General features: G+C 72.3%; 53 protein-coding genes and 1 pseudogene. 33 read left to right on the top strand and 21 right to left on the bottom strand.

The window, feature by feature from the left end:
• Positions 1–507: 507 nt before the first annotated feature.
• The 5 genes from MFF56_RS27800 to MFF56_RS27780 all read left to right on the top strand — a co-directional run bounded on the left by MFF56_RS27800 (position 508) and on the right by MFF56_RS27780 (position 4,875).
• Positions 508–1,185: a Crp/Fnr family transcriptional regulator gene (locus MFF56_RS27800; RefSeq protein ID WP_009863996.1), complete on the top strand. Its 678-nt coding sequence runs from the start codon at positions 508–510 to the stop codon at positions 1,183–1,185.
• Positions 1,186–1,347: 162 nt separating this feature from the next.
• Entirely contained in the window at positions 1,348–1,734 is a 387-nt protein-coding gene (locus MFF56_RS27795) for a hypothetical protein (protein WP_066923535.1), read from the top strand.
• Between the two features lie 496 nt (positions 1,735–2,230).
• Complete coding sequence (locus tag MFF56_RS27790) at positions 2,231–3,577, top strand: TolC family outer membrane protein (RefSeq protein ID WP_066923544.1); 1,347 nt, start codon at positions 2,231–2,233, stop codon at positions 3,575–3,577.
• Positions 3,578–3,717: 140 nt separating this feature from the next.
• The gene (locus tag MFF56_RS27785) at positions 3,718–4,230 is read left to right on the top strand and encodes an RT0821/Lpp0805 family surface protein (RefSeq protein WP_066923538.1); all 513 of its coding nucleotides are present in this window, start codon (positions 3,718–3,720) and stop codon (positions 4,228–4,230) included.
• A 129-nt stretch (positions 4,231–4,359) separates the two neighbouring features.
• Complete coding sequence (locus tag MFF56_RS27780; protein WP_050772665.1) at positions 4,360–4,875, top strand: MgtC/SapB family protein; 516 nt, start codon at positions 4,360–4,362, stop codon at positions 4,873–4,875.
• Between the two features lie 19 nt (positions 4,876–4,894).
• Here the strand turns inward: MFF56_RS27780 and MFF56_RS27775 are convergent, their stop codons facing one another.
• The 4 genes from MFF56_RS27775 to MFF56_RS27760 form a co-directional block, all read right to left on the bottom strand.
• Positions 4,895–7,189, bottom strand: coding sequence for a class I SAM-dependent methyltransferase (locus MFF56_RS27775; protein ID WP_012752987.1), 2,295 nt, complete (start codon positions 7,187–7,189; stop codon positions 4,895–4,897).
• Between the two features lie 61 nt (positions 7,190–7,250).
• Positions 7,251–7,418 carry a hypothetical protein gene (locus tag MFF56_RS27770; protein ID WP_012752988.1) on the bottom strand — a complete coding sequence of 56 codons (168 nt, stop codon included), beginning with the start codon at positions 7,416–7,418 and terminating at the stop codon, positions 7,251–7,253.
• 384 nt (positions 7,419–7,802) lie between these two features.
• The gene (locus MFF56_RS27765; RefSeq protein ID WP_012752990.1) at positions 7,803–9,074 is read right to left on the bottom strand and encodes a calcium:cation antiporter family protein; all 1,272 of its coding nucleotides are present in this window, start codon (positions 9,072–9,074) and stop codon (positions 7,803–7,805) included.
• A 255-nt stretch (positions 9,075–9,329) separates the two neighbouring features.
• Positions 9,330–10,046 carry a YkgJ family cysteine cluster protein gene (locus MFF56_RS27760; protein ID WP_158022374.1) on the bottom strand — a complete coding sequence of 239 codons (717 nt, stop codon included), beginning with the start codon at positions 10,044–10,046 and terminating at the stop codon, positions 9,330–9,332.
• Between the two features lie 1,071 nt (positions 10,047–11,117).
• On the opposite strand from MFF56_RS27760, the gene MFF56_RS27755 reads away from it, so the two are divergent.
• The 15 genes from MFF56_RS27755 to MFF56_RS27685 all read left to right on the top strand — a co-directional run bounded on the left by MFF56_RS27755 (position 11,118) and on the right by MFF56_RS27685 (position 26,705).
• On the top strand, positions 11,118–11,591 hold the full coding sequence (locus tag MFF56_RS27755) for a hypothetical protein (RefSeq protein WP_012752991.1): 474 nt from the start codon (positions 11,118–11,120) through the stop codon (positions 11,589–11,591).
• Between the two features lie 367 nt (positions 11,592–11,958).
• Entirely contained in the window at positions 11,959–12,195 is a 237-nt protein-coding gene (locus tag MFF56_RS27750) for a DUF6894 family protein (RefSeq protein ID WP_009862913.1), read from the top strand.
• Between the two features lie 438 nt (positions 12,196–12,633).
• Entirely contained in the window at positions 12,634–13,908 is a 1,275-nt protein-coding gene (locus tag MFF56_RS27745; protein ID WP_082773369.1) for a multidrug ABC transporter ATPase, read from the top strand.
• 321 nt (positions 13,909–14,229) lie between these two features.
• Entirely contained in the window at positions 14,230–15,066 is an 837-nt protein-coding gene (locus MFF56_RS27740) for a hypothetical protein (protein WP_153874034.1), read from the top strand.
• Between the two features lie 57 nt (positions 15,067–15,123).
• On the top strand, positions 15,124–15,522 hold the full coding sequence (locus tag MFF56_RS27735) for a hypothetical protein (protein ID WP_153874033.1): 399 nt from the start codon (positions 15,124–15,126) through the stop codon (positions 15,520–15,522).
• 344 nt (positions 15,523–15,866) lie between these two features.
• Positions 15,867–17,105, top strand: coding sequence for a hypothetical protein (locus tag MFF56_RS27730; RefSeq protein ID WP_238231845.1), 1,239 nt, complete (start codon positions 15,867–15,869; stop codon positions 17,103–17,105).
• A gap of 252 nt (positions 17,106–17,357) precedes the next feature.
• Positions 17,358–17,855 (top strand): hypothetical protein, encoded by a 498-nt coding sequence (locus MFF56_RS27725; protein WP_012752997.1) that lies wholly within the window; start codon positions 17,358–17,360, stop codon positions 17,853–17,855.
• A gap of 459 nt (positions 17,856–18,314) precedes the next feature.
• Entirely contained in the window at positions 18,315–18,467 is a 153-nt protein-coding gene (locus tag MFF56_RS27720; protein WP_009863639.1) for a hypothetical protein, read from the top strand.
• Positions 18,468–18,558: 91 nt separating this feature from the next.
• Positions 18,559–19,722: a hypothetical protein gene (locus MFF56_RS27715; RefSeq protein ID WP_066927218.1), complete on the top strand. Its 1,164-nt coding sequence runs from the start codon at positions 18,559–18,561 to the stop codon at positions 19,720–19,722.
• Positions 19,722–20,408: a TnsA endonuclease N-terminal domain-containing protein gene (locus MFF56_RS27710; protein ID WP_012752999.1), complete on the top strand. Its 687-nt coding sequence runs from the start codon at positions 19,722–19,724 to the stop codon at positions 20,406–20,408. Before MFF56_RS27715 ends, MFF56_RS27710 begins: the two co-directional genes overlap by 1 nt.
• A 4-nt stretch (positions 20,409–20,412) precedes the next feature.
• Positions 20,413–20,625, top strand: coding sequence for a hypothetical protein (locus MFF56_RS27705; RefSeq protein WP_066927220.1), 213 nt, complete (start codon positions 20,413–20,415; stop codon positions 20,623–20,625).
• A 2-nt stretch (positions 20,626–20,627) separates the two neighbouring features.
• Positions 20,628–22,874 carry a TnsB C-terminal domain-containing protein gene (locus tag MFF56_RS27700; protein ID WP_082222805.1) on the top strand — a complete coding sequence of 749 codons (2,247 nt, stop codon included), beginning with the start codon at positions 20,628–20,630 and terminating at the stop codon, positions 22,872–22,874.
• A 10-nt stretch (positions 22,875–22,884) separates the two neighbouring features.
• The gene (locus tag MFF56_RS27695) at positions 22,885–24,006 is read left to right on the top strand and encodes an ATP-binding protein (protein WP_066923658.1); all 1,122 of its coding nucleotides are present in this window, start codon (positions 22,885–22,887) and stop codon (positions 24,004–24,006) included.
• A gap of 10 nt (positions 24,007–24,016) precedes the next feature.
• Positions 24,017–25,876, top strand: a complete 1,860-nt coding sequence (locus MFF56_RS27690) for a TniQ family protein (RefSeq protein WP_066923656.1) — start codon at positions 24,017–24,019, stop codon at positions 25,874–25,876.
• Positions 25,877–26,360: 484 nt separating this feature from the next.
• Positions 26,361–26,705 carry a hypothetical protein gene (locus tag MFF56_RS27685; RefSeq protein ID WP_012753004.1) on the top strand — a complete coding sequence of 115 codons (345 nt, stop codon included), beginning with the start codon at positions 26,361–26,363 and terminating at the stop codon, positions 26,703–26,705.
• Between the two features lie 13 nt (positions 26,706–26,718).
• Here MFF56_RS27685 and MFF56_RS27680 read toward each other — a convergent pair whose 3' ends face one another.
• Together MFF56_RS27680 and MFF56_RS27675 are read right to left on the bottom strand one after the other, a co-directional pair.
• A complete protein-coding gene (locus MFF56_RS27680; protein WP_238231842.1) occupies positions 26,719–27,357 on the bottom strand; it encodes an RES family NAD+ phosphorylase in 639 nt (212 codons plus the stop codon).
• A 64-nt stretch (positions 27,358–27,421) separates the two neighbouring features.
• The gene (locus MFF56_RS27675; protein WP_012753006.1) at positions 27,422–27,811 is read right to left on the bottom strand and encodes an MbcA/ParS/Xre antitoxin family protein; all 390 of its coding nucleotides are present in this window, start codon (positions 27,809–27,811) and stop codon (positions 27,422–27,424) included.
• Positions 27,812–27,965: 154 nt separating this feature from the next.
• Here MFF56_RS27675 and MFF56_RS27670 point away from each other — a divergent pair, with 154 nt between their 5' ends.
• The 5 genes from MFF56_RS27670 to MFF56_RS27650 all read left to right on the top strand — a co-directional run bounded on the left by MFF56_RS27670 (position 27,966) and on the right by MFF56_RS27650 (position 33,755).
• A complete protein-coding gene (locus tag MFF56_RS27670) occupies positions 27,966–28,682 on the top strand; it encodes a multiubiquitin domain-containing protein (protein ID WP_066922163.1) in 717 nt (238 codons plus the stop codon).
• Positions 28,675–29,112 (top strand): putative metal-binding protein, encoded by a 438-nt coding sequence (locus MFF56_RS27665; RefSeq protein WP_043766874.1) that lies wholly within the window; start codon positions 28,675–28,677, stop codon positions 29,110–29,112. The genes MFF56_RS27670 and MFF56_RS27665 overlap by 8 nt, the downstream gene beginning before the upstream one ends.
• Entirely contained in the window at positions 29,109–29,579 is a 471-nt protein-coding gene (locus MFF56_RS27660; protein ID WP_009865918.1) for a Mov34/MPN/PAD-1 family protein, read from the top strand. The genes MFF56_RS27665 and MFF56_RS27660 overlap by 4 nt, the downstream gene beginning before the upstream one ends.
• Positions 29,576–30,943 carry a ThiF family adenylyltransferase gene (locus MFF56_RS27655; RefSeq protein WP_012753009.1) on the top strand — a complete coding sequence of 456 codons (1,368 nt, stop codon included), beginning with the start codon at positions 29,576–29,578 and terminating at the stop codon, positions 30,941–30,943. The genes MFF56_RS27660 and MFF56_RS27655 overlap by 4 nt, the downstream gene beginning before the upstream one ends.
• Positions 30,944–32,294: 1,351 nt before the next feature.
• On the top strand, positions 32,295–33,755 hold the full coding sequence (locus MFF56_RS27650) for a hypothetical protein (protein ID WP_153874028.1): 1,461 nt from the start codon (positions 32,295–32,297) through the stop codon (positions 33,753–33,755).
• Between the two features lie 6 nt (positions 33,756–33,761).
• Here MFF56_RS27650 and MFF56_RS27645 read toward each other — a convergent pair whose 3' ends face one another.
• Together MFF56_RS27645 and MFF56_RS27640 are read right to left on the bottom strand one after the other, a co-directional pair.
• Positions 33,762–35,174, bottom strand: a complete 1,413-nt coding sequence (locus MFF56_RS27645) for a hypothetical protein (protein ID WP_066922167.1) — start codon at positions 35,172–35,174, stop codon at positions 33,762–33,764.
• Between the two features lie 1,309 nt (positions 35,175–36,483).
• Positions 36,484–37,815, bottom strand: coding sequence for a TadE/TadG family type IV pilus assembly protein (locus tag MFF56_RS27640; RefSeq protein ID WP_082773032.1), 1,332 nt, complete (start codon positions 37,813–37,815; stop codon positions 36,484–36,486).
• Between the two features lie 159 nt (positions 37,816–37,974).
• On the opposite strand from MFF56_RS27640, the gene MFF56_RS27635 reads away from it, so the two are divergent.
• Together MFF56_RS27635 and MFF56_RS27630 are read left to right on the top strand one after the other, a co-directional pair.
• On the top strand, positions 37,975–38,538 hold the full coding sequence (locus MFF56_RS27635; RefSeq protein WP_066922171.1) for a TadE/TadG family type IV pilus assembly protein: 564 nt from the start codon (positions 37,975–37,977) through the stop codon (positions 38,536–38,538).
• A 2-nt stretch (positions 38,539–38,540) separates the two neighbouring features.
• Complete coding sequence (locus MFF56_RS27630) at positions 38,541–39,221, top strand: TadE/TadG family type IV pilus assembly protein (protein ID WP_066922173.1); 681 nt, start codon at positions 38,541–38,543, stop codon at positions 39,219–39,221.
• A gap of 130 nt (positions 39,222–39,351) precedes the next feature.
• On the opposite strand, the gene MFF56_RS27625 is transcribed toward MFF56_RS27630, so the two are convergent.
• The 3 genes from MFF56_RS27625 to MFF56_RS27615 all read right to left on the bottom strand — a co-directional run bounded on the left by MFF56_RS27625 (position 39,352) and on the right by MFF56_RS27615 (position 41,769).
• The gene (locus tag MFF56_RS27625; protein ID WP_238231849.1) at positions 39,352–39,840 is read right to left on the bottom strand and encodes a phospholipase A2 family protein; all 489 of its coding nucleotides are present in this window, start codon (positions 39,838–39,840) and stop codon (positions 39,352–39,354) included.
• Positions 39,841–40,001: 161 nt separating this feature from the next.
• Positions 40,002–40,496, bottom strand: coding sequence for a DUF1036 domain-containing protein (locus MFF56_RS27620; RefSeq protein WP_082773034.1), 495 nt, complete (start codon positions 40,494–40,496; stop codon positions 40,002–40,004).
• On the bottom strand, positions 40,462–41,769 hold the full coding sequence (locus tag MFF56_RS27615) for a glycerate kinase type-2 family protein (RefSeq protein WP_066922179.1): 1,308 nt from the start codon (positions 41,767–41,769) through the stop codon (positions 40,462–40,464). Before MFF56_RS27615 ends, MFF56_RS27620 begins: the two co-directional genes overlap by 35 nt.
• Positions 41,770–41,971: 202 nt before the next feature.
• On the opposite strand from MFF56_RS27615, the gene MFF56_RS27610 reads away from it, so the two are divergent.
• From MFF56_RS27610 to MFF56_RS27600, 3 genes are all read left to right on the top strand, one after another.
• Positions 41,972–42,742: an N-formylglutamate amidohydrolase gene (locus tag MFF56_RS27610; protein WP_066922181.1), complete on the top strand. Its 771-nt coding sequence runs from the start codon at positions 41,972–41,974 to the stop codon at positions 42,740–42,742.
• Positions 42,743–42,795: 53 nt separating this feature from the next.
• A complete protein-coding gene (locus MFF56_RS27605) occupies positions 42,796–43,101 on the top strand; it encodes a DUF1244 domain-containing protein (protein WP_066922183.1) in 306 nt (101 codons plus the stop codon).
• A gap of 173 nt (positions 43,102–43,274) precedes the next feature.
• A complete protein-coding gene (locus MFF56_RS27600) occupies positions 43,275–43,538 on the top strand; it encodes a DUF2312 domain-containing protein (RefSeq protein ID WP_238231847.1) in 264 nt (87 codons plus the stop codon).
• Between the two features lie 151 nt (positions 43,539–43,689).
• Here the strand turns inward: MFF56_RS27600 and MFF56_RS27595 are convergent, their stop codons facing one another.
• The 3 genes from MFF56_RS27595 to MFF56_RS27585 form a co-directional block, all read right to left on the bottom strand.
• Entirely contained in the window at positions 43,690–44,157 is a 468-nt protein-coding gene (locus MFF56_RS27595; protein ID WP_066922187.1) for a hypothetical protein, read from the bottom strand.
• A 114-nt stretch (positions 44,158–44,271) separates the two neighbouring features.
• Positions 44,272–44,766, bottom strand: coding sequence for an Hsp20 family protein (locus MFF56_RS27590; protein WP_066922189.1), 495 nt, complete (start codon positions 44,764–44,766; stop codon positions 44,272–44,274).
• 329 nt (positions 44,767–45,095) lie between these two features.
• Positions 45,096–45,452 (bottom strand): hypothetical protein, encoded by a 357-nt coding sequence (locus tag MFF56_RS27585; protein WP_066922191.1) that lies wholly within the window; start codon positions 45,450–45,452, stop codon positions 45,096–45,098.
• Between the two features lie 481 nt (positions 45,453–45,933).
• Here MFF56_RS27585 and MFF56_RS27580 point away from each other — a divergent pair, with 481 nt between their 5' ends.
• Both MFF56_RS27580 and MFF56_RS27575 read left to right on the top strand, forming a co-directional pair.
• Positions 45,934–46,095 (top strand): hypothetical protein, encoded by a 162-nt coding sequence (locus MFF56_RS27580; RefSeq protein WP_156453705.1) that lies wholly within the window; start codon positions 45,934–45,936, stop codon positions 46,093–46,095.
• Complete coding sequence (locus MFF56_RS27575) at positions 46,092–46,526, top strand: thiol-disulfide oxidoreductase DCC family protein (protein ID WP_066922193.1); 435 nt, start codon at positions 46,092–46,094, stop codon at positions 46,524–46,526. Before MFF56_RS27580 ends, MFF56_RS27575 begins: the two co-directional genes overlap by 4 nt.
• On the opposite strand, the gene MFF56_RS27570 is transcribed toward MFF56_RS27575, so the two are convergent.
• Together MFF56_RS27570 and MFF56_RS27560 are read right to left on the bottom strand one after the other, a co-directional pair.
• A complete protein-coding gene (locus MFF56_RS27570; protein WP_066922195.1) occupies positions 46,512–46,730 on the bottom strand; it encodes a hypothetical protein in 219 nt (72 codons plus the stop codon). The two genes, MFF56_RS27575 and MFF56_RS27570, sit on opposite strands and share 15 nt — an antisense overlap.
• 680 nt (positions 46,731–47,410) lie before the next feature.
• Complete coding sequence (locus MFF56_RS27560) at positions 47,411–49,780, bottom strand: type IA DNA topoisomerase (RefSeq protein WP_197430573.1); 2,370 nt, start codon at positions 49,778–49,780, stop codon at positions 47,411–47,413.
• Positions 49,781–50,034: 254 nt separating this feature from the next.
• Between MFF56_RS27560 and aqpZ the strand changes: the two genes are divergently transcribed.
• A complete protein-coding gene (gene aqpZ / locus MFF56_RS27555) occupies positions 50,035–50,769 on the top strand; it encodes an aquaporin Z (protein ID WP_066922197.1) in 735 nt (244 codons plus the stop codon).
• A gap of 15 nt (positions 50,770–50,784) precedes the next feature.
• Here aqpZ and MFF56_RS27550 read toward each other — a convergent pair whose 3' ends face one another.
• The 5 genes and pseudogenes from MFF56_RS27550 to MFF56_RS27530 all read right to left on the bottom strand — a co-directional run.
• Positions 50,785–52,074 (bottom strand): O-acetylhomoserine aminocarboxypropyltransferase/cysteine synthase family protein, encoded by a 1,290-nt coding sequence (locus MFF56_RS27550; RefSeq protein WP_066922202.1) that lies wholly within the window; start codon positions 52,072–52,074, stop codon positions 50,785–50,787.
• 121 nt (positions 52,075–52,195) lie between these two features.
• Positions 52,196–52,582 carry a response regulator gene (locus MFF56_RS27545; protein WP_066922204.1) on the bottom strand — a complete coding sequence of 129 codons (387 nt, stop codon included), beginning with the start codon at positions 52,580–52,582 and terminating at the stop codon, positions 52,196–52,198.
• Between the two features lie 96 nt (positions 52,583–52,678).
• A complete protein-coding gene (locus MFF56_RS27540) occupies positions 52,679–53,464 on the bottom strand; it encodes a sensor histidine kinase (protein WP_066922206.1) in 786 nt (261 codons plus the stop codon).
• Between the two features lie 356 nt (positions 53,465–53,820).
• Positions 53,821–55,452: an ABC1 kinase family protein gene (locus MFF56_RS27535; protein ID WP_066922208.1), complete on the bottom strand. Its 1,632-nt coding sequence runs from the start codon at positions 55,450–55,452 to the stop codon at positions 53,821–53,823.
• Between the two features lie 108 nt (positions 55,453–55,560).
• Positions 55,561–55,981 (bottom strand): annotated as a pseudogene (locus MFF56_RS27530) (phosphoglycerate dehydrogenase); the annotation flags it as partial.

The following is a 55,981-nucleotide window of genomic DNA, read 5'->3' as shown; positions in this document are numbered from 1 at the left end:
CCCAGGTCGGCCGTCTTGAGCCCGGCCTGGTCGGGGGCCGCGACGCGGAGACCGCCCCCCCGCGGCAGGACCCTGTTCAAGCGGGACGGGCGCAGGTTCGCGCGCCTGAGGTCCAGGCCGGACAGGCGCCCGTCCGAGAGGCTGAGCGGCTTGCCGGCCGCCCGGGCGATCGTCGCCTCGATAGCGGCGCGGGCCGTCCCCGCCTGCGTCATGTCCGGCATCGTCCGGCCGAGGGGGCGGAGCAGGTCGCCCGCGGCCGACGCCGGACCCCGGGCGACGACGGCCGAGAACGGGAGGGCCGCGTGCCTGCGTATGGGTGTCCCCGCGGTTCCCGGCGAACGGGCTCGGGCCCCGCGCACCGCCGGAATCGGCACCGCCGCGCGCCCGCGCGGCTCAATCCGAACGCGGGCGGCATCGGTCGTTTGTGCCCGCGCTCATCGACGCCGGCCTGTCCCGGAACGTCCCCGGCGCCCGACCGGCGCGCCGCGGAGCTGAAGGTCATCGCGCATGTCTCACGCCGACCGCGTCGAGCGCTGGTTCGAGCAGTTTCCCGTGCTCGGGACGCTTCCGGCCGACCACCGGCACATCCTGCGCGGCGCCGTGCGCTTTCCCGTGCTGGAGGCGGGAGCGACCGCCTACGAGCTGGGAGGCGAGTGCGCGAACTACCTGATGTGCATCGAGGGCCGGACACGCGTCTTCCGGATCTCCGCGGGCGGCCGCGAGATGCTGATCTACCGGGTGGGTCCCCGGGGGACCTGCGTCCTCACGACCCAGTGCCTGCTCGCCGGCGGCACCTTCCCGGCCGAGAGCGTCGCGGAGCAGCGCACGGTGCTGGCGGCGCTTCCGGCGGAGACCTTCCGGCACCTCATGGCGGCCTCGGCCGCGTTCCGCGCCTTCGTCCTCGACGATTACGCCAAGCTCATGGCCGTCCTGTTCGGGCTCCTCGACGAGATCGCCTTCACGCCCCTTGAGGAGCGCCTCGCCCGGCACCTGCTCGCCCAAGCGGACCAGCACGGAAGGGTGACCGCGACGCACCGGCAGATCGCGGCCGACCTCGGCACCGTGCGCGAGGTCGTCAGCCGGCATCTCGCCGGCTGGGAGCGCGCGGGATGGATCCGGGTCCTGCGCGGGCAGGTCGAGATCCGCGACCGCATCGCCCTGGCCGGACATCGGCTCCGCCCCTGAGGCCGGGCCGGACCCCGGCGAAGCGCGAAACCCTCCGCGCGAGGAGGGTCCTGCGACGGGTCGCGCCGCCGGCGCGCGGGAACGATCGGGCTCCTCGGACGCTGGCCTCCCCCACCTCCGCGAGACCTTGCGCCGGGCGGCGCGCCCCCGTAAGCATGGCGTATGGTCAGGCTTCGGCAGCGGTGGGACGGGTACGCGTCCGGCGTTTGGCGCCGCGCCCTGGTTTGCCTGCTCGCCATCGCCCTGACCGTCTCCCTGGTGGACCCGGCCCTGACCGCGCCCGCGTCGCCGGACGAGGAAGCCGGCGGGCCCGGCATCGTCATCGTGCTCGATGCCATCTCCGGGGCGCCCGCCGCGGACGAGCCGGCGGACCGCGGCCTTGCGGGGCCTGGCCGTTGCAGCGCGCACTGCCCCTGCCATGCCGTCATCCGGCCGGAGAGCCCGGTCGTGACGCCCCTGCGCATCGCCAAGCCGCCCGAATTCACCCTCGGCACCGCCCGCCTCTCCTCCGTGGCATCGACGCCCCCGAGCGAGCCCCCGCGCGCCTGACCCGCCGGCCGCCGCATGCCGCGGCGGCAACCCGGGTTGCATGGTCATCCCCAGGCCCGGAAGGGAAGGCGCCCGCCCTGCGCGGCGCGGGTCCCGTCGATGCGACGGGGCGGCATGTGGCAGCATCTCGCAGGGTGGGCGATGCCCGTTCCCCTCATCATCGACCCCGAACCGGCGGTCTTCCCGGGCGCGGCGCCGCGTGCCGGCGCGTTCCCGCTCGCTCGCTCGTGCGGGCCAGGCCTCGGCGCTCGCCGCGGGTCGGGGACGCCGCGCAGCCGAGCCTCGGCAGGGCGGTACGCCGGAGCCGTCGCGCGGGTCGGATCCGGCCGGGCCATGGTCCGCCGCGGCGGTCCGCCCCGCCCGGGCGCCCAGACCCGCAGGTTCACCGGGTCGTGCCGGCGCCGAAACCTCCGCCCGGCCAGGGGCGCACGGTGCCCGCCGGCCTTCCTCCCCGTCGCCGAGCGCCCGATCGCGGCGGACCCGCGCGGCCTGCAGCCTGTGCGCCGCGCTCCTTCTGGCCGGCGCCACCGGGGGCGCGCGGGCCGAGACCCTGGAGGGTGCCCTCGCGCGCGCCTTCCGCGCGAACCCGGAGCTGAACGCCGCCCGGGCGGGCCTGCGCGCGACGGACGAGGAGATCGTGCAGGCCCGGGCGGGCTACCGCCCCACGATCCGCCTCGACGCCGACATCGGGGTCGAGCGACAGAAGGGCGTCGAGGGCGGGGAACGCTTCGCGCGGACCGCCCTGCCGGGCGGCGCCGGCCTGACCGTCAACCAGACGCTGTTCAACGGTTTCCAGACCGACAACAACACCCGGCGCGCGGAATCGACCGTGCTCGGCCAGCGCGAGAGCCTGCGCCTCACCGAGACGACGACCCTGTTCAGTGCGGTCCAGTCCTACATGGACGTGCTTCAGAATACCGCGACGCTGGAGCTGAACCGCAACAACGTCGCCGTCCTGCAGGAGCAGCTCCGCCAGACGGCCTTCCGCTTCCAGGTCGGCGCGTTGACCCGGACCGACGTCGCCCAGGCGGAGGCGCGCCTCGCGCTCGCCCGCTCGCAGGTGAGCGCGGCGGAGTCGCAGCTGGGCGCCAGCATCGGCATCTATCGCCGGGTCATCGGCGTGGAGCCGCGCCAGCTCTCGCCGGGCCGCCCGCTTGACCGCCCCGTGCCGGGCAACCTCGACGCCGCGGTCGAGATCGGCCTCAAGGAAAACCCGCAGATCGCCTCGGCGCTGCACGCGGTCGATGCCGCCGAGGCGCAGGTGAAGGTGCTGGAGGGCCGGCTCTACCCGCAGGTCGGCCTGACCGGCCAGGTCGCCCAGCGCTACGACCAGGAGCAGCCCGGCGACAACGGCCGCACCGCCTCGATCGTGGGCCGCATCACGGTCCCGATCTATCAAGGCGGATCGGAATACGCGCAGATCCGGCAGGCCAAGGAGCTCGTGGGCCAGACGCGCCTGCAGGTCGAGTTCCTGCGCGACCAGATCCGCGCCGCCGTGGTCTCGGCCTGGGGCCAGCTGGAGGCCGCCAAGGCCCAGGTCATCGCCTCGCAGGCGCAGGTCCAGGCGAACGAGGTCGCGCTCGACGGGGTGCGCGAGGAGGCCCGCGTCGGCCAGCGCACCACCCTCGACGTGCTGAACGCGCAGCAGGAGCTCCTGAACGCCCGCGTGCAGCTGATCCAGGCCCAGCGCAACCGCGTGGTGTTCTCCTACGGCGTCGTGCAGCAGATCGGGCGCCTGACCGCCCGCTTCATCGCGGTGCCGGTGGCGGCCTACAGCCCGAAGACGCACTTCGATCAGGTCAAGGACCTCTGGTCCGGCGTGCGCACACCGGATGGCCGCTGATGGGACGGAAGACCTTCCGCCGCCAGGTCCGCGCCCCGGGGCCGCCCGCTCATCCCTGGCCGGGGCTGCCGGGCGGTCCGGGACCGCCGGCGCGCCCCGACCCGCCCCCGCCTTCGCCAGACACCGCCGAGCGCACCGTCATGTCCCATCCCCGGCTCCGGCCAACCGCACGTCCCCTGTCCCGCGCCGGCGCCGCGCTCCTGATCCTGGCGCTGCCGGCCTGCGCGATCTCGCTGCCGATCTCCCGGCCTGCCGACGGTTCTCCCGGCGTGCCGGGGCAGGACCCGAAGCGCACGGCGCCCCTGGCGTTCCCGGGGCTCGACCCGGAGGATTGGCGCCGGGCGCGCGGCATCCTCGGCCTCGCGTTGGAACCCAGCGGGAACGGCCTGCGCATCCGGTGGGACAACCCGGCGAGCGGGCGGAAGGGCAGCGTCGTGCCGACCGCCGCGCCGGTCGTACGCGCGGGGCGGATCTGCCGCGCCTTCCTGGCCACCGTGGAAGAGGCGCAGCGCACCGCCAGGATCCGCGGCACGGCCTGCCAGAACGTCGGCGACGACTGGGAGGTGACGGAACTCGACCCCGGGAGCAGCGCGCCGGACCGTCAGGGCGTAACGAGGCGCGACGCCGAGCCGACCGGACCCCGCTCGCCCTGATGCGGGCCGCTCCGGGAAGGTTCCGTCAGGCGCGAGGATCACCGTCGGCGCGCCGCTGGCGGCCCGCCTCGGAACGGCGGCACGACGCGCGGACGGACCATCGGGGCGTTCTCACACCGGCGAGGGATCATGGGTTCGTACTGGGGCATCTGGGGAGACCTTCCCAACCACTTGGTGCGGCTGGGCCTCGCCTTCGCGTTCGCATTCCCGCTCGGCTGGAACCGCGAGCGCGAGGCGCGCAGCGCCGGATTGCGCACCTTCCCCATCGTCGCCATCGCCAGCTGCGGCTTCATCCTGCTCGCCAGCGAGCTCCTCGGCGCGCGCACGCCGGAGCAGGCGCGCATCCTCCAGGGACTCATCACCGGCATCGGCTTCATCGGCGGTGGCGCCATCCTGAAGGGGGGCGACAACGTGCACGGCACCGCGACCGCGGCGAGCCTGTGGAACGTGGGCGTGATCGGGGCGGCCGTCGGCTTCGGCTACTACGACCTTGGCCTCATCCCGGCCCTGTCCAACTTCCTGGTCCTCGCCCTCCTGACGCCCTTGAAGCGCAAGCCGCGGACCGCCGCGTCGCAGGACCGGGGCGCCGGCACCGAGCCGGGGGGAGGGCCGGCCGGCACGGGCGGGGCCGGGCACAGCGAATGATGCCCCCCGGGATCGGAAGTCAGCGCGAACCGGTCCGGCCCTGGCGCGCCTGCCGCGCCCAGATCCGATAGGTGCCGCCGAAGGTGTCGGGATGGCGGGTCTCGAAACCGTGCCACGCCGCCGGCGAGCGCGCCGCGGCCGGGTCCGGATGCTCGGCCGCGAACCGGGTCCGGTCCGACGGGCGTTCGGGCTCCAGGCCCAAAAATTCCAGCCCGCAGGCCTCCAGCATCGCGCCGATCCCGGGCAGCGTGAAACGGTGCTCCTCGACGTGGAAGATGAGGTCGCGGCATTCCGACAGGGTCCAGAAGTCGGAGGCGGGGCTGAGCAGCATGCCGAGGTCCGGCTGCGCCACGGCCCCGGCCATGACGGCACGCCGGCCCGCCCGCACGCCGGCCGGGGTCGGCGCGAGCGCGCGCTCCGCGACCAGGGCGCGCCCCGCGACGACGCTGGCGCGCGCGATCTCGCTGTAGAGCCCGAGGAAGAGCAGGCCGCCCGGCGCGAGCAGCCCCGAGAGGACGCGCAAGCCCTGCAAGGGCTCGCGCATGTGGTGGAGCACGCCGAAGCTCTCGATCAGGTCGAAGCGCTCGCCCAGGTTGGCGAGGTCGAGGATGTCGGCCTGCAGGTGCCGGACCGACCCGATCCCGTATTCCGCCAGCTTGCGCATGCCGTAGGCCAGGCTGCTGCGGCTCAGGTCGACCGCGAGCACCGAGGCGTCCGCGACCGACTGCACGAGCCGCATGGTCTGGATGCCGGTCCCGCACCCCGCGACGAGGACGCGTGGCCGCTCGACCGCCGGCATCTCGTCCGCGCCGAGGTGCGGCAGCGCGAGGTGGACCCGCTCGCGCAAGGGACGCGGGGTCCCGAGCAGGGCGCGCGACCAGCGCGGATAGGGGTTCTCCTCGTACTGGGCCTGGACCAGGAGGGACACGGCGTCGCGCACCGGCCTGAGCGGGACCAGGCTGTCCGCGAGGGCGCGCTCCTGGGCCGGCTCCTCGACCTGCTCGCGCACGAGGGCGCGCAGGGCGGGCGGGGCCTTGGCGAGGTCGAGGCGGGCCGCGGCCGTGCGATGCAGCGGCAGGTAGCAGGCCGCGATGGCGACCCGGCGCCAATCCGCCGCGCCCGCGTCGGCCTCGGCTCGACCGAAGCCCGCGCACAGGGCCGCCAGGGCGACCTCCTCCTGCTCGTCGGTGCAGTAGAGGTACTCGTTGAGGAAGCACTGGCGCGCCAGGGCGCAGGCGAGGGTGAGGTCCGGTGCGGGCGGCGCCCCCTCCCGCGCCGCCAGGAGCAGGCTTCGCCGCACCTCCGTCAGCAGGAGCTCAAGCCCGAGATCGGGAATGGGGGCGGCGGCGAGGAGCGCGCGGAACAGCGCGTCGTCCAGCAGGGCGCGGACGACCGCATCGGCTTCGGCGACGGTCTCGCGGGCACGCGGGGGATCGGCCGCCAACCGGGCGAGCAGGCCGTCGACGGCCGCATCCTGCCGCAGCGCCGCGACGGCCGCGGTGGCGAGCAGGCGCGGGTCGACGTCGGCCCGCCCGAACAGGGCGATCAGCACCGCCCGGAAACGTGGTCCCGCCGGCACCGCGCCGAGGTGCAGGAGCTCGCGGGCGAGCAGGCGCGGGAAGCCGGGCTGGTCCGGCGCGCAGGCGACGGCCTCCGCGAGGGCCGAGAGGCCCGCGAGCGTCTCGCCGGCCCGGAGGCGGGCGCTCCCGAGATTGGCCCAGAGCGGCGCCCGCGCCGGCGCCATCGTGACGGGGGTGGCCCGGAGCGCGGCCTCGAAGAAGGGCACGGCTTGGCCGAACTCGCCCTCCCGCACCAGCAGGAGCGCGAAGCCCGCCAGGCAGTGGGCGAGCTCCGGCTTCAGCATCAAGGCGCTCTGGTAGGCCTTGGCGGCCTCCGTGAAGCGCCCGAGCGCGCGCAGCATCTCGCCCGCCTGGCCATGCGCCTCGGCGAAATCGGGGCGGAGCTCGGCGGCCTTCCGGAAGTGGCGCAGGGCCGAGCCCGGCGCGCCGGTCTGCCGGTGCGCCTCGCCGAGGTTGAACTGCAGCAGCGGATCCTTGGACCGCGTCGCACGCACCCGCTCGAAGTGGGCCAGCGCCTCCTCGGGCCGGCCCCGGTTCAAGGCGACGCAGCCGAGCACGTCGAGGGCGGTGGGCTCATGGGGGCGGGCCGCGAGCACCGACCGGGCCTGGTGCTCGGCCTCGTCGAGACGGCCGGCGTTCAGGGCCTCGGCCGCCCGCCGCAGCGCCGGCAGCGCCGCCGACGGGACCGCGCCCGACGAGGTCCCGTCACCCGCCCGATTCCGACGCTGCCGCATGTCCGTCCTCCGCCCGCTCGCACCCAGTCCCCGCCGCCCGTCCGGCCCGCGCCACCGTCGCTCATCCCGAGGCGACCAGCAGGAGGGTCGCCGCGGCGAGGATGGCCGCCATCAGCAGGATCAGATCGCGCCGCGCGGCGGCCCGAACCCACCGCCTCACGCGGCGGCGACCGCCACGGGCTCCCGTGCTCCAGCGCGCCGTCTGCCGCGCCATCTTCTTGCTGCCCATCCCGGGCCTCCGGATTTGGTTGGGTGTCGCGCCCCCCGATGCCGACGCCCTGCGCGCAGCCGCGCCGCGGTCGGCCGAGGGAGGCGGTCTCCCGTCGCCCCCATGTCGCGGCGCGCCCGCCGTCCGCCGCCTCCCAGGGCTCGCGCCGCGCCGTCGAAGGCAAGCGCGTCCGGGAAGAGCATGATGCGGGAGGTGATCCGGGCGGCGTGGCTGGCCGCGAAGGCCGGTTGCGCGCGTGGGCCGGCTCCGCCGCGGCGGCGCCGGCCCGGGACGGCGCGCAGGGCGCAGGGGCAAGAGGGGACGGCCTGCCGCCCCGATCCGCCCCGGGCCGGCGTGCCGCGGGCAGGGCGCGGCCCGCTTCGGGCGCGGCACGCGCGGCGGGCCTCACCGGCGTCCCTCGGTCGCCTCGGCCGCCCCGGGCGCGCGTGGCCCGACGGACGGCGCCACCGAGACGGCGACGCGCACGACTTCGAGCAGGCGGCGGCCGTTCAGGACGAACAGGACGGCGGCGAGCCCCAGATAGACCCAGGCGAGGGCGGTCAGCGTCGCGACGGTGCGCGCCTCGTCCTCCCGGTACCAGAACGCCAGTCCGACCTGGATGCCGAAGAGGCCGGCCAGGGCGAGGGCGGACCAGAGCCCCAGGCGCAGGCGCAGGAGCAGCGCCAGGGCGAACAGCGACTGCGCCGCGGTCAGGAAGAACTCCTCGGCCTGGCGCGCGTCGAGCGGCAAGGCCGTCAACGAACCCGCGCCGACGCTCATCGCCAGGGGCAGCATGCCGACGAGCAGCGTCCACTGGTTGATCTTGTCGCTCACCAAGGCGGCGAGGCCGCTGGCGGCGCGCCCCGCGACCACGAACAGGATCGCGACGGTGACGGCCGGGGCCTCGCTCGCCAGCGGCGCCAGCCACTGGATCAGCAGGAACTCGTTGAGGCCCAGCAGCCGGCCCGAGCCGACCATCGCCTCCGCGAAGGGCTCGGCCGAGACCAGGATGATCCCGCAGGCGACCACCGTCAGCGCAGCCATGGACGCCCACTGGGCGGCGGGCGTCAGCGCGTTGAGGGCGGCGGCCGGGCCGGGCTCCTCGCCCTCGTCCTCCTCGGCCTCGGACCCGCCGCGCACGCGCCAGACATAGGCCGCGAAGATCGCGACGAGCACGGCGAAGTCGAGCAGCGTGATCGTGTCCTTCAGCACGATCAGGAAGGCGTAGAGGCTGGCGACGAGCAGGACGACGATCTCGACCGCGTTGCTCCGCGTCAGCGCGATGGCGCGCCCGCCCCCCTTCAGCCAGTGCAGCGCGACCAGCAACGGCCACGCCAGCCCGACCAGGAGGCGGTTGGCGCCGGTCATGTTGGCCGCGGCGTAGTGGACGTACTGGGAGTCCGGGCCCGCCTTGCCGGCCTGGTAGGCGTAGTAGAGATCGACCGCGTATTCGGGCAGCACGGTCACCAGGGCCACGACGGCGACGATCAGGCCCAAGGAGACGTGGCGTTCGGCCGCCTCCGCGCCCCACGAGAGCAGGAACCCGGCCGACAGGATCGCGGCGCCGAACGCCACCATCTCGCCGATGGGACCGACCTGCAGGCCGGTCAGGCGGATCCCCACACCCGGCAGGGCTGCCAGCACCGCGAGTGCGACCAGCATCAGGAACCGTCTCATCCCTCATCCCCCGTCACACCATCCTCCCCTTCGGCCTTGCGGCGCCGACCGTCACCCGAGTTGCCGTCCCGGAGAGTCCCGGATTTCCGCCCAAAAACGGGCGGCCCGGCGCGGGACACCTCCGTTCCGCACGGCCGACCGCCGCGGCGCGGAGATCTCGGCCCTTGTCCGTCATGCGTGCGCCGTTCGGCCGGCGAGTCAGCGGCACCAAGCCGTCCACGCCCGGAAGCCGGGGCTCGGGAGGCAGAGCTGCCGTCAAGGACCGGCTCTCGGCGTGAACACCCTCGCGCCCGCCATCCAGCGCTCAACGGTGTCCTTGTCGTCGCTGATCTGGGACAGGGCCGACACGAGGCTCACGTCGTCGTGTTGAAGACCGAGTTCTCTCGTGATCGCGTTGATGCCCGCCCGATGGGCGCATCCGACAAGTTGGAGGACGCCATAGGACTTCATGTAGACGTCGGCTTTTCCGGAAACCGCCGATTTCAAGGCGTCTTCGCACAGCACGGCATCGGAGGACAGCAACGTACGACATGCGAACGGTCGCACCGCGTAGACCGAGCAGGTTTTCTCCTCGCTCAACAGCGGGCACGGCAGGCCCGCGCGCGACCGGCCGACGACGCGGAGGGGAGCCGGTCGATGCGCGGGTGCGCCCGACGGCCGGCCTTCGGGGCCGTGCGCCGCGTCTCTCCTGCGCGCGATCAGGATCGCTTCCGGGATGGACACGTCGACATCCTGGTGGCAGCACCAGGCGCATCCCGTCCTGCAGGCGACCGGCAAGCGTCCGCCCGGAGCGTCCGCGACCAGGCCGTCGACCGCAGCGTCGCCATGCCTGAAGACGACGCCTTCCAGATAGTTCAGAAGGGCTTCGATCTTCGCCGCGGTGCTGCCTTCCGCGGACCGGCACCTCGTCAGGCCGCCGTCCCTGACGTCGCGAGCGATATTCGTCGCAGCTCCATAGATCAGTGGATCCAAATTCGTCGGCATCCCCATCGGAAGCGGGACTTGGATGGGGTGTCCCTGCCGGGATGGAACCTGTTCGGATGCTCGCCGCCGGCTTGATTGGCGGCCAAACGCTCGTCGCTCCATTGCGAACCTCGATACGTACCCATGATTTGGCTGAGCGGTTCGGGTTGTCGTCTGCATGCCGCAGAGACCGACGTATCGAGGTCGTGGTGGTTTACTCGGCTTATCCAGGTCAGCCGAAGGCAAAGCCGCCGCATCCGGCGGAACGCCAAGATGGCGGGCAAGCAGATGCCGTCCGGGACATTCGAGCGCCGGGCTGAGACCCGAGCCGCAGTCGCAGGTGCCACCGCACAGGCCCGGTCCAGGCAAGGAGTCCTGGGAACAGCCCGGAGGCTCGCGGCTTCCGTCGCGCAGCACGCCGGGCAGGTCCGCGAGAGCGATGGTAGCCTGCCTCTCGGCCGGTCCGCCCGTGGCCGCGGTCGCGAGACCGACCAGCCCCAGGATCAGCGCAAGCGCGATCATGCACGCGCCCAGGCGGAGCGGGCGGATCGCGGTCGGCACGGAGATGCGTCCGGTTTTGCGCATGGCTCTCAGGGATCGGGCCGCCGGTCACGCGAAGTGGTTTCGGGCATCCGCCCGGCCGTCGCCGGCTGACCGGACGGTGCGGCCCAGGCCGGAACGGTCCCGGGCGGCCTGTCCATGCCCCTCGTCCTGCAGCGAAGGGACTTCGCGGCCGCGGGAGACGCGGGCGTCGGGTCCGCAAGAGCCGCTGCGATCATGAGGCGCTCCCTCTGCCCGGCACCGGGGGCCAGGCCGGAGGGCCGCCTTCATGCACCCTGTAGCCACTACAGGGTCAAGGCCATATCGCGGGTCCCTTCGCCGACCGTCGGCGGTCTTGCCAGCGCCGCGGGGAGGCGCAGTTGGCCCGGCCGAGGCGTCATGCGGCCGACCGCAACCGGGACCCAGCGCGGGCCATCGTTCGTCGCCTCCGGGCCGGGGGAGGTGCACGCTCGTCCCGGATTGCCGGGGCTGCGTGCTCGTGCGATGCTCCGCGGGAGGCGGGGGGAGGTCAGCGAACCTGTGGCGATCGCGCGTTTCCTGGTGCTGTCCGTTTTCGCGTTGGCCATTGCCGTCGCGCCGGCGGCGCAATGCACGACGCCGAGACACGCCTCCCTCGCTGACCTGACGGTGGCGGAGCCCCCGGCCTATCCTCACGACGGTGGATGGAGCGTTGGCATCGTGCCGGCGCCCGACGATGGCGACGTCGTCGGCGCGGGGGCCGAGGCGATCTCCGCGGCCGCCGAGGCGGCCGGTGACATTCCGGACGACGTGGCGCCGAAGCCTTCCCACCGGCACCAGCCCCAGCAGAAGCGCGCCGCCTCCTGCCCGGCGACCTGTTCGCCCTTGGCATGCCAGGCCGCCGTGCCCGCGCCGCCGGCCTCCGGTGCCATATCGGGGCTTCGGCCGGCCGAGCGGCTCCGGGCGCTGCAGGAGGATGCCGTCGCCGACCCGCACCTCCTGCGCATCGAGCGGCCGCCGAGACGCACCGCCTGACGCGGGCGGCGCCCGGACGCGGCCGCCCCGAAACCGCGTCGCCGAGCCGGTCATCCTGAGCTGATCCCGGCCGACGGCCGGCCGTGCCCTGGTCGACGCCTCCGCGTCGCCGGTGCAACTCGGGCGCGCCGTCCCTCCCATGCCCGCCAGCCCCGCTCCGCGGCAGGCCCGCCCCCGTCCGGGACCTCCCTGATGTCGACGGCGGCGGGACCGGTCATCGGCCGCCGCGGGCAGGGGCGCCGTCGGCAAGCTCTGTGGGGCGATGCCAACCGCCGTGCCTCCGGATTGGGAGCCCGGACGCCCGCGCCGGCCCGTTACCGCCTCGTCCGCGAGGCGGCGTCATTGTCGGAGAGCGAGGATCCAGCCGATGCCGCGGTACTTCTTTGATTTCAGCGACGCCAACGGAAAGGTCTTCGACCGGGACGGCCTCGACCTCGCCGACCGAGAGGCCGTGCGGGAGGAGGTCAGCGCCACCCTTTCCGAGCTCGCCAGGGACCTGCCGCCCGGCGAGGACCGGACCACGCTGATCGCGCGGGTGCGCGACGAGGCCGGGGGCGTCCTGCTGATCGCAACGCTGTCGCTCGTCGTGGAGTGGGTCACCTAGGCCGATGCGAGCCGCCGAGGGACCGTGCCGTCAGCCCTTGCCCCGTCTCGCTCCGGCCGCGGGAAACGGATGCGCGACGGCGGCTCGGTTCGCGCTCACGTGCCGGGAGGTCAAGGCGGCACCGCGCCCGCTGCCGCGCGGGGCCTGCCGCGCGCCCCCGGGCCGGGGTTGGCGCAGCTCCGGGCGCGAGCGCGGCGCCGCATCGCTTCGCCCGGCTGCCGGAGGCCCCGGTCCCGCGGCGCGTGCGCGGCGGCCCTGGCCGCCCGGCCCGAGCCTGCGGACGGGAATCCCCCGGTCGTCACCGGCCGGGCCGGGCCGGCGGAGCCCCCGGCGAGGCCCGGACGCGAAACGGGGACGTGACGCGGGCACGCACGCATCGGCGCGGGCAAGCCTGACGGCCCCCACGGGATGGGATCGATCCCGGCATCGGAGCGCCCCGTGGTGACGCCAGCCTTCATCCACGCCCTGGCCCACCGGATCACGGGGCTCGACTACCCGCACGGCCACTGGTGGATCGACCTCCTGGCCGTGCTCGTCTTCGTGGTCGCGCCGGCCTGGACAGGATGGCTGATCGTCCGGTTCGGCCTGCGGTGGGCGGGGCTGCGGCGGCGCCGGCGGGCCCGGCCGAGGCCGATGCCGCCGACCGCGGTCGGCGCGTCCGAGGGCGAGCGGGGGTGGCGCCTGGAGCGCTTCATCGTCCGGGCGACGCTGCGCTTCCAGCTGCGCCTCGTGCTGCTCTCGCTGCTGACCCTTCCGGCGGCGTGGCTTCTCCTGGAGATCCCCAAGCACATCATCAACCGCGCCATCACCGACGCGGACGGGGACGGCCATCCGGAGATGACCGTCCTGGGCCTCACCCTCTCGCAGGTGGAACTCCTGTTCGCCCTGTGCGCCAGCTACCTTGCCGTGCTGACGCTGGGCGGGCTCGCCAAGTACGCGGTCAACCGGGCGCGCGGGCGCGTCAACGAGCGCCTCGTGCGCCGGCTACGCCTCGCCATCGTCCGGCGGGCGCGCGGGGAAGGCTCGCCCGAGCGCCGGGCCGCGCTCGCGGCCGTCGCCGTCCAGGAGGTCGAGCCCATCGGCTACTTCGGGGCCAGCCTCGTGGCCGTGCCGCTCGTGCAGGGCGGCACGCTGGTGACCAGCGTCGCCTTCCTGCTCCTCCAGAACGCCGCCCTCGCGCTGGCCGCGCTGATGATGCTGCCGGTGCAGCTCAGCGTCCTGCCCCGCCTCCAGCGGCGCCTGAACGGCAGGGTGCGCGCGCGGGTCCACGCGACCCGGGCGCTCGGCGGCCTCCTGACCACGGAGGAGGCCGCCCGCGCGCCCGCGGCCGCGCCCGGCCCCGCACGCGGGTCGGCCCTGCTGCGGCAGATGCGGTTGGCGGAGGAGCTTGAGCGGGTGCGGGTCGAGATCAACGACCTCAAGGGCCGGCTGAAGGGGCTCTACAACTACACCTCCAACCTCACGCCGTTCTTCTTCTTCGCGATCGGCGGCTACCTCGTCGTCCAGGGCCGCCTCTCGCTCGGCGCCCTGGTCGCGGCGCTGGCGGCCTACAAGGAGATCGCGCCGGCCCTGCGCGAGCTGTTCGACTTCGCCCAGAACTGGTCCGACGCGAGCGCGCGGTTCGAGGAGGTCACCAAGGCGGTGAGCCGTCCCCGATCGGACCAGGGGCCGCGTCTCACTGACGCGCCGGGGCGGTCGATCCGGACCGCCTGAGCGCTCGCCCGCGCCCCGTCGCCGGCGCGGCGGGCTCGCCGGGAACGCGACGGGCAACGGATCGGCGTCCGGCGAAGACCGGGCTCGCGGCTCCCCGCGCGGCCCGCTCGCCGAGCCGTCGGAAGCGTGGCGGTGGTGCGGCCCGCATCCCCGCACGTCGGGGCGCGTAGACTGCTTTCGGTTAACCAAGGCCAGAGATTGCGGTGGGGTGAACTGCTTTCAGGCAAGACCGAATCTAGCCAGTCTATTTTACCATTGGTATAATTCAGCCTTCCTCAGAGAAGGAAGCTCCAGCGGCCCGCAACCGGAAAGGATGCCGCCATGGTCTATGGGTTCTTCGCGGACGATGCGTCCGGATACCACGCGGCGTTGCTGGCCGCCGCCGCCCTCGCGCGCGTCGAGCGCCCGGCCACCGTCCTGGCCTACCCCGGGCACGCGCCCGGCCCGGCCGCGCCGGCCGGCCGGCGCCCGCCCGCCCTGGTCGCCCACGGCGCGGCGGCGCAGCTCCAGGGCCTGCTCGACCGCGCGGCGGCAGCCCTGGCGGGCGGGTCCGAGGTCTTCCTCGTGCTGCCGCTCGCCGCGCTGGACGAGGACCGGGTCCGCGCCCGCCTCGGCGTGGCGGTCGTGACGGGCATGAGCCCGCTCCACGCCGCCCGGGCCCTGCGGGCCGTCGCGCACGCGGCCGCCCCGGCCGGCCGGCGCCCGCCGCCCCCCTGGCTGCTGCCCTGGTCCGCCGCGCTCTCCGGATGCCGGCGCCTCGAAGGCAGGCTGCGGACGCTCCCGGTCCGCCTCGCCCCGCCCGGTCGCGCGGACCTCGCCGCCCTCGCGGCCGGCACGCCGGCCGCCAGCCTGCTGCGGTCGGGCACCCTGCTCATGGCCGTCCTGGAGGCCGCGGCGGCCGACCCGGACGCGCAGCGGCTCGACGCCGCGGCCCTCGGGGAGGCGCTCAGCCCCGCCGGCTCCCCCGCGGACCAGGCCACCGCCGAGCGCCTCAGGGACCTCGCCGAGAGCTTCGCGCGCCTCGGCGGCGACGGCTCCCGAGCGGCGCGGGCGCCCCGCCGCGCGCCGCCGCCGAGGCGCCGCAGGCCCGGACCCCGCGTTCCCGGCCGACGCCCCGCCGCCTGCCAGCCCTGCGCGGCGATGCCGGGGGCTCGGTGAGCCGGCAACCCCTCCGACCTGCGCCACCCCATCGATCCTGCTGCGACGGAGACGACGATGACGACATTGGCGAACACCCGCGGCGCCCCCTCCAGGGCAACGCCCGGGCGCGCGGCGAATCCCAGGCCCCGCCGGCCCGGGCCGGCGCGCTCGCCCGGGCCGGGCCGGGGCCGCCCGGACCGCGCCCGGGGCCGCGCCGGGCGGCTCGCCGGCCGTCTCGCCCGCGACCCGGGCGCGGCCGTCGACCCGGCCTCGCCGCGGGACCGCGGGCGGACCGGGCCGGACGACCGCGGCTTCGCCGATGGCGCGGCGCTCGCCGCGCCGGAGGCGTGGACCCTGCTCGACGGCGCCTTCGACGACGCCAACGAGGACCTCGCCACCTTCGTCCGGCTCGCCCGCGAGACCGCGTCGCTGCCGGGCTCCTGGGCGTCCTGGGACACCGGCGAGGCGACCTGAGGCGCGCGCCGGTGCAGGGGATGCGGCACGGCCCGGGCGGCGCCGATTGTGGCTTGCTCCGTGGCCCGCACAATGGGGCGTGCGCCCGATTCCCGGGCGCCGTCCGCGGCCCGGATCGAAGCGCCCTGGATCCATCGCGCCGGCCTGGCGCGGTCCCGCGGCCTATCGCCCGGCCGGACGCTCGCGTTCCTGGGCATCCTCCGGCCATGCACCCCGCTCCCGTCGTCCCGGCCTCCCGCGCCGGAAGCAGCCCCACGCAAACGGACGCGGGAGAGCTCGCGACGGCGTGGCGAACCATCGCGACGCTCTCGCACCCGGCCACCCGGCACACGGTCGACGCGACGATGGAGAACCTGCACGCGGCGTTCGTGGCCGGCGGCATCCGGGCGACCCGGATCGCGGCCCTGAGGCGGGCGATCCGGAAGGATCTCCGGCAGGTCTGGGACGACGGGATCGTCCTCCCCCTGGCGCGGTCGCGCGCGGCGGCCGACCGCGCGCTCCTGCGCGCGCTCCCCGGGGCCTTCGCGCCGGCGGATCACGCGCAGGTGCGGGATGCCCTGCTCAGGGCCGCCCGCTGGATCCCCGAGGATGGCGCCTCCGCCCGCGCGCATGTCGAGCGCGCCCTCCGCTTCCTCGATTGCCTGCCGGCGGTCCTCCGGGCCTCCGACGAGCTGGAGGCGCTCGCGTTCACGGTCGCGCCGGAGGCGCGGCAGGCCGCGGCGCTGATGGCGGATGCCGGCGAGGCAAGCCGGGCGGCGCAGGCCGCCTCGGCCGGCCGGCGGCTGCGGGCGGCCCTGGCCAAGGGGCTGCCGCCGCTGGTCGAGGCCGTCGCGGATGCGCTCTACCGAGAGGCGCTGGGCGCGAGTGCCGGGCAGCGCTTCCGCCACGCCGCCGCGGTCCTCCGGGCGCTGCCGGCCCCCGGCGCCCGGAGGAGCGACCGCGACGGCCCGGCTTGGCGGCGGCGCCTCGCCGACGCGCTCGCGCGGGACATCGTCGACGCGGAGCTCGGCCCCGCCCTGGGTCGCCTGCTGCGCCGGCATCGGGGACTGGCGGTGGGTCCGGCGTCCTACGCCGCGGGCGAGGGACTCGACGGGGCGGTGGCGATCACCGTGACGCGCACCGCTGTCCGCCTCGTCCTGTCGGCCCGCTTCGACCTCCGGGCCGGCGGGATCGAGCTGTCCGTCGCGGCGGTCCTGCCGGGCGGCGGCGCGGCGCGGGTCTCCGACGCGGCGGCCGACACCCTGCTGGACGCCTCGGTCCCGGCCGAGCTCGACACCGCCGCGCACCGGGTCATGCGCCGGCTGACCCGGGGGGACGACCTGCCGGACCTGCCGCTGGGCCTGTCGGGGGAGGGGGACCTGGTCGTAGGCGGCCTGGCCGGGCGGGCGCCGCGCCCAGGCTTCCTGGAGCGGCTCGTCGCGATCGCGGACGCGGAGGGGGCCGGGCTGCGGATCGCTCCCGCCGACGACGCGCAGCTGACGGCGGCGCTGGCCGCGCTTGGCTTCGCCTGGGCGGAGGGCAGGGGGCAGCCCTTCATGTCGCGCGAGCCGGTCGGTCCGGCCGCGGCCTACCGGGCGGGGTGACGCCGAGTCACCCGGCCAACGGCCGGAGCGCGCCGGCACGCCCGGCCCGGGCTCGCCGCCCGCGGGCGCGCCCGGCCAGGTCTGCGCGGCCGGTCCGGACGGGAAGCCACCCGGCCGGAAGCAGGGTCGGTCAGGCAGGACCCCGTTAACCAGGCGCCTTGCGGCCGGGTCTCACCCGGTTGCCACGGGGTCCGCGACCGGGTAGGATTTCAAAATCGGCCTGGGCGCGACCGCCCGCGGGCCTTGTGGGGGATGGTCGTGCTCACCGAACTGCAACAGGCGCGGGAGAGGCTGCGCGAGCAGGCCCGGCAGGCCGAGGCGGAGATGCACGAAGCCGTGCGGTCGGCGATGCTGGCCGGTGCCGCGAAGCTTCGCGAGATCGCCACCGAACTGGCCGGCATCGACCACCTGATCGGCACGTTGGAGCGCTCCGGCCTCGCGCCGGCCGTGGCCCTCCCGCGGGCGGCCGCGGATGCGGATCGGCCGGGGGCGGAGCCCCTGCAACTGCCCGCGGTCACCGGCCCGGTCGCGAAGGTGATCGTCACGGCGTTGGCGAAGGCGGGCCCCCGGGGGATGTCCGGCGCCGAGGTGAACGAGGTCGTCCGGAAAGCCGGCTACCAGCTCGACGCCTCGGAGAAGTCCAAGACCAAGCTTAAGCGCGATGGGAAAATAATCCACGACCGGAAGGCGAAGATGTGGTACGCGCTCGGCCAGTTCCGGGCGCAGCCGTCTCAGGGCGAAACCGAGTAAAGTCCCGTCCCGGGACTTCGAGGGAGAGTAACAATGCCCGGCCAGATCAGACCGGTTCGCGTCCGCCGTGGGCGGTCGCGCGACCCTCCGCGACCGGCTCCGGTCGCGCCCCATGAGTCATGACAAAGGCGCACGGCCCGAGGGCCGCACGCCTTGAGATCACCTGCGTCTAACCACCAAGCCACCGCAGGTGTATCGCTCGACCGCGCCGGGAAGGGGAGTGGAATCCCCGGCCCAAGCGACGTCCGAGCCTTTTCGACCGCGACCGTGAAACTACCGCACCGACCGGATGAGGCACACGCCGAGGCCCGACACGTATGCCAGCTCCCGCGCGTGAAAGCAAGGGCCTGCGCGTGTCGCCTCCTTGGGGTGTCCCGGCCGCCTGATGCCGCCGAGCCGGGGCCGTCCGACGGACGCCCTCGACCGGGCCACCGACCTCGCGACCCCAGGAGAACGCCCTTGACCGATCAGTACGGCGGCGAGCCGCCCGCCGGCGACCGCTTCGTCGATCCCGCCTTCGACGCGTGGGACGACGACCTCGGCCTCCTTCTCGGCCACCCCACCGGCAAGTTCACGCCCGAGGCCTGGGACGACCAGGCGCCCGAGGACTAGCCCGCACGACCGGCCCCGGCCCGAGTGCCGGGGCCGCCTCGCCCAGCTTCCATCAACGCCCGCCACGGGCTTTCAGAGGACCGCCGCGGTCATGACGCAGCTCGAACTTTTTCCCGTCCAGAGCGACTCCCTCGCCCCGGCGGATCCGCCGGCCCTCTCGGAGCTGACGGAGGCGCAGCGCGCCCGCGCCGGACGGCGCCTGGCCTATGTGCAGGCCCTGGAAGGCCTGCCGGCCGGCGCGTGCGGCGCCGATGCCGTGCCGGCCGCCTTCGCGGCGGTCGGCCGTGAGGTGGACGACGTCAAGTGGCCGTCGCTGCGGCAGGTCAGGCGGTGGCAGCGGCTGCTCCGCACGAGCGGCGGGCAGGTGGCCGCGCTCGCCGACCGGCGGCGGTCCGTGCCGGCCCGGCCCCGCTGGGCCGCCTGGATCGGGTCCGTGGCCGACGAGGCCGCCGCCCAGGCCCGCCTGCGGCCGGCGCCCTCGCTCTCCCTGTTGACGCAGGCGGCGCTGCAGCGGTGCCGGGAAGAGGCCCTGGCCCGCGGGTGCGCGCCCGACCAGGTGCCGGCGCCCGGCACCCTTCGCCGGATGATCCGCGCCCGCATGCGGCCGCCGGCGCGCGGATCCGCGGCGCCCGCCCGGCAGGTCTTCCGGTTCCTGCACATGTCGAGCGGGCACCCCTTGGGCGAGGTGGTCGTCGGCGAGGAGACCCTCGACATCGCGCTGCCGGAACTCGACACGGATCGCGTCCACCTGCTGACCGCGCGGGACGCCTACAGCGGCGTGACGGTCGCGGCGAGGCTCTCCACGACGGAGCCCGACGGCGACGCCGTCCTCGGGCTCTTCGGTGCCCGGCCGGCCGCAGCCACGCCGGAGCCGCTCGGCGTCGCCCGCCTCTGCCTCGGTCTCCCGGACGCCCTCCTGCTCGACCACGCCCCCCGGTTCCGCAGCGAATCGGTCCTGCGGTCCGCGGCGGCGCTCGGGATCGAGCTGCGCTTCGGCCCGGCGGCCTCCGCGGGCGGGGCCGCGCCGGCGGCGGGCCTGGGGCAATGGCTCGCCGCGACCGGGGCCGCGGTGGCGACGGCCGACGGCCTGATGGCCGCGGTGCAGGATTGGCTCAGCCAGCACGACCTCGGCCGCTCGCGCCGGGACGGGCGGACCCCGCTGGACCGCTGGCAGGAGGGGGTGACGCGGTATCCAATCCGCCTGGGGGCGGCGGCCGCGCCCGCGCGGATGCCCGGCGCCGGGGCAGGGGCCTGATGTCCCGGACCCTGCGAAGCCGGCATGTCGGCAAGCCGAATCCGTCCCGCCGGATCGTCACCGGACGGCGGGACTGCATCACGGGCGAGATCCCCTCCGGCAAGCCGGGCATGGGCCACCGCATGGTGGCCTACGAGGGCCTCCTCGCGCGGGATTTCATCCTCCTCCTGGAGCAGGACGACGCCGTCCTGCGCTACCAGGAGGAGCCCGTCCCGTTCCGGTGGCACGACGGCGTCCGGTGGCACACCTACACGCCGGACTTCGCCGTCGAGATCGACGACGGGCGGCGCCTCTGCGTCGAGGTCAAGCCGCTGAAGCGGGTGATCAGGCTCGGCTGGGACGAGATCCGGCCCCGCTTGGCGGCGGGCGCCATCGCGGCCGGCTACCACGGCTTCGAGCTCTGGACCGAGGTCGAGATCGACGCGCTCCGGGTCGCGAACGCGGCGCTCGTCGCGAGCGAGCGAAGCTTCGTCGTCGACGAGGCGGAGCAGCACACCATCCGCGTCGTCCTGGACCGCTTCGGCGGCGAGGCCCGCGTCCGGGAGCTCCGAGCGGCCTCGGGCCTCGGGACCCGCGCCTTCCGGGCCGTCGTCGCCCTGGTCGCGCGCGGGGAAGCCGAGCTCACCGAACCCGGCCGACCGTTCGACGACCACGCCCTTGTCCGCCGTTCCCCGAGCCGGAGGTAGCCCCATGACAGGAGATCGGTCTCAGATCCGCACGCACCGCGGCGCGGTCGCGCTCGTCGACGGGATCCCCCACGCCATCGCGCGCGCCGCGGCCGGCGTCCTCTTGCGCCGGCTCGGGCCCGATCCCGTCACGCTTTTCCTGAGCGAGGCCGCGATGCTGGACCTTTGCCGCAGCGGGCGGCTGCGCGTGTCCGAGCCCGGGAGGGGGCGGCGTTGAACATGGGCGCTTGCCAGATCCGCCTGCAGGAGGGCGCCCTCGTCATCGTCGAGGGCGTCTACCACAAGGTGCTCTCGCGCGACGCGAGCGGCGTCACCCTGCGCACGCTCGGGGCGAGGCCGGTCTCGGTCACGAAGAGCCATGCCGAGCTGGCCGACCTCTACTTCGGCGAGCCGAGGCGCCTTCAACTGGTGGAGGACACGACCGCGGGCCTGCCCCAAGGCGTCCAGGACAACCTCCTCCGCACCATCGACACGTTCGATGTCCGCCAGCAGGACGCGGCGCTGATGCGCCTCGACTACATGCAGGCCTGCGACCGGTGCTTCGCCGAGCGGACCCACAAGAAGGTCCTGAAGGGCTACGCCGAGATCGCGAAGCTCGTCGCGGCGGAGCGTCGGCAACGGGTCATCGAGAACGAGGGCTCCCATCCCGACGACGTGCCGCTCGAACGGGTGAGCGGGTCCTCGCTGAAGGGTTGGTACGGGCGCTGGCGCAAGGGGGGCAGGGCCCTCGCGGCGCTGATCCCGTTGCACGACCAGAAGGGGCGGGCGGGTTTCCGCCTCGACCCGGAAGTCGAGGTGATCCTCGCCGAGCGGGTGCGCGAGGACTGGCTCATCCGGAACGGCCCCCCCCTCAGCCACGTCATCCTGTTCATCCAGGGCCGGGTCGAGCGCGAGAACAAGACGCGCGCCGTGCCCCTCGATGTGCCCGACGCCATGACCATCCGGCGCTGGGTGAAGGCGAACGTCAGTCGGTTCGACGAGATCTATCACCGCCAGGGCCCCGCGGAGGCGGAGCAGGCCTTCCGGCACGTCAAGAAGGCTCCTCAGGCGACGCGGCCGCTCGAAATCGTCGAGATCGACCACACGCCGCTCGACGTGCTGGTTCTGGAAGGCGACGGCACCCCGGCGCGGAACCGGCGTCGGAAGGACAAGCGCACCAAGCGCGTCTGGCTCACGGTCGCCATCTGTGCGGCCACCCGGATGATCGTCGGGTTCCATCTCAGCGAAGAGCGCCCCTCCTGGACCTCGGTGATGCATTGCCTGCGCATGGCGGTGCTGCCGAAGGACCTGACCCGCGTCCGCGTCGAGACGTCCTGGCCCGTGTTCGGCGTGCCGGAGGTGGTCAAGCTCGACAACGGACGGGAATTCCACTCCCGCTCGATGAAGGCGGCCGCCGGGCAGCTGCGGTTCGAGCTTCGCTACATGCCCCGGCGCAAGCCCCACCTGAAGGGCAAGGTCGAGCGGGCCCTCGGCACGATCGCGCGCGACTTCTGCGCCTACCTGCCGGGCCGGACCTTCCGGGACGTGCGCGAGCGGGGCGACTACGACAGCGTCGGGCAAGCCGCCCTGACCCTCGCCCAGCTCATCGAATTCTTCACGATCTGGGTCGTCGACATCTATCACAACCGCAAGCATGGCGGGCTGCTGGGACGCACGCCCCTGCAGCGCTGGCAGGACCTGATCGGCTACGGCACGCGCCTGCCGCCGTCGGCCGACGACCTCGACCCGCTCATCGCGCTCGTGGTCCCGAGGACCATCCAGCGGCACGGGATCACCTTCCTCGGGCTCACCTTCCAGTCGGACGAGCTGAAGGGCGTCCGCCGCAGGAAAGGCTTCCACTTCGGCGAGGAGTTCCTCGTCAAGGTCGATGCGTCCGATCTCGGCCACCTCCTCGTCCTGGTGGACGAGGAGGCCGGGTGGATCAGGGTTCCCTGCGACGACGCCTTGGCGGACGGCACCTCCCTTGCCGAGTGGCGCGACGTGGTCCGGACGGCGCGTCGCATGACGCTGGAGGGCCAGCGCGTCGCACGCGCGACCCTCGTCCGCGCGATGGAGCTGCTTCGCGCCGAATGCCGCAAGGCCGGCGTCAAGCCGCAGCGGTTGGCCAGCACCGACGTCGACTGGTTCCGCGAGCACGCGGACGACCCGATGTTCGAGGTGGCCTGGGACGTCGCTGACGAGAACGCCCACGAGGCCGAGCGGCTGCGGACCCGGCGCCCGAGGAAGGCCGCGCCGTCGGCCGCGGCCGACGGCCAGGCGGCGCCTGCGCCCCGCATCGGGCAGGGGGGCCGCAAGACCGGCGGGCGCCCGGTCCGCGCGGCGCAGGACGACTCGGTCGCCGCCGAGCCGGCACGATCACCGCCCGTCACCGCGGCGGCGACCGTGCCGGCGGCGACCATGCCGGCGGCGGCGGCCGACGACATCGGGTTCGATGCAGACGATCCCGATAACTGGACTGCCGAGTGAGGACCATCGCATGCTGCAAGCCCACGAAGCGGACATCTTCCGCCCCGACGTCACGGTCCTCGCCCCGCAGGAGGCCGTTCCCGCGCGCCGGGAGCGGTTCGCCACCCGTCTGAGCCCCCAGGATCTGGAGCGGCGCGCCTGGAAGAGACGCGTGAACACGATCCACGTGAACACGGACGTCGTCGTCAAGGCGGTCGCGCGCTTCGACCAGATGCTGGCCGACCTCGCCGACGACGTCGAGGGCCAGTGCCTTGTCGTTCCGGCTCCTTCCGGGGCCGGGAAGTCGCATCTGCTCGCCCGGCTGCAGATGCGCCCGTCCCTGGTGCCGTTCCGTGACGAGGTCGGCCCCGTGCGCCCGCTGGTGTTCATCAAGGCGCCCAGCCCCTGCACCCTGAAGACGCTGGGGCTCGCGCTGTACGTCGCCCTGACCGATCTGGAACTCAGCGCCACCCTGAAGGAGCACGACATCTGGCGCAGGGTCCGCCACCAGATGCACGCCCAACTCGTGTCGGTCGTCATGGTCGATGAATTCCACCACGCCCTCCGCGGGCGCACCGGCGACGAGCGGCGGGCCTTGGTCGAGACGCTGAAGAACCTCGTCCTCCCGGACCCGAACGACCCCCTGCGGCCGCCGGGGGCGGAGATGCGCCCCATCTCGCTCGTGCTCTCCGGCATGCCGTGGCTGAGGCGGGTGCTCAAGGAGGACTTCCAGTTGCTCCGACGCTGCATCTTCATGCCCATCAGGCCACTCGGCCACTCGGCGGCCTGTGTGAAGAAGGCGACGAAGTTCCTGGAGCTGATCGAGCCGCGGCTCGGCTTCCCGGCCCCCTCCGGCCTGTCCGAGCACGACATGGTCCAGCGCATGCTCAAGGCATCGGCGGGATACACCGGCCGGATGATGCACCTCGTCAAGAAGGCGGCCTTCCGCGCCATCCGAAGCGGCGCGCCGAGCATCAGCCAACTCGACCACCTAGCATTCGTCTTCGACGAGATCTTCGAGCTCGGCCCTCACCGGAACCCGTTCAGGGTGCCCGACATCTCGACCTGCCCGAAGCTGAAGGAGATCGAGTTCGACAAGCTCACCCGACTGATGGGAACCGCGCAAGCGGACATCGACCCGGACGACGCGTAGGAGGACGTCGGTGCGACTGACCATCATCCCGCCCGTCGTCGAGGGCGAATCCGCAGCGGCGCACCTGCTGCGCGCCTTCGACGTCAATGGCGAGCCGTGGAGCCGGGAACGCCTGAGGAGCGCCGGCCATGCCTTGAGCGACATCCTGCAGGGGCGCGCCGCCAAGCCCCTCGCGGACCGGCTCGGCCGTGACGGTGAGCCCTTCCTGCGATGGACCCCGGCGGAGGTCACCAAGCGGAGGGTCGTGATCGCCGGCGAGGAGATCCACCGGGACGACTGGACGACGAACGCGCGTCGCTGGTGCCCGCGCTGCTGGGACGACGACCTCCGCCGGCCGCGGTCCGGACGTCACGCCCATTGGAACGTTCACCGGCGCTTCTGGTGGGACGTGGCTGCCGTCCGCACCTGCCCGGTGCATCACGTCCTGCTGGCCGCGGCTTGCCCGACCTGCGGCGTGGACGTCACCTGGGAAGCCGGCTCGCTGACCCGGTGCAGGAACGGCCACCCCCTGCTGGCCTGCGAGGGCGTCGAGGTCGCGCCCGGCACGACCCTGGCGGACGCCTACGTGGTCGGCCGCCTCGGCGGCATGCCGAGGACGGAGGTCCCCATTCTCGACGGGCTGACGCTCGCAGAGGCTTGCGACGCCATGGAGCGGCTGGGCGTCGCCCGGCACGGGGGCGCCGACGGGGCCTTGTCGAAGTTTCCGGCGGAACGCCATCCCGAGGTGCTTTCGGCCGGCCTCGCCATCGCGCGGGACTGGCCGCGCGCCTTCGAGGCCCTGCTCGACGGGATGGCCGGAGCCGACCATGTCGGCCTCGGGGCCTGGGGCGCCGAACAGGTCTATGGCTACCTGTACCTGTGGGCGAAGCGACTGCCGGCGGGAGGGAGCGGTGACGCGGTGCGGGCGATCCTCTTCGCGCATCACGCGGCACGGGGTCCGGTCCACAAGACCTCGGTGGTGATCCGGCATGCCGATGTCCCCCTGGTCAGCCTCGCCGAGATCGCGGCCCAGTGCGGGCGCCGGCCGGAGTTCGTCGCCGGCTACGTCAAGGCCCTGGGTGCGTGGCCGGAACGGACCAAGCGGGGCACGCCCATCGGCATCACCCGCGAGACCGCCGCCGAGATCCGCGCGCTCCTCGACCGTGCGGTCCGCGCGGACGACCTGCCCGCCGCGCTCGGGCTGGCCAAGCGACAGGCCAGGATGCTGGTGGCCGCCCGCATCGTCCCGCCAGCCGAGATCCATCGTCGCGCCGGCATCAAGGCCGAGGTATTCGACCGGGGTGCCATCGACGCCGTGCTGGCCCGACTCCGCGGCCCAGCGCCGACCGTCGAGGCCGCTCCCGCCGGCCTCCTGCCGCTCGCGCGCGCCAGCCAGCACGGCAAGGTCGACGGCGTGCGCGGCACCTGCGCCATGATCTTGGCCGGACAGCTCCGGGTCAGGGCGGTCCTGCGGGACGCGCCCGGCCTCGCGGGGTTCCTCCTCGACCCGGAGGACATCAGGGCCGCGCGCCGGTCCCGCGGGGGCGGCGGCCTCACCCTCGCAGAGGTCGGCCGGCGCATCACGGTGCCGTCCGACGTCGTCGGCCTGATCGTCCGGCAAGGCCTGCTGACCGGGACCGCGACCGCATGCGGGGAGATCCTCGTCCCGGAGGATGCGTTGGCGGCCTTCGAGAGCGAGTACGCAACCACGGGGGCCCTCGCCAGGGACATCGGATCCGGCATTCGGTGGGTGCGGGAAGCCCTCGACCGGGCCGGCATCAAGCCGGTTTTCGCGACCGCCGGCCGTAAGGTCACGACGGTGTGGTCCCGGGAGGATGTACCGCGGGACCTCCGGCGCCGCATTCCCAGGACGCATGCGCGCCCGCTCTAACGGAGGTTGCGCCTCGGCGGCGGGATACGTGAGCGGACCGTGCGGGGCTGCCCCATCCGAGAGCCCGCGGCGGGCGCACCGGGCGCCCGGGTCCTGCGACGCGGCGGCCGCCGCCCGGGAACCCGAGAGACGCAAGAGGATGGCGGCCCAAGGCAATTTCGCAGCAGCGTGCTGCAAGATCGCGGGACCGGCCCAATACTCGCCGAAGCCCTCCCGTGCTTGAGGTCTCGTCGCGGGAAGCGTCCTGCGCCGAAGTCCGTCCCATTGTGCTCCTACAGCCGGGGAACGGGCTCGGCCCCCCAGCGCCGGCTCTCCTGCTTGTCGGCGATGGACCGATGGCCCCCAGCTTGCGCCGCGTTCAGGCTCCTCACGATGTCGGGGGCGCCGGCATGGTGTAATGACGGCGTGCCCGACCGTTCGGCCGGTCTCAGGGCACGGCATACGCTCGCGAAATCACGGCCCTTGTGGATGTTGGTGACACCGCATGTTTGACTGGCTCCGATCCCTCCTGCGCCGTCTCTGGCTTGGCCGTTCGGGCGACGCGCCTCGAACCGAACGTCCCGTTGAACCGCGGCACCGACAGGTCACGATCCGCCGCTACGGCGGTGGGGACAGGCCGCCGCCGCTGCACTGGAAGGCCTGCCACCCGTCGACGGTGAGGCGCTTCAAGGCCGAGATGACCTGCTCGCAGGGTCACGCGCTCGTGCTGAAGGACCACACGGTCACGGCGGAGGGCCGGGTCCTGCCGAGCGTCGTCTGCCAGGCTCGCGGCTGCACGTTCCACGAGTTCGTCCGCCTGGACGGTTGGGCGGCAGGCGAGCTGCGCTGAGGCGCGGCGGAGCTCAGGCGGCGAGCACGTCCTCCTCGCCGCCCAGGGTCTCTGGCCTGACCTCGCGCCCCTCGTCGTCGAACGCGTAGAGGAGGGCGATGCGGCGGCCGGTCCAGACGTACCGGTAGTGCACCGTCTGGATCGAGCGGCCGAGCACGCTTGCCCTGAGCACGGCCAGGCACGTCGCGCTTGAGCGCTCGGGAGGGTGGTAGAGAACCCCGTCGGCCTCGGAGGATACGCGGGCGCCGATCTCGCGGCACGCCTTCGCGTCGAGATCGGCCGGGACGTGGCGAAGGTCCACGAAGCGTCCCTCGGCCGGCGTCCGCAGCATGCGCATGTCGAGGCCGATGGGCGCCTCACGGGTCCGGGCGAGAAACCTCTCGCGACGCGCCACCGACACGGCGAGCGCGGTCTGGCGGTCCGCAGCCAGTTCCAGGCACGGCCTCAGGTGATCGAAGAAGCGGCTGCCCTCCGGGTTGCCGTAGGCGAAGGGCGCGTGGTTCCAGTTCTGCAGCCTCGGGGCATCGGCCGGGACCCCGGGTCGGAGCCGCGCGAGGCGGTCAATCGAGCGGAGGCGCGGGTTCGTGATGTCCTCGACCGCGACGAGGGCCTCGACCCTGCCGTCGGCCACGAGCCCGTCATAGACGGACACGGGCGGAAACCGGGACGGGATCAAGCGGAACGCGTCACCCTTCCACGTCGTCAGGGAAAAATCTTCAGCCGCCACGCTGAGCATCCAGGTAGATGCGGACCTTGTACAAGTCCGCGAATTTCCCCGAGAGCATGACGTCGAGCGCGCTCGCCCCATCGAAATACTCGTTCGGCGCCCTGATCCACTCGTCCCCACGCTCGTCTACGGTAAACAGGATGCGCAGCGCCTTCCAGATCGAGAGAAGGTGAGACACCCGCTCCGTCGTGTCCGGCGGGATGCTGCCCCCTTCCTTCTTCCACTTGAAAAACGTCGACCGCGCCGGCGAACCGAGAAGCGCGATCTGCTCGTCGGCGCTCAGGTGCCACCTGTCGGCCATCGCGAAGAACGCTTCGAGCTCCACAGGGAGCCGCGACGACCCAGCCTCGTTCCGGGCGCCGTGGGCAGAATTCGTCATCAACCCCTCCCTGGTCCAGAATCGGACTTGACGGCCGACCTAGTCCAGATACATACAGTCCCAGCCGAGACTGAAAGCGTCTTTTAGTCCAAGGCCGTCGTCCGTCAAGAGTGTGTACGGGAACGTCGGCGCGCGCCAGCAGGTGGAGACGAGGATGAAGGTTATGGATAACGCGCGGGCCCGCAGCTTCGTGTTCCCGGTGAACGGCGCCCCGGTTCGCTTCGACGACGGCGAGGTCACCGGGCGTGAGGTCCTCACCAGGGCCGGCCTCTTGCCCGCGAGCGAGCACCAGCTCATCCTGGTCCGGGGCGGCCGCACCCACCTCGTGGGCACGGACGACAAGGTCGACCTCGTCGCCGAGGAAGGCGGCGCGTTTCGCGGCTTCCGCAGCGACCGCAGCTTCTCCTTCACGGTGGACGAGGTCGGCCAGGTCTGGGGTGACGGCCGGATCGAGGTCGACGAGCTCCTCGCCATCCTGCACGTCCCGGCAGGCCACGACCTCGTGCTGGAGCGCGAGGACGAGCCCGACAAGATCCTGCGGCCCGGCGGCGCGGTGTCGTTCGAGACTCGCGGCGTCGAGCACATCGTCTCGCGGCGCGCGCAACGGCCGGACTTCGTGCTGGTGACCGTGTTCACCACGAGCGGCGTTTTCCCGGCCGAGGGGGCGGTGCGGGTTCCCGCGACGACGCCGGTCGCGGACGTGCTGGTCCGCGCCGCGCGCAAGCTGGAGCTCGGCGACACCGCGACGTGGATCACGACCGTCGGCAACCGCGACATCGATCCGTCCGCCTCCTTTGCCGGGAACGGGCTCTCCGGCGAGGTCGAGATCGAGTGGGGGCCCCGCGAGGGCGGTGGGGGCGCCCGTGCTTGAGCTGCTCTCCCGGGCCGCGTTCGAGCGCGACGTGCGCCGCCTCGATTCCCGAACCGCGGCCCACCGCAACTGGACGGTCCTTCAGGCGGAGTATCCCGTGCTCGACGTGATCCTCGGGCATCCGACCGCCGCGCCCCTGAGGCTCCGTTTCACCTGCGTCGATTGGGACGACCTCCCCCCGTCGGTCGAACTGCTCGACGCCGCCGGGCAACACCTCTCGCAGGCTCCCCCCGGGGCCGGCGGCATCTTCCACCCCAGTCCCCATCCCGTGACCGGCCGCATGTTCGTCTGCATGCGCGGAACGCGCGAGTACCACACCCACTTCAGCCATGTCGGCGAGCGGTGGGACGGTTACCGCGGCCAGTCCGGCCTGGATCTGCTCGGCATCCTCGACCAGATCTGGCGCTGCTGGAAGAGGGCGGTCGGATGACAGCCGTCGCTTGCACCGCCGCCATCCTCGCGGAAACCCTCGACCGCCTCCGCGTCGGGGGGCGGCGCGGCGAGGAGCGCGCCGTGCTCTGGCTCGCGCGCTCGGCCTCGGCGGCGCCGACGCCCGTGCAGGAGGTCTACGAACCCGAGCAGGCCACCGCCGAGGACTACTTCCACCTGCCGCCCGCGAGCATGCGCGCGCTGATGGGGCACCTTCGCGCCCACCGTCTCAAGATCGTCGCCCAGGTCCATACCCATCCGGGCAGGGCGTTCCATTCCGAGGCGGACGACGCCTGGGCCATCGTCCGGCATCGCGGGGCCCTCTCCCTGGTGCTGCCGCGCTTCGCCGCGACGGCGACGCCCGGGACCTTCCTGGAGGAGGCGATGGTCTACGAGCTCTCGGACGCTGGACTGTGGGAGCATGTGCGCCGGCCGGGCGAGCGCATCCGCATCGAGGTGACGCCATGATCACGCCCGCCCAAGAGAACGCCCGGATGCTGGCCGCCATCCTCGGAAGCGACGAGGACGACGCGTCCGAGCGCCTCAACCGGGCGGTTCTGGTCACCGCTCCTCCCGGCGGCGCGGACGCCGCCTGGGCGGCGGAAGTGGCGGCCCTGCTCGCGCGGACCGTCGGCGTGGTGACCTCGCCGGCCGAGGAGGCGCAGCTCGAACTCGTCATCGGCGAGGCGGCCGCGCGGACGGACCTGCCCCGGCTGCACGCCGCCATCGACGCCGGCGGCGCCACCGTCGATGTCCGCCCCGTCGGGCGGACGGGCGGCCCGCCGCCCCATCCCCTGCTGGCCGCCGTCGCCGCATGCCCGGCGGCCGCCGCGACCCTGCGGATGCTGCTCGACGACCCGGCACTTCCGGCCGTCGCCTACCCGCTCCGGCTGGACTTCGACCAGCTCGGCGTGCCGGACGCGGCGCTCGCGACGACCGTCGATCTCTCGGACGCCGTGCTCGTCGGCGCCGGCGCCGTGGCCCACGGCTTCGTTCGCGCCCTGCGCCACCTGCGCGCCGTCGGCCGCCTCCGCATCGTCGACCCGAAAACGGTAGGCTCAGGCAATCCCAACCGCTGCCTCTACCTGGGCGACGAGGATGTCGGCCGCGACAAGGCCGTCGCGCTCGCCGAGCGCGCCGCGGCCGACTTCCCCGAGCTCGCGTTCGAACCACTCGTCCAGGACTTCTCGGCCTATTGCAAATCCGCGGGGCCGCCCGCCACGGCCATCGTCACGGTCGACAGCAGGCGCGCGCGGCGCGGGATCCAGAAGGAGCTTCCGGGCCGGGTCCTCGACGCGTCCACGACCGACGTGCGCGGCGTCGTCGTGCACTCGCACCGGCAGCCCACGCAGGATGCCTGCATGGCCTGCATCTACCGTCACGTTCCCGACGAGCACGCGCGGGAGCGCTCGATCGCGGATGGGCTGGGCGTCGACCTCGCCGCGGTCAGGGAGGGTTTCATCTCGGCCGAGGCCGCCGGGCGGATCCATCGGGCCCATCCCCAGATCGATCCCGCGGGGATCGTGGGCACGGCCTATGACAGCCTCTTCAAGCAGCTCTGCGCCGCACAGACACTGCTGACACCGGAAGGCAGGCAGGTGCTCGCCCCGTTCGCGTTCGTGTCGAGCATGGCCGGCGCCTTGCTGGTGGTCGAACTTCTGCGCTCGAACGCGGGGGCGGCGGCGACCAACTATTGGGCCGTCGATCCCTGGAAGGCCCCCATCGGGCGGCGCCGGCTGCGGCGGGCGCGCGATCCGCACTGCGAGTTCTGCTCCAAGCCCGAATCGGACGCGGCGGCCGAGCACCTCTGGGGCCGGAACGCGGCGGGGTGACCTGCCGACGCCGTGATCGCTCGGGCCCGCGGGACCGTTTTCCGGGGCGGCGCGCTCCGGGCGGCGAGGCGCCCGGAGCGTCGGGCGGCCCCTGAGCGAGGTGGTGTCGAGGCCGATCTCGGCGGCACGGCGCGAAGTGCCGCGACGCCGGCGGATGAGGCGGAAGAGCCGACGGCAGGCGGGCCCTTCGCCGGGCTCCGGGGCGGACCTCGGGGCGGGCGCCGAGCGGGGCCGGTCACGGCAGGCCGTCCGGGTCGGCCCTCCCGGGAAGGGGCGGCGCCGGAGCTGATAGGACGTCCACGCCCATCGAGCGTCGCCCGTCCGCGGGCCACGCCCAGACATGGTCCGGCAGCCGGGCTCGCTCGAAGGACAGGCTTCCCGGGAAGTCAGGACAAATTGTGTTGAGAGCGTTCCTTCGGCGAGGCCGGAAATCGGGACAAGCTTTCGCGATAGCTTGGCCCGCCGGCCCACGCCGGATCGGCCGTTCCAAGCCCCGGGCGGCGAGCCCCGCCCAGTGGGCGAGAGCGCTGGCCTGGCGATCGTAGAGCCGCCACCGTGGTGGCGAAGGCGCGGACGGGGGGCGAAGCCAAGGGCCGGGCTGATCGACCGCTACCGTCGCTTCGTCCGGCATCATCGCTCCGCCTCGCTCGGGAGCGGCGGAACGTCCACGGCATCGGACGCCACGCGCGGTCACAAGCCATGGACATCCGCGGACGTGTAACCACCGCGATCCGCGGGACGAAATCCAAAGAAAACGGCGAGACGTACGCGCCCCATCGTCGATTGCGGAGGTGAATATGAAAACGATCCTGTTTGCCGCTGCTGCGAGCGCCGCTCTTTACGCGTCGGCCCTCGCGCAAGGGGGTGCCCCGTACAATGCCAGTGGGCAACAGGCAGGGGGCCCGCGTGCGGGGATGGAGCGGCGTCTGGGAGTGTCGGTCAGCACCCCGACCGGGAGCCTTCTGCCGACACAGCGAAGGAGCGATGTTCGGAGCCGCTGCAGGCCGGATGGCAAGGGCCAATATGCCGGCGGCTACCGCGGCGAGTTGGCGCGCCGTGGATGCGCATAGCGAGGCTCGCTTGCCGAGAGGAATTCGGTCTGGTGCGCCGGGTGCATGGTCGGGCATCCGGGCGGCGACGCCGGCGCCTGACACCGCCCGATGAGGTGGGTCGAGTGCGGGCATGAGCCCTTTCCGCGACGACCGCCCGATCGGCCGGTTGCGGCATCGGCACGCGCGCACTTTCAGGGGTGAGCTGCGCGACGCTGATGTGCCAGCCGAGGTGACCCGGTTCGGCGAACGGGACGGCGTCGAGCTTCTCTCGCTGTCGAGTGCCGGGCGAGGATGGCCACGTGCACCGGCTCGTCACCTATCCAAACAGGGCGCACTCCATCGTGCGAGCGCGCCGCCATGGAGCCCGCGCAGGGCTTGATGGTCACCGCGGACCGACGGGATGCCCGCCCTTGGGAGCCGACGCCTCGGGGCATCCCTCGGGGAAGTTGCGCGGCAATCCCTGGCCCGCAGGGACCGGGTCGGCTATCCCCTCGCGCCTCACTGAGAGCGACGCGATGGCTGCCGATTTCCACGACTGGGACAAATCAGACGCATGGCAAACCGACCACCCGGTCATCCGGGCATTCGGCCGCCTGCGCACCACGGTCGCCCTTGGGAAGCTCGCCGGCATCGCATCCCTACCCGCGAGGTTGAGCCCGCGGCAGCGGGGCGTCCTCCTGGCAGCCCTGGAGCGGTTGTACGCCGGTGGCGTCCGGCCGAGCCTGGCCGAGGACACCCGGCGAGGCCTGGGAGCGATGGCATCGACCGGCGAAGTGACGTCGCGTGGCGTCGGCTGGCGTCAACTTGCCCCGACGCTCGGCCTCGGGGCGGGAGCGTTCGATCCGGATCGAGCCGCGGAGGAAGGGCGGCACCATCTCGTCGCACAGCTGCTCGCGATGTCGCCCAGATACTGGGCCGACCCGGTTCAGGCCATTCTGTTCACGGCCCTGCAGTACGGCTTGGAAGTCGCCCTCCGTCGCGGACGCTGCAAGCCCGAGCCGCTCAAGACGGAAGCGGTGCTCCATTACATCCAAAGCGCGGTCGAGCACCGTGTGATCCCGGCCATGGACGAGGCGGGAGCCGGCCTGCCGGAAACATACACGCTCGACCTCGGCACCGCCTCCATGCTGGAGGGCCGGGATCTTCTCGCGGCGGACCTCGCGGTCGTCGCCGGCGTGCACGTCCTCGGGCGCCCGATGTACCGGATCGTCCTCTTCCAAGCCAAGAACGCGACCGCGACGGGCTTGACCGACGTCGGGAGGAACGAGGGACGGCAGCTCGACACGTTCCTCTCGACCGGGATGGGCTGGTACCTCTTCTACCCGGCCTGGGCGAGGAAGGGGGCCTTCATCACGACCGTCATGCCGGCGACCGAGGTGTTCCACGATGTCTGGGCCCACGGTCAGGCGCCGGCCTTCGGGCAGGTCGACGCCTATGGCGGCGAGCGCTCGCCCGGGTGGGATTTCGCGTCGTTCGTCAGCATCGCCATGTCCTCCGGCCGCGACCTGTCGTTGGGGCGTCTCTTCCCGGACGCCGAGACCGCCGCCGAGGCTCTCTCGGACGACCGCAGGCAACCCTTGGCGGCCGACATCATCGCCATCGACCGGACGGGAAGGCTCGCGCTCCGCGACTTCATCGATGCGACCGCCAGCCTGGGGTACGGGGACGGACGGGTCTCGTCCTTTCCGTCCAGGCGTCATGCCGCGCACCGCCGCGACGAGGCGGGAAGTCCGGGCGACCCGTTTGCGCCCGGTTGGTGAGACCGTTCAGTCCGGCAGGCCGAAGGTCATCTCTCGGGCGAGGCAACCCGCGCGCAGCGAGGTGAGCCGGTCGCACGATTGGGCCAGCGTGCGGAGGACGTCCAGTTCCTGCGCGGGCGGCAAGAGATCGACGACCAGGCGCTCGACGTCGCGGTAGACGTCCTGCGACATCCAGGCGAGAAGGAACTCGGCCAAGCCGCGCCGCAGGGCTCGGTCGTCGCCGACGACCGCTCGGATCCGCCACTGCCACAGGCCCTTCTCCGCGTTGCCCAAATGGCGCCACACGGCGCGGGCGCCTGGGATATCCATGGGCAGGTCGGCAAGCTGGGCGTGCAAACGGACGATCATTTCCCCTGACGGAAGATCCCGTAGCGCCAAGACGAAGGCCTCCTCTCGCTCGGCGTCGGCCAACTCCGAGCGGACCGCGCGACGCCGGCGCGCGAGGTGCAGGAGGCTCAAGGCAGCGAACACCGCGCTTGCCGGCTCCGAGCCCTCCAAGGCGCGGACACCCGAGACGATTGCCGCCATGAAGGCCTCTGGATCGTCCTCGAAGAGCGGTTCGAGCCGAACGAGACGCCGGATGTCGTTGGCTTTCCAGGCGCGTGCGCCGGCGATGGCCCGCAGCCATTCCGCAGCGGCTGGCATGCCGCCAACCCTGTCCCGCAGGTCGGCACGGCCCTCAAGCTTCCCGAGCAGCGTTGGGAGCCACCTCTCGTCGGACAGAACGTCCCGGAAGGCGGCGAGGTAGTCTCCCGGGGGCGGTGCGCAGCGCTCGAAGAGGCGGGCTACCCCCCGTTCGATCGCGGGAGCAAGGATTTCCGCTTGAGCGAGGACGGCGGCGTCGAACGCGGTTCGGTCGCCTTCGACCATGGAACGCAGGCTGTGGAGCGCAAAGGCGTCGTCCCTGAAATCGAAGATGAGGTCGCTGACCGGCGCGGTCACGCCGAAGGCCAGCGCCGCCGTACCGTCCCCGCAGACCCGGAGCGGCGCGCCGTTCAGGAACGACAACAGGCGCCCGGGTTCGCCGCGCGCGCATCGAAAGCCTTGGGCGACGAACGCGGCGGCCTTCCCTCGAAGGTATGAGGATACTGGGTCGGAGGGCGCCCAGTGGCGTTGGATCTCCTCCAGGCACCGGATTGCCCGACCGCATCCTTCTTCCAGCGGCCAGGCGCCGTGCTCGATCGCCAGGATCGACAGCAGCGTGAACAAGGCGTGCTCGCGCTGCGTCAGCGGCGGTGTTCCGAACCGGTCGAACATGCCGATCCGGTCCCTCTCGCTCGGGACGTTGTCGCGTATCCAACGGTCGAAATCCTCTGCGACATCCGCCTCACGGAGCGGTTCGGGCAGCGCAAGGCGGGCAAGCCTCTTGATCGGGTGCGGGTCACCGTCGGTCGTCAGGTCAAGAGGTTGTACGCGCACGTGCTGTCTTCCTCTGCGGCTCCGGCCGTCGCGAATCCGCCACGTCGGCATTGTCCTTGCAGCCTTGCCGAAAGCAAAGTGGGGCGGACCGATAGGGCGGGCCCGCGAGAGCCATCGGGATGGCAGCTTCACCCGAAGTCGATCCCGCCCGCCGGTCGATTCTGGCCCCAGTTCCGGTTCCCGCCCCCGCAGGCGCAGGCACGACGGCCTTTTCGGGTTCGTGAAGCGGGGTCAGTCACGGCTCCTGTCCCGACCGAGCGCGGCCGACAGATCGCTTCCGCGCCTGGCTCCTGGGCTCGCGGACGCTCGTGGAGGCGCGTTCGACCCAGCGCATCCCGTCCGTCACCGGAGGCGGGCCAGACGGGGGCTGCCAGAGGCGTTCGGAAGGCCCCGTTCACGCCCTCCGTGCAGCCGCGACGCGCTGGCCTGATCGCGACAAACCCCACGAAGTTCAGCCTTCTCTGGCAATCGAGACAAACTTTGTTGAGAGCGCGCCTTCAGCGCACGCCAAAATCAGGACAGGCTTTCTAGAGAATTTATCCCGCCGGAGGGTGGGGGGCACGCCCGGCTTCTCCGATCATTCTTGCGCGGCCCCCATCCCGGCGGTTGGGTTGCTCAACCAGGCCGGCGAAGTGCGAACGAATTGTCATGGGGCCGCGTCCCGGACGACGTCGCGGAGCCTGCGGTCCCGCCGCGGATGCGCGACAAGGTTCGACGTTGTGGTTGAAGCCGACCCAGCTCGTCGGGAGATGTCGAGGCCCCGATCGATCCGGCGCAGCGAGCAAGTTCGGGCCGTGGCGGTGTCGAAACCGGTCGCCCTGGGTGCCGCAATCCGTCCCTGGCGTCCCCTTGCACTCAGATGGCCTTACGCTGGCGTGAGTGCAGCCTCATGGGAGCCCGCCAACTCCCCAAGCTCCGCCCCTCATCGGAGCGCAGGAGAGCCCTACGTTGTGCTATCGTGCCGAACGCATGAGCGCGCGACTAGGAGGGCTGCAGAGGCCGATTGTCATCAAAGTCAAAGTTCTTTGAGAGCAGCAGCACGCAAGGGCAATGTTCTAAGAGAGTCGAGTTAAATTCGATTGAGGAGGTCCCTCGGGCGGCCCCCGAAATCAGGACAAACTTCGTTGAGGAATTACAGCGCTCGAGGGCGCCTCGCGGCCGGATGCCGCGACGCGCGACGGCCGATCGCGGCAGCCCTCGATCAGGCTTCGCGCGGCGGCGATCGGACGGGATCGGCTGCCGCCCCTCGGACGCCGTCCCGCCTCGCCCGCCGCCGTGTCGAACTGAGGCCGTCGGCATCGCGACCGCCTCAGTTCGAGACGCGTATCGAGCTCGTGATCTTCTGGAAGAGCCGGTTGACGGCCGCGGTTATGCCCGGACCGTCCGAGGCCAGGATCGCATTGGACGGCGCGCTCACGCATTTCGGAAACGCGGCCTGAATCTGGCTCGCGAAGGGGCTGACAAACTTATTGTAGTACCCCCCATCGTCGGTATACGGATAGTAGTAGGTATTGATTGCATAAATGATCGCGTTCTTCGCCTTGAATGCCGCGCAGCTATCCGCCCAGTTCCCGTCACTGTAGCCGGCCCATAGTTCAGATCCGATCAGATCCTGTGCGCCATCCGTGATGAGAACGAGGATCGTCTGCGGAGAAGTGCTGGACGACCCGTCGCCTCCCAGCTTCGGCAAGGTCTGGGCGAGGCTCGACAAGGCCGCCGTGATATTCGTATGCCCGATCACCGACTTGTAGGGGGCTGTAGCCAGCAGCTCGACATCCAGCCACGCCGCGGCCCGCGTCACGTCCGACAGCATGGATGTCGGCTCGATGAGCGTTCGCAGCTTGTCGGAGAAGGTATAAATCGCGGCGGAGTAGAAGGCGCTGGCATTCGATCCGCTGATGGATTGCATCTGCGATAAGAAATTCGCGATCGCAGTCTTCGCGTAATCCATCTTGAACACGATGCCCCGCATACGCCCTTTCGTCAAGGTGTCGTCCCCTAATTGATGACACGCGAACGTACAGCCAAAACTGTCCTTCGTCTTCTTGATGTCGGCAACGGTACCTCCCACAGCCATCGACTGCGAGACATCGACCAAGAAAACAATCTGGAAATATTTTATAAGACTCTTCGATGTGGACGTCGACGATGCGCGGATCGGCATCGCCTTGAAGCCAAATAGTTTCATGAAAATGGGATTGTATGTTGCATCGACGCCGGCGGAAACCGTCCCGGAATTCTGATTGTAGATCACGCTCGGTAGACCGATCACGATATTGGAAAGGTTCTTCTCGAGCTGCAGATTGGCTTGTATGGCGTTCACCGTCTGGGTCTGAATCGTCGGATAGTACCGACCGACCGAGCCGAAGCCGTTGACGGCCACGTAATCCAGCAGGTTGCGCGATCCAGTGACCGTCGCGGCATCGACGGCCGCCTGGACCCGCGACCGGAGCGTCGACAACAGGGTGACATCGATCGAGAGCCCCGCGAGACCCAGGATCGCCCCCATCATGAGGGCGGCGCTGATCGCGAGCGAAGCTCGGCCGTCGCGCGCGAAACGCCCCACGAGCGCTCGCACGCCGCGCGACAGAAATGCAATATTCAACTTCCGTTTGTCAAAACATCCCCGAGACTCGACCATCGATTGTTCCGATACCGCGCCTGTTCAGGCGGATATCGATACCCGAAGGGCGTAAACAGTTTTGAAATGAGTCCGGCTCATTTTCCAGCCGCACGCAACATCGTGCGCGAGATCTGTGTGTAGCCCATGCCCTGGCGATGGAAAGGCCGCCCGAAACTGTTGAAACGCTTCTTCTTCAACAATCGGGGAACATCCGCCGTCGAATTCGGCCTGCTGGCAACACCCTTCCTGGGCATCGTATTCGCTACGCTCGAAGTCGGCTACACGCATTTCCAGCAGGCGGCGCTCGCCGAGGCCGTCGATCAGGTCGCCCGCACGATGGCGATCGGATCCATCCAGAACAATACATCGATCAATGATGCCGTCTCCTTCAGAGACACCTACCTGTGCGCTTCCAACGGGAAGAGGCTCATCCCGTCGAACTTCGATTGCAACCGTCTTGCCATCGATGTTCGACCAGCCTCTTCTTTGAACGCGATCAATGTGACGAACGACGTCTATAAGAGTGCGAGCAATAAATTCTGCCCCGGGCAGGGGGGCACGACCGTCGTGATGCGTGTTACCTATCCCCTGCCGACCATCTTCCCGGTCAACATCTTCAACCGGTCGGTCGGGCTGGCGAACGACGTCCCCAACCGCACGGGATGGTTCCGCATCCTGTCGGGATCCGCGATCTTCATGATCGAGCCGTTCGGATCCTACGTTCCCCCGTCCGGGTGCTGAGGATGCGCGCGCGCCACGCCTGGGCCGCGTTCGCGCCGAGCCGCGCGGGATCGATCACGGTCGAGTTCGCCCTCATCTTCCCCGTGCTCCTGTTCATCTATATCGGAGCCGCCATCGTCTCGGACGTATCGATCACCGCCAAGAAGGTGAATGCGCTCTCGTACATGACTGCGAACATCGTCGCGCAGGAGCCGGCGCAGGACCAGACCTCCTCCTATCCGATACCGTCCGATGCGATCGCGGCATCCAAGCTCTCGGAGATCGCGAGCGGCGCCCAGTCCATCATGGCCCCGAAGAACATCAGCAATTTCGGATTGACGATCAGCGCGATCGACATCACGAACAGTCCGAGCGGTTCCTGCTGCATCGCCAAGACGCGCTGGAGCTACACCAGCAACGGCGTCCTGCGACCCTGCGCCGTGAATCTTTCGGGCACGGCCGCTCAGAGCTTCTCCGCGTCCCAGATCCCGCAATCCCTGCTGCAGAACGGATCGGCTCTTCCCCATCCGATCTATCTCATCGTCTCCGATGTCTCCTTCGGCTACGTCCCCCTGCTGGGATCGAGCATCGTCGGCAGGATCAACATGGTGCGGTCGAACTTCACGCGTCCACGCCAGATCGGGCAGGTCAACGTCGTGGGCCTTCCGACCGGTCAGACCGAGACCGGAAAGGTGTGCTACTGAGGATCGACGGCGACCGAGCCGGCGCCCTGGCCGATCCCGCCCTGCAGACCCGCGACCCGGCACGGCCAGCGGGGCCCGCCCGACCCTCGACCGCCTCCGCCTGCGAGGCCTGACGGATGGGGGGTCGTCTTCAGGGCCGCTGGCAGTTCATCGCATCGGCGGCCTCGACGACGCTCAGCGCCCGCTCGCGCACCTGGCGCGACACGCCCGGCCGCTCGGAGACGGCCGCTGCCTCGCGCTTGAGCACCGCGTCGCAGGCGCAGGACCGGTGGCCGGCCGCGTCGTAGCAGGCGTCGTGGCGCTGGCAGGCGGCGTCGAGGGCGTCGGTCGGCGGCAATCCCTCGCCCTGCTGGCCAGCCCCGCAATAGTTGCCGTGGAACAGGGCCTTCCCGGCCAGCACCGCGGCGAGGTCGGCCTTCGGGAGCGGCGGCTCCTCCGGCCGTCCGCTCGGGTTGAGGTCGTTGACCGGGCCGCCCGCCTTGGCGGCCGAGCCGCGCAGGGCCTTCGGGATCCCGGAGTCCGAGCCCGGCTCGCCGAGCGACTCAGCCGTACGTCCGTTCGGGTCGGCGAGATCGGGGAGCGGCGGGGGCGGGCCGGGCCGCGGATCCTCGACCTCCACGCCTGCATCCGCCGACGGAGCGGCCTGCTGCGCGAACGTGCCCTGGACGGGGGCGAGGCAGAGGGCGCAGAGGGCGAGGATGCGGAGGCTGGGGGGCACGGATCATCTTCCGGATGGAGCGTGCCCCGGAACACGCAACCCGGCCGGACCGTTCCGGCGCCTCAGGGTTGGGGCGCGACCGGCTGGTTCGGGTCGCTGAGCTGGATCGTCCAGCTCTTCTGCTCGCCGGTATCGACCTCGAAGAAGCCGTTGCGGTCGTAGCCGCGGGCTAGGCAATCCTCGACACCCCGGATCGTGAATTCGGAATCGCGGGTGCACATCAGCGAGCGCCCGCTCCACTCGCCGCCCCGCGTGTAGTCGACCGCGAACACGTAGTAGAAGCGCGCCGCCAGCGACCCGCGCAGCAGGGTCTCGCAGCCCTTCGGCGCGAGGTCCCACCAGCCCTCCGTCACCCAGCCCTGCGGGTCGCGGTAGCCCAGCGCGATGCCGACCTTGCTGGGCGTGAGGTTGCACAGGCGCAGGTCCGCCCACGCGGGCACGGCGGCGAGCAGCAGCCCGCAGGTCGCCAGCAGGAGGCCCCCCGCACCGCGACGCAGACAGGCCGGCACGGGTCCCAAAAAGCTAATCGACGAGGATGATGCGGCAGTCGTTGACATTGGTGCGGGTGGGGCCGGGGCGGACGAGGTCGCCGAGGGTCTCGAAGAAGCGGGTCGAGTCGTTGTCGGCGAGCATCGCGGCCGGATCGAGGCCGGCGGCACGCGCCCGCGCCAGCGTCGTCTCGTCCACGAGGCCGCCGGCCGGGTCGGTGGCCTCCCCACGCCCGCCGTCGGTGCCGTCGGTGTCGGCCGCGATGCCGCGGATGCCGGGCTCACCGTCGAGCGCTATGGCGAGCGCCAGCGCGTATTCCTGGTTCGGCCCGCCGTGACCCTCGCCCCGGATCGTGACGGTCAGCTCACCGCCGGAGATCAGCGCGACCCGGCGCCCCTCGGCCTTCGCCTTGCGGGCAAGATCGGCGTGCTCGGCCGCGACCTCGCGCGCCTCGCCCTCGAGGTCGGCGCCCAGCATCACCGGCTCGTAGCCCGCCTCGCGCGCGGCGGCGGCGGCCGCTTCCAGCGCGTCGATCGGCCGGGCGATGATGCGGTACTCGGCCCGCGCGAAGGCCGGGTCGCCCGCCTTCGGGGTCTCGTTGTTCGGGTCGTTGAGGAGGCGAACCGCCGTCTCGGGCAGGGGGATGCCCCGCCGCTCGCAGATGGCGCGGGCCTGTTCGAGGGTCGAGGGGTCCGGCACGGTCGGGCCCGAGGCGATCACCGCCGGATCGTCGAAGGGCACGTCGGAGATCGCGAGCGTCAGGATCGAGCGGGCGTTGCGGGCGGCGAGCGCGAGGCGCCCGCCCTTGATGCGCGAGAGGTGCTTGCGCACCGTGTTGATCTCGCCGATGGGCGCGCCGGAGCGCAGCAGCGCCCGGGTGATGGCCTGCTTCTCGGTGAGTGTGAGGTCGCCGGCCGGGGCGATCCAGTTGGCCGAGCCGCCGCCGGAGAGGAGGACCAGCACCTCGTCCTCCGGCCCGGCTTGCGCGGCGATGCTCAGCGCCTCCCTGGTCGCCGCGATGCCGGCCTCGTCCGGCACCGGGTGGCCGGCCTCGACCATGCGGATGCCGGGCGCCTCCTGCCCATAGCCGTGGCGGGCGACCGCGAGGCCGAGGATGCGCGCCTCGGGCACCCCGTGCTCCTCGCGGTAGAACCGGCTCGCCACCGCCGCCATGCTGCCGCCGGCCTTGCCCGCGCCCAGGATGATCAGCCGCCCCGGCGCCGGCTGCGGCAGGTGCGCGCGCAGACACTTCTCCGGATGGGCCGCCGCGATGCCGGCCGCGAGGAAGCGGTCGAGCAGGGTGCGGGCCTGTTGCACGGCCGGATCGGTGGGGGCGGTCATCGCGGGGCTCCTCGCCTGTTCGTCTCTCGCGTGCGGTCTCTTCTCCACCGACCCGGCGCCGCGCGAGGCGAGGGGCAGGCGGGGCCCGATTCTTGCCGGGGGCGCACGATCCTTGATACGTGCTTGCCCGAGCCCGGGCCCGACGGCAAGGCTCAAGCTTGCGCGATCCTCTCCCGCCCCATCCGAGGAACCGACCGGCCCCGTGAACGCCCCCACCCGCACCGACAGCGCGACACCCCACCCGGTCGAGATCGTCCCGGGGGATCCGGCCGGCGGCCTGATCCTCGCCTGCGACCACGCCTCGAACCACGTGCCGCCCGACATCGCGCTCGGCGTGGCGGAGGCGGAGTTCGGCCGGCACATCGCCTACGACATCGGCGCGGCGGGGGTCACGCGCGGCCTCGCGGCGCTGCTCGGCGCGCCCGCGATCCTCACGAACTTCTCGCGCCTGATCATCGACCCGAACCGGGGCCGCTCCGACCCGACCCTGGTGATGCGGCTCTCGGACGGCGCCGTCGTGCCGGGCAACGCCCGCATCGACGCGGCCGGCAAGGCGGCCCGGCTCGCCCGCTTCTACGACCCGTTCGACGCCGCGATCGACGCGGCCGTGGCGGCGGCCGAGGCTGCCGGCCTCGCGCCGGCGATCGTGACGATCCACAGCTTCACGCCCTACTGGCGGGGCGTCGCCCGGCCCTGGCAGGTCGGGATCCTTTACGACCGCGACGAGCGCCTGAGCCGCCCGCTGATCGACGCCCTGCGGGCCGACCCGGCCGGGCTGACCGTCGGCGACAACGAGCCCTACGGCGGCGGCCTGCCGGGCGACACGATCGACCGCCACGCCACGGCCCGGGGCCTCCCGAACGCGCTGGTCGAGATCCGGCAGGATCTCATCGCCGGAGAGGCGGGGCAGGCGGAATGGGCCGAGCGCTTCGCCCGCTGTCTCGCGCCGCTGCTGCCCGCCCGCGCCGCTTGACGCCGGGGCGGCTTCCCCCGACCTGAGGGGGAGACCTCTCACAGGAAGGCGCCATGAGCGAGATCGACCCGAAGACCCAGACCGAGCTGGAGGCCGCCGTCTTCCGCCGCCTCGTCGGCCACCTGCGCGGGCGCGCCGACGTGCAGAACATCGACCTGATGAACCTCGCGGGCTTCTGCCGGAACTGCCTGTCGAACTGGCTGAAGGACGCGGCCGACGAGCGCGGCGTGCCGCTCTCGAAGGACGAGAGCCGCGAGCAGGTCTACGGCATGCCCTACGCCGAGTGGAAGGCGCGCCACCAGACCGAGGCCAGCCCCGAGCAGCAGGCAGCCTTCGCCAAGACCCCGCCGCAGCACTGAGGCGGCACCGGCGCGGAGGGCCGGCACCGGCGCGGAGGGCCGGCCTCAAGCTTCCGGTAACGTCGCTCGTCTACCACTCGGGTCAGTGCCAGGATGGGACGGCCCCGGGCGATCCGTGATCGCGGGGGCGCGCGCCCCGAGCGCCGACGAGGATTTTCATGAACGCCCATTCGATGCCGAAAGGTCCTGACATCTCCTCCTCGGAAGGCGTCGCCGCCGACGAGCTCAGGCAGTTCATCGAGAGGATCGAACGCCTCAACGAGGAGGCGGAGGGCCTGAAAGGGGATATCCGCGACGTGTTTGCCGAGCTGAAAGGCCGCGGCTTCGACGCGAAGGCCGTCCGAGCCATCCTGAAGATCAGAAAGCAGGATCATTCCGAGCGGCAGGAGCAGGAGGCCATCCTAGAGCTCTACATGCAGGCGCTTGGCATGACCTGAGGGCCGAGGCGGCCTCCGACGCATTCCAGCCCCCGGCGGCCCGCGCGCGGGTCCGGCCTCGACCGGCCCGGCGAACGAGGTCCCGCACGGCCGCCCCCATCTCGGGGTGGGCGCCGCGGCCGGGCCCGATGCACCGGCCGCGGCGCCCTCTTCAGGCCGTGAGGCAGGGTACGAGCGCCGCGGCACCGGGCGGCACGCGCGGGCGCGGCATCGCCACAGCCGGGCAGGGCGGCGGGTCGTCGTCGTCGTCACGACGTCGCGGGCGCACGTACCGATGCAGGACGGAGCGGCCCCGGGGCGCAGCCGGCTTCGGCCGCGGCGCGACGGTCTGGCGGTCGAGCCGTGCCAGGGCGGCCAGCACGGCGTCCACCGACACCGGCTCGGCCCTGCAGCCTGAGAGGCAACGCAGACCCGGTGCGTTCTCCACGGCGCAGGCGTCCGAGGCCCAGGACGCCAGGATCGCGCGCTTCTCGCCGCGGGACAGGTTCGGGTGGGCCAGAACCTCCCGCGGATGCCGGAACACGTCGCCCGGCGCGACGCGCGCCTGCCAGGCCTCGAACGATGCGGCTCGGCCGGCGGACGGGTTCATGGGGCCGGCATGGGTTGGGTGCGTCTCCATCGTCGACACGGGTCGGTCTCCCTGATGGTGCGAGTGGTTGCACGAAGAGGGTTATCGGCCCCGGAGGCCCGCATGGCTCCGGGACCGTCGTCGGTCGTTGGGGTGCCGCGCGGCTCAGGCGGCCTTCGCCGCGTCCTCGCCCCGGTCCACGACCTGGGGCGACGCGTTGTCCTGCCCGGCGGCGGTCTGCGTGCCGCCGATGGCGATGCGGCGCGGCTTGAGCGCCTCGGGCACCTCGCGCCTGAGTTCCACGGCGAGCAGGCCGTGCGCCAGGACGGCACCCGTGACCGTCACGTGGTCGGCGAGGTTGAAGGTCTGGCGGAAGGCGCGCGCCGCGATGCCGCGGTGCAGGTACTCGCGCGGCCCGTCCTTGTCCTTCTTCTGGCCGGTCACGGTCAGCGCGGTGTCGTGCTGCGTCAGCTCGATCTCGTCGGGCGTGAAGCCGGCGACCGCCATGGTGATGCGGTACGCGTTCTCGCCGGCCTTCTCGATGTCGTAGGGCGGCCATTGGGTGGACGGCTCGACCCTGGCGGCCTGGTCGAGCATCGAGAACAGGCGGTCGAAGCCCACGGTGGAACGGTAGAGCGGCGCGAAGTCGTAGGTTCTCATGACCACATCCTCCTGAAGAGCAACGTGATGACGAGGGCCGCCGGACATCCGGTCCGGCGCCCGGATGCGAGCCCGATTGGGGCCTCGCGCGCGTGAAACGCCGCCTCGGCGATTGAGTTCCACACGGGTGGGAATTTTTTTGGCGGCGAATGCCTCTGTGCTCCGACGGGCCCATCGCCTTCCGGGCCGAAGCCGGCCGTCCGGCGTCCTATCGCGGAAGGATCCTCGGCGCGGCGCCAGCAAATCCCGGTCCTGCGCGAGGCACGACGGAACCGGTGCCGGCGAACCGGGTGCGGCACCGGCACCGAGGCGATCCGCCGGGAACGGTCTCAGAGATAGAGGAACCCAAGGCAGATGGCGGCGCCGATCGTGGTCGTCATCAGACCGAACAGCGGCAGGACGAACCAGCGCTCGCCGTGCGGGTCGGCCGCGTGCCGTACCCGGGCGGGCGCGGCCTCGTTCCGGCGGGCGGTGCGGATCTCGCCGACCGTCGGCGCGAATCCCCCGGCCTCCTCGCAGGTTCCGAGCGGCGCCGCGCCGACGTCGCCGTGCGGGGCCTTGTCGCCGGTCGTGCCGCCGTCGATGTCGGCCTTGAGCTGCGCCGAGGTCGGCCGGGCCGATGGCGGCGGCCGGCCGAAATCGAGATTGGCCGGGGGCGGCGGGGTTTCGGAGCGGAAGAGACGCATGCTCGGTTCAGTGCCTCGGTTCGAGTCGCGAGCGCCCGATCGCGGGCGGGTGGGCCTCGTCGCTGCGTTCCGGACCGCCCCGGCCGGCTCGGCGGCCCCCTGACGGATCACGGGATCGACGCGCGGGGCGGCGCGTCCGAGGTTGGAAGGCGGCGCCAGACAGGCATCCCCGGATCATCACGACTTGGATGATCGGACCCGGGTTATGGCGCCATGTCTTCCGGCAGAAGACGCAGGTATGACGAAGCACCCTCAACGCCGAGAACGGCATCGGGTTCTCTCATGCGGCAATCGGACATCTTTCGATCTTGAGCGGTGATTGATCTCTTCTCCGGAGAAGCCGGGGGATTCACGAGGATCGACCGGCCGATCGCAACGGAAACGTGATCGCGCGCGCCGGATCGGCGGCCCGGCCACACCGTTCCCGTGGCTCCTCCCGGCCATCGGACCGGGACGTCCGAGATCAGGCTCACACGGATCGATGCGCGCGACCAACAAGCACTTCATGCTCTACGTTGCCGGCGTGGCGGCGATCGGCGTCGTCATCGTCGCGCTCTTCATGCAGACGGGGCCGACCCGCGATCAGGTGCGCGCCGCGAGCGGCACGCCCCAGCCGACCGACACCGTGTCGGGCCGTCCGTGAGATCCGGGCCCGACGCGGGGGGTTGCGGGCCGGCGAACCCGACGGCCGAGGCGACGGTCTTCTTCGACGGATCCTGTCCGTTGTGCCGGGCGGAGATCGATCACTACCGCCGCAGCGCGGGCGCGGAGCGGGTCGCGTTCGTGGACGTCGCGGGCGAGGGGTCCGCAGAGCGACTGGGACCGGGCCTGACGCGGGACGCGGCCCTTCGCCGATTCCATCTGCGCGACCGGGACGGGCAGCTCCTGTCCGGCGCCGCAGCCTTCGCGCGCCTGTGGACGGTCCTGCCCCGCTGGCGCTGGCTCGGACGCCTGATCGCGCTTCGCCTTCGCGACGGTCGGCCCGTGCTGCCGATCGCCGAGCTGTTCTATCGCCTCTCGCTCCCGCTGAGGCCGCGTCTCGCGCGACTGCTGACGCGCCTACGTCTGCTCTAGCCGTTCGAGGCCATCGAGCGGTGCGGACGGCTCCAACCGGCTTGCCCGCAGGTCCGCGAAAGCCGCACGGGGAATGAGCACCGCAATCATCCGGCCGTCGGCCGCGGTGAAGCGCACATCGACGGTATCGCCTCCATCGATCAGTTTGATGCCGGTGACGTCCCTCACGGCGACGGCGAAGGGAAAGAGCGTTTCATCGATCAAAGGCGTGCCTCCGGCCGCCTCAATGGATCGATCGCCGGAAGGGTTACCTCACGATCCCGTGATCCGCGCCGCGTCTCGGGTCGGGACCATTCGGACACGCCGCGGGACGCCCACGCGCGTGCGCCGGCCGCGCCGGCATCAGCGTCCCTATGAACGAGCCGACGGCCCTCTCGTCCGCCTAGGTTCTTCGCGCACCCGTCGCGCAGCCTCTTGCCCGGCCGGCAGCGCCTGCCTTGCTCTGGATCAAGGCCGCAGCCTCGCCGCACCGGCACAAGGCCCGGGTTGCGCAGCCGGGCCGCGCCGGGGTGTCCCGAAACCTGGTCCGCGCGACGACGGCCCGGCGCTCCAAGGAGCACGACCATGATCCGCCGGACGCTCGCGCTTCTCCTCGCACTTGCCGCGAGCGCGGCGCTCGTCGAGGCGCGGACGGCGGCACGCTCGCCAGATGCGAAACCGACCTTCATCGAGCCGACCGACGCGCCGCACCGCCACTGTGCCGGCGCATGCTTGAAGAGCGGGACCCTTCACTGGTTCTGTCGGCCTGAACAGGCCTGCTCGCTGGATTGCAACACCGCTCCTCCGAACCGGCACTGCCACGAGCCGCCTCCGTAGTGAGCGCCGGCGCGACGAGGCGGCTCTCGCGCTTCCAAGGACCGGGAGGCCGTTGGGATCCCCGGATGTCAGGCCAGCCGGCGGGCCGGTGCCGGCGTCCTGCGCTGGGCCGGGGCCCGGCCGCGGGACGGCGCGGCGCCCTTCCGGGCCGGACGCGCCGTGGCCGGCCGCGCCGCGCGGGCGTCGAGAAAGCTGCGGCAGGCCTCGAAGCGGGCCTCCACCTCCGGCGGGCAGGGGATGCCCTCGGCCTCGGCGAGGCTGCGGGCGTAACGCAGCATCGCCTCGCTCGGCGGGCGAACGCCGTCAGGCCCGCGCGCCACCGCTCCACCCTCGGAGCGCGGCCCGGCCTGCGCGTCGAGGAAGGCGCGGCACACCCGCATGCTGCTCTTGCAGCCGCGCGGCAGGGGCACGCCCTTGCGCTCGGCGAGGGAGACCGCGAACGCCACCATGGCGGGCGTCGGCGCCCGGTCGTCGCCTCGTCCTCCGGGTGCGCCCGGCGGGATCAGGCTCGGGTCGAGATCGATCGTCGGAGCGCCCGCGATCGCCGCGATCAGCGCGTCGAGCCGCAGACGGGTGCGCTGCCGGAAGTCCTCGGCCCGGCGCAGGGCCTCGGCTCGGGTCGCGGCCCGGCCGATCTCGGCGAGCTCCGCCTCGAACACCGCGCGCCCGACCGGGTCGCCGTAGGCCGGGAACACCGCCCGCACCGCCCCGATGAAGGCGAGGCCCACCTCGGTCACCGAGACCGCCGGGTCCTTGCCGGCGCCGAGGGTGACGTAGCGGCTCTTCAGGAGCTTGGGCAGGATCGTGTCGCGGGTCGCGGCCGTGCCGAGGCCCTTCGGCTCGTTCGGGTTGGCGGGGTTCTCCAGGGCGCGCTTCACCGCCGGGTCCTCGACCTGATCGACGAGCCGGCCCATCACCACCGGCAACTCGCCGCGGGTGATGCGGCGCGGCGGCTCGGTCACGGCGGTGGCGATCTCGGCACCCGTCGCGGTCGCGGCCTCGCCGTCGCGCACCGGCGGCAGGCGGGCCGCGCTCGCCTCCTCCTCGCGCCGCGCCTTGCCGGGAACGTGCTCGGCCTCCGTCTCGGCCTCGGCCCCGTAGACCGCGCGCCAGCCCGGCACCCGCACCACGCTGCCCGTGACCGCGAAGCGCTTGGCTCCCAAGGGCGTGCCCACCTCGGCCGTGACGCCGGTGCGCGCGTCGATCCCGTCGGGCAGGTGGGCGGCCAGATACGCCTTGGCGACGAGGTCCCAGAGCCGGGCCTGATCGGCCGAGAGCCGCCCGCGCTCGGGTACCTTGCGCAGCGGCACGATGGCGTGGTGCTCGCCCGGATCCTTGACGTAGGGGCCGCCCTTGCCCCGCCGGATCACGGGCTTCTCCTCCGGGGGGAAAAGCGGGCGCAGATCCGTCAGAACCCCCGTGACCGCCGCGACGATCGCGGGCGCGTCGCCGACCTGCCCCTCGGGCAGCAGCTCGGACTCGGTGCGCGGGTAGCTCAGATAGCCCTGGTCGTAGAGGTCCTGGGCGAGCTTGGCGGTGTGTTGCGGGTCCCAGCCGAAGCGCTTGGCGCAGCGCCGGGCGAGCGTGTCCTTCGAGAACAGGCGCGGCGGCGCGCGGCGCACGTCGCGCTGCTCGACGCGGATCGGCCCGGACCAGCCGGCGGCCGCCGCCCGGATCGTCTCGGCCATCTCGGGGTCGAGGATGCGCTCCTTCGGCGCGTGCCAGAGGGTCAGAGCGTGTCCGTCCGCCGTGTCGAGCTGCAGCGCGACCTTGAAGAAGTCCTGCGGCACGAAGGCCCGGATGCGCTCCTCCAGGTCGGCCAGGATGGCCAGCGTCGGCGTCTGCACGCCGCCGAAGCGCCAGGGCTCGCGGAAGGCCACCGGCCGCAGGCGCAGCGAGATGGCGCGCGTCCCGTTCAGGCCGAGATGGTAGTCCTCGTACTGGCGGCAGAGGGCCTCCAGATAGGCGGCGTAGTCCCGCTCGCCGGAATCGGGCTCGGCGGCCAGCCCCGCGAAGGCGCGCCGGATCGAGACGTCGTCGAGCGCGCCGAGCTTCAGGCGATCGACACGGCCGCGCCAGCCGAGATGCTCCAGCACCTCCCAGGCGATCATCGAGCCCTCGCGGCCGGGATCCGTCGCGATGATCACCCGATCGACCCCCCGGAGCGCCTCGCGGATCGCCGCGAGCTTGCCCGCGTGCGACTGGCCGGAGCGGTTCTGCCCGCAGGCGACGGGGATGGTGTCGAGCACGATCGGCAGCGCGTCGAAGCGCCAGGGCTTCCAGTCCGCCCGCACGTCGCCGGGCTCCTCGGCCGTGAGGAGGTGGCCCTCGGCGGCGACGCAGACGGTGTCCGGCGAGCGGAAGAAGCGCTTCAGCTCGCGCATCGCCGAGGGCTTCTCGAAGAAGAACAGCGTGCGGCCGGTGCTCGGGGCGGACATGGCTCGGACCGATGGGGGAGATCTGTTCGTGTTGTGTTCCAGTATGGACGCGAAGCGGGGCCGAGGGCAAGGCCCCCTGGCAGAGGCTGGCCCGGGCGGCCGGCGCGGATGCCGCCGACGGTCAATTCGGGATTAGAGCCCGCCCCCGGGCCTTTCCTCCCGCGGGGCCCGGCGGCATCGTCTGCGAGCGCGCCGGACCGTCGGCGCCGGGGGGATCACGGACGGCCGACCTTTCCCGAACCCAGGAGTCCCCCATGGACATCCGCAAATGCGCGGCCGAGGCGATCGGCACCTTCTGGCTCACCTTCGCGGGCTGCGGCAGCGCGGTGATCTCCGCCGCCTTCCCGGATGTGGGGATCGGGCTCCTCGGGGTCGCGCTGGCCTTCGGCCTGAGCGTGGTCACCATGGCCTACGCGATCGGCCACGTCTCGGGCTGCCATCTCAACCCAGCGGTCACCTGCGGCCTCGCGGCCGGGGGGCGCTTTCCGGCCCGCGACATCCTGCCCTACGTCGTCGCGCAGCTCGTCGGCGCCGTCGCGGCGGCGTGGCTGCTCTACGCCATCGCGAGCGGCGCCCCGGACTTCGACCTCGCCAAGGGCTTTGCGGCCAACGGCTACGGCGCGCACTCGCCGGGCGGCTACAGCCTGCCCGCCTGCCTCACGGCCGAGATCGTGCTGACCGCGCTCTTCCTCTTCATCATCATGGGGGCGACGCACGGCAAGGCGCCCGTCGGCTTCGCGCCGCTGGCCATCGGCCTCGCGCTGACGCTCGTGCACTTGGTCGGCATCCCGATCACGAACCTGTCGGTCAACCCGGCGCGCAGCACCGGCCCGGCCCTCATCGTCGGCGGCTGGGCTCTCGCGCAGCTCTGGCTGTTCTGGGTTGCGCCGCTCCTCGGCGGCGTGCTCGGCGGCATCCTCTACCGTTGGCTCAGCGAGCAGCCCGCCGCCCAGGTCACCGGCCTCACCCCGCCCGCGCCGGCGGAGTGAGCCGGAGGGTGCCGCTCAGTCGAGCTTGGCCAGCGCCTGCTCGACGTCGGCGATCAGGTCCGCGACGCTCTCCAGGCCGATCGAGAGCCGCACCGTCTCGGGGCCCACGCAGGCGGCGGCCCGCTCCTCGGGGCGGAGCTGCCGGTGCGTGGTCGAGGCCGGGTGGATCGCCAGCGACTTGATCTCGCCGATGTTGACGAGGTGCGAGATCAGCTCCAAGCCCATGATGAACTTGATCGCGGCCGGCTCGCCGCCCTTCAGCGCGAAGGTGAAGATCGAGCCCGGCCCCTGCGGCACGTAGCGCTTGACCAGCGCCTCGCCGGGCTGGCCGGGCAGGCCCGGATAGCTCACCCAGGCGACCTTCGGGTGGTCCTTGAGGCAGGCCGCCACCGCCCGCGCGTTGGCGCAGTGCCGCTCCATGCGCAGCGGCAGCGTCTCGATCCCGGTGAGCGTCAGGAAGGCGTTCATCGGCGAGAGGCCGGGGCCGAGGTCGCGCAGGCCGAACAGCCGGCAGGCCACCGCGAAGGGCGTGTCCGGGAAGCGCTCGCGCACCACCAGCCCCTCGTAGTCCGGCCAGGGCTCGTTGATCAGGTTGTAGCGGTCGGGCCGGTTCCAGTCGAAGCGGCCGGCATCGCAGATCACGCCGCCGATGGTCTGGCCGGAACCGCCGAGGAACTTCGAGGTCGAGTGGACCACGATGTCCGCGCCGTGCTCGATCGGCCGGATCAGGGCCGGCGAGGCCAGCGTGTTGTCGATGACGAGGGGCAGGCCGTGGCGCCGGGCGACCGCGGCGATCCCCTCGATGTCCATCACGGTCGCGCAGGGGTTCACGATCGACTCGCAGACGATCGCGCGGGTGCGCGGCGTGATCGCGGCCTCGAAATCCTCGGGTGCGAGTCCCTTGGCGAATTGCGGCTGCAGGTCGTAGCGGCCGTCGAGGCGGCGCATCAGGCCGAGCGAGCCGCCGAACAGGCGCGGCGAGGCGACGTAGGATTCGCCCGAGCGCATCAGCGTCATCAGGACGAGCATCACCGCCGACTGGCCGGACGCGACGGCGACGGCGGCCTTGGCGCCCTCGAGTGCGGCGACGCGCCGCTCCAGCGCGGCGACCGTCGGGTTCGAACCGCGCGAGTAGGAGAAGCCGGTGCGCCGCATCGCGAAGATGTCGGCGGCTTGCTCGGTCGACTCGAAGACGAAGCCGTTGGTGAAGTAGATCGGCTGAACCCGCGCGCCGGTCGCCGGATCCGGGGCGGCGCCCGCATGGATCGCCTGCGTGGCGAAGCGAAGGGTCTGATCGTCCGGCATGTCCAACAACCCGCGTTCCGGCGCCGCCGCGGTGACGGCCGCCCGAGGGGGTCTCACTTTAGGCGGGGTGGTGCAAGGGCTTTGCGTACGCCCCGCCCTGCATCGGCCGCGCGCGGCGCGCTCAGGCCGCCCGCCGGACGAAGGCGCGCAGCGTCCGCACCAGGGTCGAGGGCTCGTAGGGCTTGGGGATGAAGCGGGCGCCGTCCGGCATGTCGTGCGGCCCCGGCGTGCCCATGCCGGAGACGACCAGCACGGGAATCGCCGGCCAGCGATGCGCGACGAGCCGGGCGAGCGCGAACCCGTCCATTGAGCCCTGCGGCATGTCGACGTCGGTCATCAGGACCTCGACGTCGTCGCGGTTCTCCAAGACCTTGAGCGCCTTGTCCGCGTGCGTCGCCTCCAGCACCGTGAAGCCCGCGTCGGCCAGGGTGTCCGAGGCCTCCATCAGCAGGAGGCCGTCATCTTCCACGAGGAGAACGACGGGTTGCTCGGCGGGGCTCTCTGTCATCAGGCTTCGCGCGGCGCTCTCTGGACCCGAAGCCCGGGGCCCTATTCCCCGCACCCGGCCCCGTCAAGGCGCGCGGCCAGCCGCGCCGCCGCTCCGTCAGGCCGCTAGCATCGCCAGGGGCGCCTCGAAGGCGAGGACGAGGCCCGTGACCGGGTAGGCCAGATCGACGCGGCCGCCGAAACCCTGGACGAGGCTGCGCTCGATCAGGCGCGAGCCGAAGCCGGCATGCCGCGGCGGGCTCACGGGCGGCCCGCCGGATTCCTCCCACCGGAACCGGAAGCGGGGGGCGGACGCCGCCGCCTCGACCCTCCAGGCGATCGCCACGCGGCCGGCGGGCGCGGAGAGGGCGCCGTACTTGGCGGCGTTGGTACCGAGCTCGTGCAGCAGCAGGGCGACCGTCAGGCCGGACCGGGCGGCCAGCGCGATCTCCGGCCCCGAGACCGCGAAGCGGCCGGCCTCGCTGCCGTGGAGAGCCACCGCGGACGCGACGATTCGCCCGAGCGGCGCGGTCGTCCAGGAATCCTGGGGCGCATCCTGAGTGGCGGCGCCCTGGAGCAGCACGTCGTGGGCCTTGGCCAGGGCGAGGAGGCGTGCGTCGAGCGCTGCGCGCGCGGCGGCGAGCGAGGGGGCCGTGCGCAGGGTCTGCGTGCCGATCGCCTGCACCATCGCCAGGGTGTTCTTCACCCGGTGCGCCATCTCCTGCATCAGCAGGGACTTGCGGTCCGCGCTCTGCCGCAGCTCGGCGATCGCGTGGCGGTAGCGGGTCTCGCGCGCCTCGGCCTTCCGGCTCGCCCGCTGCATCAGGGCGCGCAGGTGGCGGTTCTCGGCCTCCAGCGACGCCAGGCGACGCGCCTCACCGTGCTCCTCGGACAGGATGATCATCGTCACCGCCCCACCGCATCGCCTCACCCCGCCATCGAGCCCCGTGGCGCAGGTCTGCGTCCGCCCCGCCGTGCGGGAGACGAGGGACGGGATGGTTCGGTCCGGGCAGCGACCGGCAGCTTGGAGCACCCCGCGAGGCTCCCGTGACCCGGGATCCCGCGCGGCACGACGGTGCCGGCGGGCGCGCGCTCGCGAGAGGCGCTCATGCCGCTTCTGTTCCGCCGCCCCGCCCGCATTCCCGCGATTCGAGGGGCAGGCCGAACCTAGCACGGACCACCGCGCGCACAAGCATAGATCCGCGGCTCGACTGATTTAAGCCGACCCGTTTCTTGATCTGAGTTATAAGCGGACGCGGCTCACTTGTTCCGCCCCAGAAGCACCAGCCAGCCGACGCCGAGGATGAAGACCATCATGCCGATCGTGACGAAGGCCGGCGTGCCGAGGTCGATCAGGCGCGGGGCGAGCTGGGTTGCGAAGGCCGCAACGACCAGCGCCACCGCGACGCGGGCCGCCGCCCGCTCGATGCCGCGGGTGACCTTGTCGAGGCCCTTCACCTCGATCTCGACCGTGACCTTGCCCTGCTTGAGCCGCACCAGCATCAGGTGGATCAGCGTCGGCAGCTCGGAGGCAGCGCCGTAGAGGCCCACGCCGAGCGCTTCCGCCTTCGCCTTCAGCCCCGAGAGCGAGAACTGGGTCTGCATGCTGGCCCGGACCGTCGGGCCGGCGGCGGCGAAGAGGTCGAAGTTCGGATCGAGGTGGCGCATCACGCCGTCGGCCGTGACGAGGCCCTTGAACAGGATCGCGAGGTCGGTGGGCATCGCGAGGTCGTTCTCGCGCGCCATGGTCATGAAGTCGGTGAGCACCAGCCCGAGATTGAGCGGGATCGAGGAGTGGCTCTCGACGAAGGACTGGGCGGAGAGCTGGAGCTTCGTCATGTCGGGGTTGCTGGCGCCCGTCCAGTCGAGCAGCACCGCCATCAGCCCGTCCGCGTCCTGCTTCAGCATGGCGCCGATCAGCACGAGGAGTTGGTTGCGCCGCCGCCGCGACAGCCGGCCGATGATGCCGAAATCGATGAAGCCGATGCGGTTGCCGGGCAGCGCCAGCATGTTGCCGGGGTGGGGATCGGCGTGGAACACGCCCTCGATCAGCGCCATCTGCAGGAAGGCGTCGGTGCCCTTCTGGGCGAGCAGCTTCTTGTCGATGCCGGCCGCCCGCAGGCGCGCCTCGTCGTTGGGCGGGATGCCGTCGATGAACTCCTGCACCAGCACGCGCTCGGAGCACCATTCCCAGTAGATCTTCGGGAAGACGATGTCGTCGCGGCCCTCGAAGATCTGGGCCAGCAGCTCGCAGTTGCGGGCCTCGTTGAGGAGGTCGAGCTCGCCGTTCAGCCCTTCGGCGAGGTGGCGCATCTGCTCGCGGGGCTGGTAGCGGGCCATGTCCGGCCACTCGGTCTCGACGATGCGGGCGCCGTGCGCCATCAGGCGCAGGTCCGCCTCGATGATCTTGCGCAGGTTCGGGCGCAGCACCTTGACGATCACCGCCTCGCCGGTGTGCAGGCGCGCCCGGTAGACCTGGGCGATCGAGGCCGAGGCGATCGGGTCGGTATCGAACTCCGCGAAGATCTCCTGCGGGCTCGCGCCCAGATCCTCCTCCAGCTGCGGCCGGATCGTCTCCCAGGGCACCGGGGAGACTTGGCTGTGCAGCTTCTCCAACTCCTCGGTCCAGGCCGGGGAGAGCAGGTCGGGGCGGCTCGCCAGCACCTGCCCGAACTTGATGAAGGTGGGCCCCAGCGCCTCAATGGCGCGGCGCATCCGCTCGGGCTCGGAGAGGCGGGTGACGTCGAGCCGGGGTTTGCGCCGGGGCAACAGCGGCAGGTAGCGCAGGCCGAGCCGGTCCACGACACGGTTGACGCCGAAGCCGATCAGGATCGTGGCGATCTCCGACAGGCGCTGGCGGTCGCGGGCGGCGACGAAGGCGGTCTTCAGCATGAAACGGGTCGTTTCCGTCCGGACGGGGGGTCGATGCCGGACAGCACGAGCTTCGGGTCTTTTTTGAGGTGGCGGCCGCGCCCTTTGGAGGGTGCGGCCGCGCGTCCCTCAGCGGCGCTCGTAGAGAAGACGCGCGCGGATCGTGCCCTCGACCGCGCGGATCTGCTCCAGGAGCGCCTCGGCGTCCGCCGTGCCGGCATCGGTCTCCAGCACCACGTAGCCGACCTCGCCGTCGGTCTGGTAGAACTGCGCGGCGATGTTGACACCCGAGCGGGCGAAGACCTCGTTGAGGCGGCCCAGCATGCCCGGCAGGTTGCGCTGGACGTGGATGAAGCGCGTGCCCGTCGGCCGGGCCGGCAGTTGCACCTGCGGGAAGTTGACGGCGCCCACCGTCGAGCCGATGTCGGAATAGTCCACCAGCTTGCGGGCGACCTCGGAGCCGATGCGCTCCTGCGCTTCTTCCGTCGAGCCGCCGATATGCGGGGTGAGGATCACGTTGGGCAGGCCCTGCAGGGGCGTCACGAAGCGC

It is taken from the genome of Methylobacterium hispanicum, from assembly GCF_022179285.1.
GTDB classification, from domain to species: Bacteria; Pseudomonadota; Alphaproteobacteria; order Rhizobiales; family Beijerinckiaceae; genus Methylobacterium; species Methylobacterium hispanicum.
The sequence above is the reverse complement of the archived record's forward strand: the minus strand, read 5'-3'. Positions and strand labels throughout refer to the sequence as shown.

Excerpts from the sequence above, each read along its gene's own strand:
- MFF56_RS27655 (WP_012753009.1), top strand. The coding sequence starts at position 29,576 with ATGATCACGCCCGCCCAAGAGAACGCCCGGATGCTGGCCGCCATCCTC.
- MFF56_RS27640 (WP_082773032.1), bottom strand. The coding sequence starts at position 37,815 with ATGGTCGAGTCTCGGGGATGTTTTGACAAACGGAAGTTGAATATTGCA.
- MFF56_RS27715 (WP_066927218.1), top strand. The coding sequence starts at position 18,559 with ATGACGCAGCTCGAACTTTTTCCCGTCCAGAGCGACTCCCTCGCCCCG.
- MFF56_RS27800 (WP_009863996.1), top strand. The coding sequence starts at position 508 with ATGTCTCACGCCGACCGCGTCGAGCGCTGGTTCGAGCAGTTTCCCGTG.
- MFF56_RS27630 (WP_066922173.1), top strand. The coding sequence starts at position 38,541 with ATGCGCGCGCGCCACGCCTGGGCCGCGTTCGCGCCGAGCCGCGCGGGA.
- MFF56_RS27765 (WP_012752990.1), bottom strand. The coding sequence starts at position 9,074 with ATGAGACGGTTCCTGATGCTGGTCGCACTCGCGGTGCTGGCAGCCCTG.
- MFF56_RS27685 (WP_012753004.1), top strand. The coding sequence starts at position 26,361 with ATGTTTGACTGGCTCCGATCCCTCCTGCGCCGTCTCTGGCTTGGCCGT.
- MFF56_RS27535 (WP_066922208.1), bottom strand. The coding sequence starts at position 55,452 with ATGCTGAAGACCGCCTTCGTCGCCGCCCGCGACCGCCAGCGCCTGTCG.
- MFF56_RS27605 (WP_066922183.1), top strand. The coding sequence starts at position 42,796 with ATGAGCGAGATCGACCCGAAGACCCAGACCGAGCTGGAGGCCGCCGTC.
- MFF56_RS27725 (WP_012752997.1), top strand. The coding sequence starts at position 17,358 with ATGGTCGTGCTCACCGAACTGCAACAGGCGCGGGAGAGGCTGCGCGAG.
- MFF56_RS27660 (WP_009865918.1), top strand. The coding sequence starts at position 29,109 with ATGACAGCCGTCGCTTGCACCGCCGCCATCCTCGCGGAAACCCTCGAC.
- MFF56_RS27620 (WP_082773034.1), bottom strand. The coding sequence starts at position 40,496 with ATGTCAACGACTGCCGCATCATCCTCGTCGATTAGCTTTTTGGGACCC.
- MFF56_RS27615 (WP_066922179.1), bottom strand. The coding sequence starts at position 41,769 with ATGACCGCCCCCACCGATCCGGCCGTGCAACAGGCCCGCACCCTGCTC.
- MFF56_RS27585 (WP_066922191.1), bottom strand. The coding sequence starts at position 45,452 with ATGCGTCTCTTCCGCTCCGAAACCCCGCCGCCCCCGGCCAATCTCGAT.
- MFF56_RS27695 (WP_066923658.1), top strand. The coding sequence starts at position 22,885 with ATGCTGCAAGCCCACGAAGCGGACATCTTCCGCCCCGACGTCACGGTC.
- MFF56_RS27705 (WP_066927220.1), top strand. The coding sequence starts at position 20,413 with ATGACAGGAGATCGGTCTCAGATCCGCACGCACCGCGGCGCGGTCGCG.
- MFF56_RS27675 (WP_012753006.1), bottom strand. The coding sequence starts at position 27,811 with ATGACGAATTCTGCCCACGGCGCCCGGAACGAGGCTGGGTCGTCGCGG.
- MFF56_RS27710 (WP_012752999.1), top strand. The coding sequence starts at position 19,722 with ATGTCCCGGACCCTGCGAAGCCGGCATGTCGGCAAGCCGAATCCGTCC.
- MFF56_RS27740 (WP_153874034.1), top strand. The coding sequence starts at position 14,230 with ATGGTCTATGGGTTCTTCGCGGACGATGCGTCCGGATACCACGCGGCG.
- MFF56_RS27580 (WP_156453705.1), top strand. The coding sequence starts at position 45,934 with ATGCGCGCGACCAACAAGCACTTCATGCTCTACGTTGCCGGCGTGGCG.
- MFF56_RS27600 (WP_238231847.1), top strand. The coding sequence starts at position 43,275 with ATGCCGAAAGGTCCTGACATCTCCTCCTCGGAAGGCGTCGCCGCCGAC.
- MFF56_RS27540 (WP_066922206.1), bottom strand. The coding sequence starts at position 53,464 with ATGATCATCCTGTCCGAGGAGCACGGTGAGGCGCGTCGCCTGGCGTCG.
- MFF56_RS27770 (WP_012752988.1), bottom strand. The coding sequence starts at position 7,418 with ATGGGCAGCAAGAAGATGGCGCGGCAGACGGCGCGCTGGAGCACGGGA.
- MFF56_RS27545 (WP_066922204.1), bottom strand. The coding sequence starts at position 52,582 with ATGACAGAGAGCCCCGCCGAGCAACCCGTCGTTCTCCTCGTGGAAGAT.
- MFF56_RS27730 (WP_238231845.1), top strand. The coding sequence starts at position 15,867 with ATGGAGAACCTGCACGCGGCGTTCGTGGCCGGCGGCATCCGGGCGACC.
- aqpZ (WP_066922197.1), top strand. The coding sequence starts at position 50,035 with ATGGACATCCGCAAATGCGCGGCCGAGGCGATCGGCACCTTCTGGCTC.
- MFF56_RS27560 (WP_197430573.1), bottom strand. The coding sequence starts at position 49,780 with ATGTCCGCCCCGAGCACCGGCCGCACGCTGTTCTTCTTCGAGAAGCCC.
- MFF56_RS27780 (WP_050772665.1), top strand. The coding sequence starts at position 4,360 with ATGGGTTCGTACTGGGGCATCTGGGGAGACCTTCCCAACCACTTGGTG.
- MFF56_RS27550 (WP_066922202.1), bottom strand. The coding sequence starts at position 52,074 with ATGCCGGACGATCAGACCCTTCGCTTCGCCACGCAGGCGATCCATGCG.
- MFF56_RS27700 (WP_082222805.1), top strand. The coding sequence starts at position 20,628 with ATGGGCGCTTGCCAGATCCGCCTGCAGGAGGGCGCCCTCGTCATCGTC.
- MFF56_RS27590 (WP_066922189.1), bottom strand. The coding sequence starts at position 44,766 with ATGAGAACCTACGACTTCGCGCCGCTCTACCGTTCCACCGTGGGCTTC.
- MFF56_RS27795 (WP_066923535.1), top strand. The coding sequence starts at position 1,348 with ATGGTCAGGCTTCGGCAGCGGTGGGACGGGTACGCGTCCGGCGTTTGG.
- MFF56_RS27750 (WP_009862913.1), top strand. The coding sequence starts at position 11,959 with ATGCCGCGGTACTTCTTTGATTTCAGCGACGCCAACGGAAAGGTCTTC.
- MFF56_RS27670 (WP_066922163.1), top strand. The coding sequence starts at position 27,966 with ATGAAGGTTATGGATAACGCGCGGGCCCGCAGCTTCGTGTTCCCGGTG.
- MFF56_RS27775 (WP_012752987.1), bottom strand. The coding sequence starts at position 7,189 with ATGCGGCAGCGTCGGAATCGGGCGGGTGACGGGACCTCGTCGGGCGCG.
- MFF56_RS27735 (WP_153874033.1), top strand. The coding sequence starts at position 15,124 with ATGACGACATTGGCGAACACCCGCGGCGCCCCCTCCAGGGCAACGCCC.
- MFF56_RS27785 (WP_066923538.1), top strand. The coding sequence starts at position 3,718 with ATGTCCCATCCCCGGCTCCGGCCAACCGCACGTCCCCTGTCCCGCGCC.
- MFF56_RS27595 (WP_066922187.1), bottom strand. The coding sequence starts at position 44,157 with ATGGAGACGCACCCAACCCATGCCGGCCCCATGAACCCGTCCGCCGGC.